Raw genomic sequence first — 51,227 nt, 5'->3', positions numbered from 1 at the left:
TTTGTTTACCAAGGAGTTTTCCGTTTCGACTGCGCCGGAAGTGGGGCGAATTATAGACTTCCAGAATCTGCCGTCAACCCTTTATTTTGCTTTCTTATCAATTAGTTAACATTGATTAAAAAACCACCAAACTGTTTTATATGGGACCCGGGCGCTCCTATATAGAAGAAGCGTTATTTAGATGACTCCCGCCTCTCTTAAAGCAGCCACGCTAGCCGGACCCAATCCCAGTACCTCCTGGAGTACCTGAACTGTATGCTCCCCCAGCAGTGGAGGCGCACTGCGATATTCCACAGGTGTCTTGGAGAGTCGGATCGGATTGGCAACCTGAGGCACACTCCCTGCCAGCGCATGGGGCAACGCCATCGCCAAACCACGCGCCTTGACCTGCGGATCAGCAAACACCTGCGCCAGATCATTGATTGGCCCACACGGAACCCCCACCCGTTCGAGTTGCAATACCCACTCACTCGTCGTTTTGAAGACCGTCGCCTGGCGAATCAACGGGATCAGCGCCGCGCGGTTGGCAACCCGCGCCTGATTAGTGGCAAACCGCGGGTCATTCGCCCACTGCGGTTGCCCGGCGACTTCAGCAAACTTGCGAAACTGCCCGTCATTACCCACGGTCAGGATGAAGTCACCATCTGCCGTGGGGAAATCCTGATAAGGCACGATATTCGGATGCGCATTGCCCAGGCGCTTGGGTGACACTCCCGTCGTCAGGTAATTCATCGCCTGATTGGCCAAGCAAGCCACCTGCACGTCAAGCAGCGCCATATCGATATGCTGGCCACCGCCGTCGTGATCCCGATGAGCAAGCGCTGCCAGGATCGCCACGGTCGAGTAAAGCCCTGTCAGGATGTCGGTCAGCGCGACGCCAACCTTCACTGGCCCGGCACCTTCATCGCCTTCTGGCCGACCGGTAAGACTCATCAGCCCGCCCAGCCCCTGAATCATGAAGTCATAACCAGCCCGAGCCGCATAGGGCCCTGTTTGACCAAAGCCCGTGATCGAGCAATAGATCAATTCAGGATTGATCTCCTTGAGCGACTCATAGTCCAGGCCATAAGCCGCCAGACCACCCACCTTAAAGTTCTCGATCAGGATATCGGACTTGGCTGCGAGGTCACGTACCAGCTTCTGCCCCTCCGGCTGCGTGAAGTCGATAGTCACCGACTCCTTATTACGGTTAGCCGAGAGGTAATACGCAGCTTCACTGGTGTTCTCGCCATACGCATCCTTAAGGAAGGGCGGCCCCCAGGCCCGCGTGTCGTCGCCACTACCCGGCCGCTCAACCTTGATAACCTCAGCCCCAAGGTCCGCAAGAATCTGCCCGGCCCAAGGGCCCGCCAGGACTCGCGATAAATCCAGTACCCGCAGGTGCGAAAGCGCGCCCATGCCCATGCTCCTATTAATAGAACGCCTGAAGGCCGGTTTGCGCACGCCCAAGAATCAAGGCGTGCACATCATGGGTACCTTCGTAAGTGTTCACCACCTCCAGGTTGACCAAATGACGCGCCACACCAAACTCATCGGAGATCCCGTTGCCACCCAGCATGTCCCGAGCCATGCGCGCGATGTCCAGGGACTTGCCGCACGAGTTGCGCTTCATGATCGATGTGATCTCCACCGCCGCCGTGCCCTCATCCTTCATACGGCCCAGGCGCAGGCAACCTTGCAGGGCCAAAGTGATCTCGGTCTGCATGTCAGCCAGCTTCTTCTGGATCAACTGGGTCGCCGCCAACGGACGACCGAACTGGTGACGATCAAGGGTGTACTGGCGAGCGGTGTGCCAACAGAACTCGGCCGCGCCCAAGGCCCCCCAGGAGATGCCGTACCGCGCCGAGTTCAGGCAAGTGAAAGGCCCTTTCAACCCACGCACATCGGGGAAGATGTTCTCTTCAGGCACAAACACGTTGTCCATCACGATCTCGCCAGTAATGGACGCACGAAGTCCGACCTTGCCATGAATCGCAGGAGCGCTCAGGCCCTTCCAGCCTTTCTCCAGGACAAAACCGCGGATATCCCCCGCATCATCCTTGCCCCACACCACGAACACATCGGCGATCGGGCTGTTGGTGATCCACATCTTGGCGCCCGTCAGGCTGTAGCCACCATCCACCTTGCGCGCACGTGTAATCATCGCGCCCGGGTCGGAACCGTGGTTGGGCTCTGTCAGACCGAAGCAACCGATCCATTCACCAGAGGCCAACTTCGGCAGGTATTTCTGTTTTTGCGCTTCTGTACCGAATTCGTTGATCGGCACCATGACCAGTGACGATTGCACACTCATCATCGAGCGATAGCCGGAGTCGACACGCTCCACTTCGCGAGCGATCAACCCGTAGCTGACGTAGTTCAAGCCACTGCCACCGTACTGCTCTGGAATCATTGCGCCGAGCAAGCCGGTTTCGCCCATCTCACGAAAGATCGCGGGGTCGGTTTTTTCATGGCGGAAGGCCTCGAGTACGCGCGGCGCCAATTTGTCCTGGGCAAATTGCTGCGCACTGTCGCGCACCATGCGTTCTTCCTCGGTGAGCTGTTGATCCAGCAGCAGTGGATCGATCCAGTTGAAGCTTGCCTTGCCAGCCATGAATAAGTCCTCGCAGAGAAAGTCAGTAGTCGTGCAAGGAGCCTAGGCCGGACGACCGCAGAGGGCAAACGAGGTTTCCGCATAGGGTTGTGCTAATTTCTCACTTCGAAAAGACCGAGAAGGGCGCATACGCGCTTTATAAGTGAGTACAAGGTACATGCGTAGAAAAATCCCCAGCACCACTGCCCTTGTCAGTTTTGAAGCGGCAGCCCGCCACGAGAGCTTTACCAAGGCGGCGCAAGAACTTTCCATCACCCAGGGCGCTATCTGCCGACAAATCGCCAGTCTTGAGGAATTTTTAAGTGTCGAGCTGTTTCGACGCTCTCGGCGAGGCGTCAAACTGACGGAAGCGGGGCTCTCCTACAGTCGTCGAGTCGCGACGCAATTGGACGCAGTGGAACGCGATACGCTGTCCGTGATGGGGCAGCAGGGGGCAAACGTCATCGAACTGGCAGTGGTCCCGACCTTTGGGACTCAATGGTTGATCCCTCGCCTCAAGGACTTTCAACGCCAACATCCCGAAGTGACGGTGAACCTCACCAACCGCACGCGCCCCTTTCTGTTTGCCGACACAGAATTCGATGCTGCGATCTACTTCGGCGATGCCGACTGGTCTGGTACCGAATCCCACAGGTTGATGGGCGAGAATCCTGTCCCAGTATGCAGCCCCAGGCTATTAAGAACCCGTACGCACTTCAGCCCCCAGGAAATTGCCGAGCTGCCACTGCTGCAGCAGACGACTCGCCCCTACGCCTGGCGCCAGTGGTTCAACGCCCAACAGTTGAACATCCCCCGCGACATGACAGGCCCGAGATACGAGCTATTCTCGATGTTGTCCCAGGCGGCCATGCATGACATGGGCATCGCGCTGATCCCACCTTTCCTGATCCAACGAGAGCTCGACGAACACCAATTGGTCATCGCAAGCCCCAACGCACTGAGCAGCTCCAAGGCGTACTACCTGATGATTCCAGAGAGAAAAGTTGAGTCCGCCTCACTGCATGCGTTCAGAGACTGGCTCGTGGACCAATCACAGCGCTACATCCCCAGCATTTGAAGGCCATAGTTAATTTGCTGACCTTGTAGTCAGCTATTTTTATATCCTACAGATATACGTATATGTCGCTTTTTAACAGACTGTACTTGTCCTCCAGAAACATGACTCAAAGCCATGACTTTGCTGGCTTTGAGCAACTATCTTCGGCCAATGCTCGACTATTCACCGGGACGATGACAAAAACCTCAAAAATTGCCTTAACACCTTTAAATACCTGTATTTAAAGCGGTTATTTCAAAGTGTTGCGACAATCAGTCACAGGGTGACTTGTAGTTAATTTTTCGTCACCCGTCATAATCCCTTGATGGCCGTAAAGTTCGCCTGCAAAATGCCGCGCCCCGCTGTCATTTCAGCGGGATCGTGCTGATCGGCCGCCCCAGATGCGCCACCCACGGTGCACTGGCCTTTTTACAAAAAGATCAAAAGCAAAAAGATCATGCAGGAGATTTGACGTGCACATTGGTGTTCCTCTCGAAACCCAGACCGGTGAAACACGGGTGGCTGCCACCCCGGAAACCATCAAGAAGCTGATCGGCCAGGGCCATAAGGTCACTGTACAAAGCGGCGCAGGTGTCAAGGCCAGCATCGTCGACAGTGCCTATGAAACGGCAGGCGCGACCATTGGCAGTGCCGGCGACGCGTTTGGCGCCGAGCTGATTCTCAAGGTGGTCGCCCCCAGCGACAGCGAACTGACGCTGATCAAAAGCGGCACCGTGTTGGTGGGCATGCTCAATCCGTTCAGCAACGAAATCATCACCAAGCTGGCCGAACACGGCATTACCGCATTCGCGCTCGAAGCCGCGCCGCGCACCTCGCGCGCCCAAAGCCTCGACGTGCTGTCGTCGCAGGCCAACATCGCCGGTTACAAGGCTGTGTTGCTCGCCGCCCATCACTACCCACGCTTTATGCCGATGCTGATGACCGCTGCAGGTACTGTGAAAGCCGCACGCGTGCTGATCCTCGGTGCCGGCGTTGCCGGCCTTCAGGCCATCGCCACGGCAAAACGCCTGGGTGCCGTGATCGAAGCGTCCGACGTGCGTCCCGCCGTCAAAGAGCAGATCGAATCCCTCGGCGCCAAGTTCGTCGACGTGCCCTACGAAACTGACGAAGAGCGTGAATGCGCCGTGGGTGTCGGCGGCTATGCGCGCCCAATGCCAACCAGCTGGATGCAACGCCAGGCCGTGGCCGTGCACGAACGCGCCAAGCAAGCCGACATCGTTATCACCACCGCGCTGATCCCTGGACGCAAGGCACCGACCTTGCTCAGTGCCGACACCGTCGCGCAGATGAAGCCCGGCTCGGTGGTCATTGACCTCGCCGCCGCCCAGGGTGGCAACTGCCCACTGACCGTCGCTGACCAGGTAGTGGTCGAAAACGGCGTGATCATCTGCGGCCCGACCAACCTGGCCGGTGCCGTTGCCGCCGACGCATCGGCCTTGTACGCGCGCAACCTGCTGGACTTCCTGAAGCTGGTCTTCAACAAGGAAGGGCAGTTTGAAATCAACCTCGAAGACGACATCGTCGCTGCGTGCCTGATGTGCCGCGACGGCCAAGTCATCCGCAAAAACGCCTAAGCAGGGATTCAGACGATGGAAGAGCTTATCTCCCCCGGTATCTACAACCTGATCATCTTTGTGCTGGCGATTTATGTCGGTTATCACGTGGTCTGGAACGTTACCCCCGCACTGCACACGCCATTGATGGCCGTGACCAACGCCATCTCGGCGATCGTGATTGTCGGCGCCATGCTCGCCGCTGCGCTCACCGTGACCCCGCTGGGCAAGACCATGGGCACCCTGGCCGTGGCCCTGGCAGCAGTGAACGTGTTCGGCGGTTTCCTGGTGACTCGCAGGATGCTCGAGATGTTCAAGAAGAAAGCCCCGAAAGCAAAAGAAGAGGCGCCTAAGTAATGAGCATGAATCTGGTTACGACGCTCTACTTGATCGCGTCTATCTGCTTTATCCAGGCCCTCAAGGGCCTGTCGCACCCCACCACATCGCGACGCGGCAACCTGTTCGGCATGCTCGGCATGGCGCTGGCGGTACTCACTACCGTGGGCCTCATCTATAAGCTCGGCGCAGAACTCGCCACCGCGGGCATCGGCTATGTGATTGTCGGCCTGCTGATCGGCGGCACCGCCGGTTCGATCATGGCCAAGCGCGTCGAAATGACCAAGATGCCGGAACTCGTGGCGTTCATGCACAGCATGATCGGCCTGGCAGCGGTGTTTATCGCCATTGCCGCCGTGGTCGAGCCGCAATCCCTGGGTATCGTCAAACACCTGGGCGACTCGATCCCTGCCGGTAATCGCCTGGAGCTGTTTCTCGGCGCGGCGATTGGTGCAATCACCTTCTCCGGTTCGGTGATCGCATTCGGCAAACTCTCGGGCAAGTACAAGTTCCGTCTCTTCCAAGGCGCACCGGTACAGTTCGGCGGCCAGCACAAACTTAACCTGGTGCTGGGCCTTGCCACACTGGGCCTGGGCCTGGCCTTCATGCTCACCGGCAACCTCACCGCCTTTGCGCTGATGCTGGCCCTGGCGTTCGTGCTCGGCGTGCTGATCATCATCCCGATTGGCGGCGCCGACATGCCGGTCGTCGTTTCGATGCTCAACAGCTACTCCGGCTGGGCAGCGGCTGGGATCGGCTTCTCGCTGAACAATTCGATGCTGATCATCGCCGGCTCGCTGGTGGGTTCGAGCGGTGCGATCCTCTCGTACATCATGTGCAAGGCGATGAATCGCTCCTTCTTTAATGTACTGCTCGGCGGTTTCGGCAACACGCCGGATGCTGGCGCGGCGGCAGGCTCTAAAGAAGCACGCCCGGTGAAGTCCGGCTCGGCAGACGATGCCACCTTCCTGCTGACCAACGCCGACACGGTGATCATCGTGCCGGGCTATGGCTTGGCAGTGGCACGGGCACAACACGCGCTTAAAGAGCTGACAGAAAAACTGACCCACCGCGGCGTGACCGTGAAGTACGCGATCCACCCGGTGGCAGGGCGTATGCCTGGGCATATGAACGTGTTGCTGGCCGAGGCCGAAGTGCCTTACGACCAAGTGTTCGAGATGGAAGACATCAACTCCGAGTTTGGCCAGGCCGACGTGGTGCTGGTGCTGGGCGCCAACGATGTGGTCAACCCGGCCGCCAAGAACGATCCGAACTCGCCGATCGCCGGCATGCCGATTCTGGAAGCGTTCAAGGCCAAGACCATCATCGTCAACAAGCGCTCCATGGCCAGCGGCTATGCCGGCCTGGACAACGAGTTGTTCTACCTGGACAAGACCATGATGGTCTTTGGTGATGCCAAGAAAGTCATCGAAGACATGGTCAAAGCTGTCGAATAACACTGCGCCAGCGCAATACCTGAAACCCTGGCCTCCAGTAGGCTAGGGTTTTTTATTGCTGCATGAAACCCGACAAAAGGCTCTAAATCGGCACCCGGCATTCGACCATGGTAGCGGGCCGAAATTGTTTGAAATCACTAAACTGCGCACCTTGCCTCCCGTAGCCCGAGATAACAATCCATGTACCGTGATCGTATCCGCTTGCCTTCGCTGTTGAACAAGGTCATGAGCGCGGCAGACGCCGCCGCACTGATCGAGGACGGCATGACCGTCGGCATGAGCGGCTTCACCCGTGCCGGTGAAGCCAAGGCCGTTCCCCACGCCCTGGCCGAACGCGCCAAGACTTCGCCTCTGAAAATCACGTTGATGACCGGTGCCAGCCTGGGCAACGACCTGGACAAGCAACTGACCGAGGCCGGTGTGCTGTCCCGGCGCATGCCGTTCCAGGTCGACAGCACCTTGCGCAAGGCCATCAACGCCGGCGAGGTGATGTTCATTGACCAGCACCTGTCAGAGACCGTCGAGCAACTGCGCAACAACCAACTCAAGCTGCCCGACATTGCCGTGATCGAAGCCGTTGCGATCACGGAACAAGGCCATATCGTGCCCACCACCTCCGTGGGTAACTCGGCCAGCTTCGCAATTTTCGCCAAGCAGGTCATCGTCGAGATCAACCTGGCGCACAACCCGAACCTGGAAGGGCTGCACGACATCTATATCCCGACCTACCGGCCAACCCGCACACCGATCCCGCTGGTGAACGTCGACGATCGCATTGGCAGCACCGCGATCCCGATCCCACCGGAGAAGATCGTCGCCATCGTGATCACCAACAAGGCCGATTCCGCCTCGACCGTGACACCACCGGACAACGACACCCAAGGGATCGCCAATCACCTGATCAACTTCCTCAAGCAGGAAGTGGACGCCGGACGCATGACCAACAAGCTCGGCCCGTTGCAGGCTGGCATCGGCAACATCGCCAACGCGGTGATGTGCGGCTTGATCGAATCGCCGTTCGAAGACCTGACCATGTACTCGGAAGTCCTGCAGGACTCGACGTTCGACCTGATTGACGCGGGCAAGCTGAGCTTCGCCTCCGGCAGCTCGATCACCTTGTCGGAACGGCGCAACGCCAACGTGTTCGGCAACCTGGAACACTACAAGGACAAGCTGGTACTACGCCCGCAGGAAATCTCCAACCACCCGGAAGTAGTTCGCCGGCTGGGTATCATCGCCATCAACACCGCGCTGGAGTTCGACATCTACGGCAACGTCAACTCTACCCATGTGTGCGGTACGCGAATGATGAACGGGATTGGCGGCTCGGGTGACTTCGCGCGCAACGCGCACCTTGCGATCTTCGTCACCAAGTCGATTGCCAAGGCCGGTGCGATTTCCAGCGTGGTGCCGATGGTCAGCCATGTGGACCACACCGAACATGACGTCGACATCCTGGTGACCGAGATAGGCCTGGCTGACCTGCGTGGGCTGGCGCCACGGGAGCGTGCACGGGTCATCATCGACAACTGCGTACATCCGGCTTACCGCGATGCGCTGAACAGCTACTTCGAATCGGCCTGCGCCATAGGCGGGCACACCCCGCACATCCTGCGCGAAGCACTGAGCTGGCACATCAATCTGGAAGAAACCGGGCATATGCTCAAGGCGTGATTGGTACAGATCCGAGCTGATGCAAACACAGTTTCATCAGCTCGGCTGTCTGACTGAGCTTTTTGCAAAAAACTGTACTGCTGTACCGGTCATTTCCTACCGAAATATCCCACACCCTTCATCGAAAACACCTATTTCGCACTATTTCAGTGCGGACAGGTACAGTTGCTCCATTTCCGTACAGTACAGCCGCTATAAACAGTTAACTGGCCCCTCACAATACAGGTGAACTGTATCTAGAGAGTCTTGTGTCGGAGGAGGATCATTGGCATCAGTTAAACCACTACCTAATCCCGCCACAAGCGGAAGGATGTCATCATGGAACGTACACTCAGTTCCGATCTGTTCTTCGAAGAAAAAGCTGTAAACACCCAGGCTTCCCTGCCTCTGCGCGTTCTCGCCAACCTGATGCTGTGGCAGCGCCGCATCTCCAGCCGCCATCAATTGGCTCGCCTGGATTCGCGTCTGCTGGCTGACGCCGGTATCAGCGAAGCTCAACGCTACGAAGAGCTGAGCAAGCCGTTCTGGCGCTGATTGGCGCTCGCTGGCCCTGACCTGACGGGTCCACTGCCAGCAACCTGATTTGTCAAAACAAAGCCCGCCCCGGGTAACCGGAGGCGGGCTTTGTTGTATCTGGGGCCTGGCTTTTTTGATCGCCGAACAGAAGCCTTTCATCTCAACCGGTACAGTTTAAATAAAACAACAATTAAGCAGTACAATTTAACTCCGGTGTACCTGTTTCGGCAGCGGGGACTCGCACACCATGGTGCTTCAGCAATCATGGAAGCCCCGTCATGAACCTCCGTCCTTCGTCCAGCAAACGGCTGCTTATCCTTACTGCTTCAGCATTCGCCAGGTGGGCACGACGTCACTATGAGCGGCGCCAGCTGGCACAACTCGATCCCCGGGAACTGTCGGATGCCGGCATCAGCCACGCCGACCGAATGGCAGAGCTGGCCAAACCGTTCTGGCGTGACTAGACGGTCAAGAGGCTTTCCGAACGGACAAGCGGCGGCTTAATATCCACTCACCACGTGGCGAACCTTGTAGAACGGGCGTCTGATGCTCAATAGCAACGACAGTGCCCGTTTCACATGTGGCCACTCTGCGCCGCTTTTTCCATTTATCTACAGGAGTCCCCCATGTCCCGTCTTCGCCTGCTGAGTGCTGTCGCCCTGTTGGTATTGGCTGCCAATGCCAATGCGAGCAGTTTCATTGTGACCACCGACTCCATCGTTGGCGCACTGAAAGCCACCTCCGACGCCAGCTCCGATGCCACTTCATCGCTGCGTGACAACAAAGTCGTGCGCGCCTCCCGTGACGACGCCGCCAGCTTTGTCGCCAGCGAAGGCGCCATTCGTGGGGTGAAGCTGGAAAGCGCCCTGGCCCAGATCCGCCAACAAGCGCCACAACTGAACGCCGCGACTGACGCACAACTGGCCCAGGCTATCCTGGCCATCTAAGTCGCAGCACGCCGGGAGCGAGCGCCGCTCCCTGAATGCTATCGGACTGGCTCTCGCCCGGGCATTGCGCTAGCCTTGGCGCTCGCTTTCAGTTGTCGAGTCCCATGGCTTTTTCATTCCGCCTGTTGATTGTTCCTGTGTTGTTTTCGGCCTGCTGGTCGTCGACGGCTTCGGCCTTTGACCTGACCACCCAGAGTACCGTCGTGAGCGCGTACGCCACCAGCAAGGTGACCTCCGCGCCGTTTGACAGGAAGCTGATAATGGCCGCCCAGGATGACGCTGCCGCATTCATTGCCACCGACGGCCAATGGCGGGGGGCCCGACTGGAGTCAGCGCTGGATTATCTGCGCCGTACCCAGCCAAAACTTAACGCCAGCGACCTTGAACTGGCGCAAGCAATTCTCGTCCAATAATCATCTTTGTATTTCGGAGTCATTCCATGCGTAGCCCGCTGATCGCCGCCACCCTTGGCCTGCTGTTGTTGGCAGACGTTGCCCAGGCGCATACCTTGGTGGCCACCAGTAACATCATTGTTCGCGCCTCTGGCCGCACCATTGATTTCACCTCGGACACCACCACCTCCATCCGCGACTCCAAAATCGTGCGCGAAGCCCACGATGATGCCGCCAGCTTCGTCGCCACCAATGGCGAAATTCGCGGTGCACAGTTGGAAGCCGCCTTTGACACCCTGCGGACCCGCGTACCGGAAGCCCGCGACGCCAGTGACCAGACCCTCGCCGAAGCCATTCTCGCTCTGTGAGGCGCATTAACGCCTGGCTCCTGGCCGGGGTTGTGCTGCTGTGTGCCAGCACCGCCCAGGCCAGCCTGCAACTGCGGCTCAAGACCGATGGCTTGAGCCCGGCTGAACAGCAGGCCAGCCAGGCATTGCTTGATGAGGCGATGCGCTCCTTGCCGCCGCGCTTCATCGAACAGCTGGACCGGCGCATCGATGTCGGCTGGACCGACCAAATGCCCGGGAACGCCTATGGCCAGGCTTCCCTGGTGTCCGAGCTGGACCTCAACCGCAACCTTCTCGCCAGCCTGACCGACGGCAGCGCCGCCACCCAGAAGACCAACCGCCCCCACGGCACCGTGCGCCGGGAAATGCTCGCCACCGTGCTGCATGAACTGACCCACATCTATGACCGTGCGCGCCTCTGGTCCAAAGACGAACGCACACTGATCCAGCGTTGCAGCCGCCAGAACAACATCACCGGCTTGATCGGCCTGCCTGACCAATGCCGTGGCCAGAACGATCGCCGTTTCACCCTCAGTGACGACCCGCGCCTGCTGGACCTCGCCGGCTGGCCGCAATACGTCGGCCGCCGCGGCGAGCGTGAACAGCACAACCACCAGGTCGCGCGCAGCCCGGATATCTACGAAACCACCAGCCCGCTGGAGTTCGTTGCGGTCAACATGGAGTACTTTCTCCTCGACCCAAGCTACGCCTGCCGTCGCCCGTCATTGTTCCGCTATTACCAGCAACACTTCGGCTGGGCACCACCGGCACAGGACACCTGCGCAAGCACTTACGCCTTCCTCAACGCCGGTAACGATTTCGCCAAGACGCCCCTGGGCCAGGTCGATCCGGAGCGAGTGTATGAGATCGACTACCTGCTGGCCGAAGCCAACCAGAACCTGGTGAGCCGCTGGGGCCACAGCATGTTGCGCCTGGTGATCTGCGCGCCCGGGCGCCCCCGTGGCCCGGATTGCAGGCTGGACCTGGACCAGCACCTGGTGCTGTCCTACCGCGCGTTCGTCGGCGATGTGCAGCTGTCGAGCTGGGATGGCCTGGTGGGCAAGTACCCGTCACGGTTGTTCGTCCTGCCACTGTCCCAGGTGATCGACGAATACACCAAGACCGAGCTGCGCGGCCTGGCCTCGGTGCCGTTGAAACTCACGCGCCAGGAAATCAACGACACCGTTGAGCATGCCGCCGAGATGCATTGGAGCTACGATGGCAATTACTTTTTCATCTCTAACAACTGTGCGGTGGAAAGCCTGAAACTGTTGCGCAGCGGCAGCGCCAATCCGCAGCTGACCGGGCTCGACAACATCACCCCCAACGGCCTGCTCGAAGTCCTGCAGACACGCGGCCTGGCGGACACCAGCGTACTGAAGGACAAACGCGAGGCGTTACGCCTGGGCTACCACTTCGACTCGTTCCGCGAACGCTACCAGGCGATGTTCGATGTACTGCGCAAACACCTGCCGATCAAGCAGACCCAGGTTGAAGATTGGTTATCCCTCAGCGCGGCCGAGCGCCGGCAATGGTTCGGCCAGGCCGACCTGCGCACCAGCGCCGCGCTGCTGTTGCTGGAACAGGCGAGCTTTCGCAAGCAATTGATGCTGGCCCAGGATGAGGTCAAGCAGCGCTACCTCGGCGCTCGTGAGCTGAAAAATGGCGGCATGGAGAAAGCCAACGCCACGCTGCAACAGATCCTCGCCAACAGCGGCTTCCTCAGCCGTCCGGCGGAACTGCTGGGCAGCGGTGGCTACGGCTTGCCGCAACCGTCGGAATCCAAACGCCTCGAATCAGAAAGCGCCGAGCGCCAGAAGCAATTGCAATCCCTCACCGGCGAGCTGGATAAAGAGGTGAGGGCGCTGCTGGAGCCCTCCCGTGCCGCTGAGATTGCCGCGTGTGAAGCCAACCTCAAGCAAGTGGGCGAGCATTTGCGGGCACTGCACAAGGCGGCCGGCGGGCTCGAACTGCCCTGAAATACCCGAGATAAACGTATTCCAAATGTGGGAGCCAACCCTCTCCCACATTTGACCTGTGTATCCCTGAAGACCGTGCGTCTTCCCACCACCCTCCGTTTGCCCAGCGAAAGCTGGTTGAAAGCTTACGCGTCTAGGATCGCCCCCCACTGCCGGCAACAGACCGGCTGTTAACAACAACAATGGTGATTCCCGATGTCCGCCCGTACCCACCTGTTCGTCCCCCCTCCACCCGTACGCCTCGTGTCTTTCGTTCTGCGCTGAACCACCCGGTTCGCCATTCCCTAGTCGCGCTACGCCTGGAGTATTCCTATGCTGACTTTCCTTGGCTTTGCCATGGTCATCACGTTCATGTTCCTGATCATGACCAAGCGCCTGTCCGCGCTGATCGCCTTGATCATCGTGCCCATCCTGTTCGCGCTGTTCGGGGGTTTCGCACCGAAGATCGGCCCGATGATGCTCGAAGGCATCACCAAGCTCGCGCCGACCGGCGTCATGCTGATGTTCGCCATTCTCTACTTTGCCCTGATGATCGACTCCGGCCTGTTCGACCCGGCCGTGCGCAAGATCCTCAAGATGGTCAAGGGCGACCCGCTGAAAGTCTCGGTCGGCACCGCCGTGCTGGCCCTGGTGGTGTCCCTCGACGGTGACGGCGCTACCACCTACATGATCTGCGTGGCCGCCATGCTGCCGCTGTACCAGCGCATCGGCATGAGCCCGCGGATCATGGCCGGGCTGATCATCCTCGCCGGCGGCGTGATGAACATGACCCCCTGGGGTGGCCCGACCGCCCGTGCAGCCAGTGCGCTGCATGTGGACCCGTCGGACATCTTCGTACCGATGATCCCAGCCATGGCCGCTGGCGTGGTGGCGATCCTGGTGATTGCCTACATGTACGGCAAGCGTGAACGTGCGCGGCTGGGTGAACTGCACCTGCAAGGCGACGAGATCGACCACAGTGAGATCAGCGTGTCGCAATTCCCGGACGCCCGCCGTCCCAAGCTGATCTGGTTCAACGGCGCCCTGACCCTGGCCCTGATGGGCACCCTGATTGCCGGCCTGTTGCCGCTTCCGGTGCTGTTCATGGTGGCGTTCAGTATCGCGATGATCGTCAACTACCCGTGCCTGCAACAGCAGAAAGACCGTGTCGCCGCCCACGCCGGCAGCGTATTGGCCGTGGTGGGGTTGATCTTCGCCGCGGGTATCTTCACCGGCATCCTGTCGGGCACCGGCATGGTCGACGCCATGTCCAAGAGCCTGCTGGCGGTCATCCCTGAAGCCCTGGGCCCGTACCTGGCGGTAATCACCGCGTTGGTGAGCATGCCGTTCACCTTCTTCATGTCCAACGATGCGTTCTACTACGGCGTACTGCCGGTCCTGGCCGAAGCGGCCAGCCACTACGGCATTACCGCGGTGGAAATGGCTCGCGCCTCCATCGTTGGCCAACCCGTGCACTTGCTCAGCCCACTGGTACCCTCGACCTATCTGTTGGTGGCCCTGGCCGGCATTGAATTCGGCGATCACCAACGCTTCACCCTCAAGTGGGCAGTGCTGGTATGCCTGTGCATAATGTTCGCCGCATTGCTGATGGGGATTTTTCCGCTGTTCAGCACTCTATAATCGTACCGACCCACTCACCGCGCGGCGCTGCAGCTTGCGCGGTTTAACATTTGCTCAAAGGAATACACATGGAATGGCTGACCAATCCGGAAATCTGGATTGCCTTCTTCACCCTGACGGCCCTCGAGATCGTCCTGGGCATCGATAACATCATCATGATTTCGATCCTGGTCAGCCGCATGCCCAAGCATATGCAGGCGCGCACCCGGATTTTCGGCCTGGCCCTGGCCATGGTCACCCGCATCCTGCTGCTGCTGTCGATCACCTGGGTCATGCGCCTGACCGACGATCTGTTCGTGGTCTTCGGCCAAGGCATCTCCGGTCGCGACCTGATCCTGTTCTTCGGTGGCCTGTTCCTGCTGTGGAAAAGCTCCCAGGAGATGTACCACGCCCTGGAAGGTGAAGACGAAACCCACGACGAGCCAAAGGGCGCCGGTGGCAAGTTCATCTACACCATCATCCAGATCGCGATCATCGACATCGTGTTCTCGCTGGACTCGGTGATCACCGCGGTCGGCATGGTCTCCCATGTGCCGGTCATGGTCGCAGCGATCATCGTTGCGGTACTGGTGATGATGCTGGCAGCCGGCACCATCAGCGATTTCATCGACAAGCACCCATCGCTGAAGATGCTGGCGCTGTCGTTCCTGCTGGTGGTCGGTACCGTGCTGATCGCCGAAGCCTTCGACGTGCATGTGCCAAAAGGCTACGTCTACTTCGCCATGGCGTTCTCGCTGGCGGTGGAAGCGGTGAATATCAAGATGCGCACAGCCATCGCGAAAAAGAAGAAACAGCAGGACCCTGTGAAACTGCGCAAGGACATTCCGGGTCAATAACATTGATCCGTTGCCGAAATGGGGCGTTCGCGCCCCATTTTTTCATCTGCAAAAAGCTGAATTCATGACAGTTTTGTTTCAATCCCCACTTTAGCTATGCGATGCTGGCGCAGAGCCCATTCGCCAACTACAGCTTAAGTACAAGACGTAGAACGGCACGCGGCAATTCTCCTTAGCTCCTGTTGGAGCACACCCACACGGGGGGCCGAGCATGCTGACCTTGCTCAATCTGCTTTCCGCCGTGACCCTCTTGATCTGGGGCACGCACATTGTCCGTACCGGCATCCTGCGGGTCTACGGTTCCAACTTGCGCCAAGTCATCGGACAGAACATGTCCAAGCGCTGGCTGGCATTTGTCGCCGGTATTCTGGTGACGGCCATGGTGCAAAGCAGCAACGCCACGGCGATGCTGGTGACTTCGTTCGTCGGCCAAGGGCTGATGGGGCTGATGCCCGCCCTGGCGACCATGCTCGGTGCCGACGTCGGTACCGCACTGATGGCGCGGGTGCTGACGTTTGACCTGTCCTGGCTGTCGCCGCTGCTGATTTTTCTTGGGGTGATTTTCTTCCTGTCGCGCAAACAGACGCGGGCAGGGCAGTTGGGCCGGGTCGGAATCGGCCTCGGGCTGATCATCCTCGCACTGCAACTGATCGTCGAAGCCGCCGGGCCCATTACCCATGCGCAAGGCGTGAAGGTGCTGTTCGCCTCGCTGACCGGCGACATCCTGCTCGACGCCTTGGTCGGCGCCTTGTTCGCGATGATTTCCTATTCCAGCCTCGCCGCTGTACTGCTGACCGCTACCCTGGCCGGCGCCGGGGTCATCGGCTTGCACGTGGCGATCGGCCTGGTGATTGGCGCCAACATTGGCAGTGGCGTGCTGGCCTTCCTCAGCACCAGCATGCAGAACGCCGCCGGCCGCCAAGTGGCCCTGGGCAGCCTGCTCTACAAACTGATTGGCCTGCTGCTGATCATCCCGGTGCTCGACCCGCTCGTACGCTGGATGGACGGCCTGGACTACAGCGCCCAAGGCATGGTCATCACCTTCCACCTGCTCTACAACGTCAGCCGCTGCCTGATCCTGTTGCCGACCATCGGCCCGATGGCCCGGCTATGTGCCTGGCTGCTGCCCGAACGTGAAGAGGCCAACGGCAAGGCCAAGCCACGCCACCTCGACCTCGCGGCGCTGAGCACGCCGAGCCTGGCACTGGCCAACGCCGCGCGGGAAACCTTGCGCCTGGGCGACCTGATCGACAACATGCTGACCGCCATGCGTGAAGTATTGCGCGGAAAACAGACGGCCATCACCCAGGAAATGCGCAGCCTCAGCGACGACGTCGAGTCGCTCTACAGCGCGATCAAGCTCTACCTGGCGCAAATGCCCCGCGAAGACCTCAGCGAACAGGACAGCCGCCGCTGGGCAGAAATCATCGAACTGTCGATCAACCTGAAACTGGCTGGCGACCTGATCGAACGCATGCTGCGCAAAGTCCAACAGCAAAAAACCTCCCAGCGCCGCCAATTCTCTGAAGTGGGCCTGGAAGAACTCACCGGCCTGCACAGCCAACTGATCGCCAACCTGCGCCTGGGCCTGTCGGTGTTCCTCAGTGCCGACCCGGAAAGCGCTCGTCAACTGCTGCGCGAAAAGCGCCGCTTCCGCGCCCAGGAACGCCGCCTGGCACACGCTCACGTCAGCCGCTTGCAGCGCAAGATCGTACAGAGCCTGGAGACCAGTTCCTTGCATCTGGAACTGATTGCCGACATGAAGCGCTTGAACTCATTGTTTTGCAGCAGTGCCTATGTCGTCTTGGAAACCTCCGACACCGGCGCACTTTCCACCGAAGATATTGCCGACATCACACATTCGCCCTGAACGTACGGTGGCCCGTGAAGTCAGTTAAAACTGACCTCACTCGCCAGGAAGCTTGTTATGCGTCGCCTGTTATTCGCTTGCCTGCTCATGGGCTCTGCACACGCCTTTGCCTTTGATCGCCTGCAGGTCGAGGGCTACATCTTGCCCAACGGCCTGCAGTTGCTGCTCAAACCGGGCACCGAACGTGGGCACGTGGCCATTCGCCTGGTGGTGGGCGTGGGCCTGGATGACTTCAGCTGCGAGGACAAGGAACTGCCGCACCTGCTCGAACACCTGCTGTTCAGTGGCATCGACGGAGGCGGCGAAGGCGATCTGGAAGACCGCATGCAAGCCCTGGGCGGCGAGTGGAACGCCTACACCAGCAACGCCGACACCACCTTCGTGATCGAAGCCCCCGCGCAAAACCAGCGCAAGGTGCTGGACCTGCTGCTCGCCATCATCACCCGCACCACGCTGACCGACGCCAATATCAAAGCCGCCAAGCAAGTCGTCGAACGCGAGGACGGCGGTCACTACTCGCACCTGCAACGCCTGCTGGACCGCCAGGACCTGGGCCACACCGCCAGCAACCAATTGGCCGTCGAACTGGGGCTCAAATGTGCCGAACGCGCCGAGGTTGGCCAACTGACTCGCAACCAGCTGGAGCAACTGCGCAAAAATTGGTACGCCCCCAACAACATGACCCTGATCATCGTCGGCGACCTCGACAAGCTGCTGCCGGCCTACCTGGAACGCACCTATGGCGCGCTTGACCCGGTCGAGCCGACCGAGCACCTGGCCCTGCCGGAAATCCAACACGCCGCCGCCAGCCACCGCGACCTGATCCACGGCTGGGTCGGTGACAGCGCCAAACTGCACTGGCTGTTCCCCGAGCCGGTACTGGACGACCAGCATGATGAAACCTACGACCTGCTCAAGGATTATCTGGATTGGGCGCTGTACCGCCAACTGCGCCTCAAGCATGGGCTGTCCTACGGCCCCTGGAGCGAACGCGAAGTGCTCGGTGGTGTCGGTTTCCTGAGCCTGAACGCCGACCTCGAGCGCGATAGCCTCCCTGCAGCCGAACAGGTGCTGCAAGACCTCAAGGCGCAATTGCTCAAGGACGGGCTCGACCCCACGGTATTCACCCGCCTCAAACAAGCCGCCATCGCTCGCCAGGCCTGGGCCGTGCAGGGCAACAGCGCCCTGGCCGACTATTACTGGAGCGCTTCGGGCGACTACAACAACGGGCGCTTCAGCGACCCGGTCAAACGCATCAAGGCCGTCAGCCTGGAGCAGACCAACCAGGCCATGCGCGAAGCGTTCAAGCAGCCAGGCTACTGGCGTATCGAGAAACCGCTGCTGAGCTACGACGGGCTGAGTTGGATCGGCGCCGGGGTGCTGGGGCTGATCGCCACTGTGTTGATCGGCATACGCCGCTATCGCAAACGGATCCTGTAATGAGGCACCCAACCCAGGGCTAAGACGTTATTCTGTCTGGGATTTTTTCCTACGAAGACTGTGACTGCCGAATGCCGAACCTGACTCACTACATCCAGCGCATCCTCGAACTGATGAAGCGCTACCCAGGGGTGATCGCACTCGGCGGTTTCATATCGGGGGTCAGCAGCTTCATCCTGGTGGACCGCCAGCAGGGCATGGCCAGCTGGATCGCAGTGATCATGCTGGTGAGCTGGCTGTGGCTGATGCTGGAAAACAGCTTTACCCAACTGTTCACCAAAGTCTTCAAGCGCGAAATCCCCGAACCGCTGCTGCGCTATGCCACCCAGATGATCCACCAGGAAAGTCTGTTTTTTGTACTGCCGTTCTTTTTCGTCACCACCACCTGGAACAGCGGCCAGTCGATGTTCACCGGGCTGCTTGGCGCGGCGGCGCTGGTGTCGATCACCGACCCGCTGTACTACAAGTGGCTGGCGCCCAAGCGCTCGCTGTTCCTTGCACTGCATACCCTGACCCTGTTCGCCGCACTGCTGACCGCGCTGCCGATCATCCTGCACCTGACGACGGCCGAGAGCTACAAGCTCGCCCTCGGCGTGGCCATGGTGCTGTCGATACCAAGCCTGGCAGTGAGCTTGCCACTGCGCAGCCTCAAAGGCTGGGCGATGCTGCTGGGTGTCACGGCTGCCATTGGCTGCGCCGGCTGGTTCCTGCGCAGTTGGGTACCACCGGCAACCCTGTGGATGACCGAAGTGGCCATCAGCACCCAATTGCAAGACCGCACGCCGGGCGATGACCTCACCGAAGTCAGCGCCGCCCAACTGCGCAGCGGCGGCCTGTATGCCTATACCGCGATCAACGCACCACGCGGGCTGGATGAGCGGATCTACCACGTATGGAAATTCAACGGCAAAGAAGTCGACCGTATTGCCCTGGATATCCATGGTGGGCGCAAGGAAGGTTACCGCGCCTGGACGCACAAGCAGAACTTCCCGCCCGACGCGGTGGGCCGCTGGCAAGTGCGTGTGTTGACCGAAGACGGACAGGTGATCGGTGTGTTGCGTTTCAAAGTGACTGACACAGCACAAACGGACAACCCAAAGTAGGCTATATCGTGCTATTACGTAGGCATTGTGGATAGCAGACAAGCTCGGAGCTTATGACCAGTAGCACCACGGCCGGCACAGCCCACCTCGATACGTCCACCGCTCCTCCGTTGCTCAGGATTACGGGGGACTGGACGCTTGCCCACTACGCCAACCTGAAGAAGCTGTCAGACAAACTCGACGGCCAATACGACGCTGGCGCGCGCATCGACCTCAATGGCCTGGGCGCCCTGGACACGGCCGGTGCTTCGCTGCTGGTGGAGCTGCTGGGCCCGGCCCGCATTGAGCAATCGACCGAACAGACCGATTGCAGCCTGTCCACCGCCGACCGCGCGCTGCTCAAGACCGTCTACCGCTCACTCAATGATTTCTGCGTGCCGGAGAAAGCCCCGGAGGAGGCCACCGGCATCCAGGTGCTGGCGCGTATCGGCCGCGCGGTGGATGCGGTCTGGCAGGACAGCAAGCAACTGTTGGGCTTTATCGGCCTGATCCTTGAGACCTTCGCCCGTAGCATCTTGCGCCCCAAGCGCTGGCGCGTGACCCCCATGGTCGCCCACATCGAACAGACCGGCCTGGACGCCGCGCCCATCGTTGCCTTGCTGACGTTTCTGGTGGGCGCCGTGGTGGCCTTCCTCGGTGCCACAGTGCTCAAAAGCTTCGGCGCGACCGTTTTTACCGTGGACCTGGTGGCGTTTTCCTTCCTGCGGGAATTCGGCGTGCTGCTCACCGCAATCCTGATCGCCGGTCGCACCGCCAGTTCGTTTACCGCGCAGATCGGCTCGATGAAAGCCAACGAAGAAATCGACGCCATCCGCACCCTGGGCCTGGACCCAATGGAACTGCTGGTATTGCCACGCGTGCTGGCGCTGCTGGTAGCGCTGCCGATGCTGACGTTCCTGGCGATGCTCTCGGGGATTGTCGGCGGTGGGGTGGTGTGTGCCGTGACCCTGGATATTTCGCCGGCGATGTTCCTCTCCCTGCTGCAATCGGACATTGGCGTACAGCATTTCCTGGTGGGCATGGTGAAAGCGCCGATCTTCGCCTTCCTGATTGCCGCCATCGGTTGCCTGGAAGGCTTCAAGGTCAGCGGCAGCGCGGAGTCAGTCGGCGCCCACACCACGTCCAGCGTGGTGCAATCGATCTTTGTGGTGATTCTGCTGGATGCGGTCGCCGCGCTGTTCTTCATGGAGATGAACTGGTGAGTCGCCTACCCCGAGCCCCCAGCGAGGCGGTGATCGAGGTCCGTGGACTGTGCAATCGCTTTGGCCGCCAGAGCGTGCACGAGAACCTCGACCTGGATTTGTACAAGGGCGAAATTCTCGCAGTGGTCGGCGGCTCCGGCAGCGGCAAGTCCGTGTTGTTACGCAGCATCGTCGGCCTGCGTCGGCCCAGCGAAGGCGAGGTGCGGGTATTCGGCAAGAACCTGCCGAGCCTGCCGGAGCATGAGCGCTCCCTGGTGGAACGGCGCTTTGGCGTACTGTTCCAGAAGGGCGCGCTGTTTTCCTCGCTGACGGTCACCGAGAACGTCGCGCTGCCGCTGATCGAACACGCCGGCCTGAGCCGCGCCGATGCCGAACACCTGGCGGCGGTCAAACTGGCCCTGGCCGGCTTGCCACTGTCGGCAGCCGACAAATACCCGGCGTCGCTGTCCGGCGGCATGATCAAGCGCGCCGCCCTGGCCAGGGCCCTGGCGTTGGACCCGGACATCCTGTTTCTCGACGAACCCACCGCCGGCCTCGACCCGATTGGCGCGGCGCAATTCGACCAACTGATCCTGACCCTGCGCGATGCCCTGGGCCTGAGCGTGTTCCTGGTCACCCATGACCTCGACACGCTGTACACCATCACCGACCGCGTGGCTGTGCTGGCGCAGAAGAAAGTGCTGGTGGCCGACGCCATCGATGTCGTCTCGGAAACGAACGACGCCTGGATTCACGAATATTTCCACGGCCCCCGGGGCCGCGCGGCATTGGATGCCGCTCAACCGCTCAACGAGGTATGACATGGAAACCCGAGCCCATCATGTGATGATCGGTCTGTTCAGCGTGATCGTGGTGGTCGGCGCGATGCTGTTTGGCCTGTGGCTGGCCAAGTCCAGCGTCGACACCGCTTTCGAGGATTACGAAGTGATCTTCAACGAGGCGGTCAGCGGCCTGTCCCAGGGCAGCTCGGTGCAGTACAGCGGGATCAAGGTGGGTGATGTGATCAGCCTGCGCCTGGACCCGAACGACCCGCGCCGCGTGCTCGCGCGCATCCGCCTCTCTGGCCAGACGCCGATCAAGGAAGACACCCAGGCCAAGTTGGCCCTGACCGGCATCACCGGTACTTCAATCATCCAGCTCAGCGGTGGCACGCCACAAAGCCCGAAACTCAAGGGCAAGGACGGCAACCTGCCAGAAATCATCGCGTCGCCGTCGCCTATCGCGCGGCTGTTGAATAACAGCAACGACTTGATGACCAGCATCAACCTGCTGCTGCACAACGCCAACGACATGTTCTCGGCGCAGAACGTCGAGCGCATCAGCAATACCCTGGATCATCTGGAACAAACTACCGGTGCGATTGCCGACCAGCGTGGCGATATCAAGGTGGTCATGCAGCAACTGATGCAGGTCAGCAAACAGGCCGGTGCCGCCCTGGAGCAGACCACCGCGCTGATGCGCAATGCCAACGGCCTGCTCAACGATCAAGGCAAGCAGGTATTCGGCAGCGCCGAGCAAGCCATGAAATCCCTTGAGCAGAGCACCGCGACCATCAATACCTTGCTGACTGACAACAAGGAGTCGGTGAACAGCGGCATGCAAGGTCTTAACGAACTGGCGCCGGCCGTGCGCGAACTGCGCGAAACCCTCGGCTCGCTGCGCGCCATCTCCCGTCGCCTGGAAGCCAACCCCAGTGGCTACCTGCTGGGCAGCGACAAGAACAAGGAGTTCACGCCATGAAGCGTGCTTACCAAATAATGGCCCCTGTGGCCCTGGCGCTGCTCGGCGCGTGCTCGATCCTGCCCAAGGCGGATCCGTCGGACACCTACCGACTGCCCTCGGCCCAGGCCGCCCACCAGGGAGCGCCGGTCAGTTGGTCGCTGCGCCTGACCAAGCCGCAGACCAGTGAGTTCCTCGACAGCCCGCGCATCGCCGTGGTGCCCAATGGCGATTTGATCAGCAGCTATGCGAACTCACGCTGGAGCGATCCGGCGCCCGTGCTGTTGCGTAATCGCCTGATGGACGGGTTCCAGCGCGATGGGCGAGTGACCCTGTTGAGCACCGACGACACCAACCTGCAGGCCGACTATGAGCTGGGCGGACAGTTGCAGGCGTTCCAGAGTGAATACCGGGGCAGTGCGGTGGACGTGTTGATCCGCCTCGACGCACGCCTGGTGCGTGGGAGTGATCAGCGGATTATTGCCAGCCGGCGGTTTGAAGTGCGCCAGGCAGTGACAGACACCCAAGTGCCGGCGGTGGTGGCGGCTTTTGGCCAAGCCGGGGATCAGTTGAACAGGCAGGTGGTGGAATGGGTTGTTCAGCAGGGTAACGGTACTGTGAAACGCTGAGGGCCTCATCGGGGGCAAGCCCCCTCCCACATTTTGAATGTGTTCACAGATCAACATGTGGGAGGGGCTTGCTCCCGATAGCATCCAGCCTTAACCGAAGAACCAGTAGCACACCGCAATCGCCGCCACTACGCCAGCAAACTCAGCCAGCAACGCACACCCTACGGCATGCCGCGCCCGCTGGATGCCCACCGAACCGAAGTACACCGCCAACACATAAAAGGTGGTTTCCGTACTGCCCTGAATCGTCGCCGCCACCAACGCCGGGAAACTGTCCACCCCCTGCGTCTGCATGGTCTCAATCAACATCGCCCGGGCCGCGCTGCCGGAGAATGGCTTGACCATCGCGGTCGGCAGGGCATCGACAAAGCGCGTGTCCATACCGGTCCAGGCCACCACGTGGCGAATGCCTTCAAGGCCGAAGTCCAGTGCACCGGAGGCGCGCAACACGCCCACCGCGCAAAGCATGGCCACCAGATACGGCAGCAGGTTCTTGGCAACATCGAAGCCCTCCTTGGCCCCTTCGACAAACGCCTCGTACACCTTCACCTTGCGCAACGCACCGATCACCACGAACAGCATGATCAGGCCGAACAGCGTCAGGTTGCCGAGGATAGAGGACAGGCCGGCCAATGCGGTGGCTGACAAGGTCGCCAGCAACGCCATGAAACCACCCAGCACCAGCGCACCAGGAATCAGGTACGCCAACACCACCGGGTCCCACAGCCGCAGGCGCTGCATGATCGCGACCGACAACAAGCCCACCAGCGTCGACGCACTGGTGGCCAGCAGAATCGGCAGGAATACCAGCGTGGGGTCGGCAGCGCCTTGCTGGGCGCGGTACATGAAGATGGTCACCGGTAACAACGTCAACGATGATGCGTTCAGCACCAGAAACAGGATCTGCGCGTTACTCGCGGTGTTGGGGATAGGGTTGAGTTCCTGCAACGCCTTCATGGCTTTCAGGCCAATGGGCGTCGCGGCGTTGTCCAGGCCCAGGCCGTTGGCGGCGAAGTTGAGCGTGATCAAACCGATGGCAGGGTGGCCGGCGGGCACTTCCGGCATCAGGCGGCGAAACAGCGGGCCAAGGGCCTTGGCCAGCCAGTCGACAATCCCGGCTTTTTCGGCAATCCGCAGGAAGCCCAGCCACAACGTCAGGGTGCCGAACAGCAGCACCATCACTTCCACCGACAACTTGGCCATGGCGAAAATACTTTCCACCATCGCCGCAAAAATACCGGCGTTACCGCCGATCAGCCATTGCGCCAGTGCCGACACCATTGCCACGACAAAGAAGCCAAGCCACAGGCCATTGAGCATCAGTTGAATCCCCCGAAAGATGGGGCGAATGATAGCGGGGCTGGCAGAAACGACAAACCCCGGATTTCCCGGGGTTTGTTTCGTTCACGCGGGTTTCAGCCGCGGCTGGCCTCACCGACCGGCAGCGCTTGCTTGCTGCGCCAGTGCGGCAGGGAGTTCCAGTAGCGCTCGCCCTTGGCGTCGTCGTACATGCCTTCCCAACGGGAGATCACCAATACCGCCAACGCGTTGCCTATGACGTTGAGTGCGGTACGCGCCATGTCCATGATGCGGTCGACACCGGCAATGAACGCCAGGCCTTCCAGCGGAATGCCCACACTGCCCAGGGTGGCCAGCAGCACCACGAAGGACACGCCCGGTACACCGGCGATGCCTTTGGAGGTGACCATCAGGGTCAGTACCAGCATCAACTGCTGGCCGATCGACAGGTCGATGCCGTACAGCTGGGCAATAAAGATCGCCGCGATGCTCTGGTACAGGGTCGATCCGTCAAGGTTGAACGAGTAACCGGTCGGTACCACGAAGCTGCAGATAGCCTTTGGCGCGCCGTAGGCCTCCATCTTCTCGATCACCCGTGGCAGCACGGTTTCGGAGCTGGCGGTGGAATAGGCCAGCACCAGTTCATCCTTGAAGATGCGCATCAGCTTGATCACCGAGAAGCCAAACAGGCGAGCGATCAGGCCCAGGATCACAAAGGCGAAGAACAGAATGGCGACGTAAACCAGGATCACCAACTTGGCCAGCGGCAGCAACGATGCGAAGCCGAAGTTGGCGACGGTCACCGCGATCAGCGCAAAGACGCCGATAGGGGCGTACTTCATGATCATGTGGGTGACTTTGAACATGCTCTCGGACACGCCCTGGAACATTGTCACCAGCGGCTCGCGCAGTTCCGGCTTGAGGCTCGACAGGCCCAGGCCGAACAGCACGGAGAAGAAGATGATCGGCAGCATTTCGCCACGGGCCACGGCGGCGAAGATGTTCGAAGGGATCAGGTTGAGGATGGTCTGGATGAACGCATGCTCATGCTGCACTTCGGCGGCAGTGGCGGTGTACTTGGAGATATCGACGGTACCCAGGGTACTCATATCGATGCCGGCACCAGGGTGGAACAGGTTGGCCAGGAGCAAGCCGACCACAATGGCGATGGTGGTGACGATCTCGAAGTAAAGAATGGTTTTGACGCCGATGCGACCGAGTTTTTTCGCGTCACCCACCCCGGCAATGCCGACGATCAGCGAGGAAATCACAATCGGGATCACGATCATCTTGATCAGGCGGATAAAGATATCGCCTGCCGGCTGCAACACATTGCTGATCCACCAGGCCTTTTCAGCACTGAAATGGTTGAGCACTGCACCGATTGCGATCCCCAGTACCAAACCGATGAGGATCTGCCAGGCGAGGCTTAGCTTTGCCTTCTTCATGTCATTACCCTTACTTCAAGTGGACTTAAGGCACATGCGCCATCTGGAACGCTCGGAAGCGAAAAAGTGAGTGCATCTGCCTCCATGGAAGGTCACCGCAGCGTGGCCGAAATGGCTTACTGGCAGGCGAAAAAAGGCGCAACTATTCCCATGCAAGGGGGCGACGTCTAATGCCGTAAACGCCTACCCCATGCCGAATCGGCATGACTTTTTTGAATAATAACTGTCCGAACGGTCAGTTCAAATGCGACAGATTGCCAGGTGAATATGCCGTGAACTGGCCGATTCAGGCTCGCACAGAGATTCAGGGCGAGTTGTGGTCTACGGCAAAAATGCCTGGGAATTCAGAGGGGTCATGTCAGAAATGGCCTATAGCGCAGACAAAACTTTCTCGATGGATGGTCTCCACCGACACACCAAGTAATGGTTGAGGGAGCGCAAAAAGAAGTTTCTCGGCTATGGACGGTATGGGAGGCGAGGGGGGCTTAATAAGCCCGTCGCAAGTTCAGCAAGCTTGAGGACTTGTGAACTTGCGCCGCAGCTTTTCGCCTGACCCGGCCCTTGCGCAGGTACTCCCTGTACCCGTAGGTCACGCCGATCTCGATTGATCAGAACAACCCGGCCCCCTGGTCATGCATCACCCCTGGCGGGCGATGCAAACAGAAAGAAGCGAGGGGCTTCTTTCTATGGACGCCAGCCCCGTAGACGCCAGACGCGTCAGACGGAACCTAGTACCAATTCGGATCTTTCTTCAGCTGTTCCATCAGCAGCTTTTTCATGCCCTCATCCGGCTTACCGATAAAACGGTAATCGGCGTGCCGTGTCGGGGATTTATCTGCCGGCAAACCGGCGGGGACTTCCACCAACATGGCGTAGGCATCTTCCTTGTCGAAGCTGAAGGCAACGATCAAGCGCTTATTCCGGCACGTGTCCGCGGTTTCACAGAGCGGCCCGACCAAGTACTTGTCGCCATCCTCCTCGACAGCATTCATTTGCTCCGCCGCACCGGACAGGTTCATCACCCATTCCGGCAGGCGTTCTTCTTTCTTCACCACGCTTTGCCAGGTTTCACGGTATTGCGGGTCCGTGCTGAGCAATTCGCTGGCCCGGGTCTGACCGTCGTTGGCGGCCATTGCCAGGCCGCTGCCGCCCAGGAGCAGGACGGCAGCTATGGCTTTGAGAGACAAAGTGGTCATATTCAGCCTCGGCCGCGACGACCAAAGAAGAACGAAGCGATGAACATCACCAGGAAAACGACAAACAGGATCTTGGCGATACCCGTTGCGGTGCCCGCGATACCACCGAAGCCCAGGACTGCAGCCACAATGGCGATGATCAGAAATGTGATTGCCCAACTCAACATGGTGATTCTCCTTACGCTTCTATAGGGGTAACAGCGGTAGTGCCGTACAGCCGCTCGACTCGAGCGGCCTTTTGTTGCCTAGAACACCCAGCGCTCCTGGGATGGCAGTTCACTCAGGGATGAATCCTGGTCAACCATCCGCAGCTGCGGGGCTGTTGCATCGGCAGAAACGCTGCCAACGGAACGGAAATGGGTCTGCGTCATCACTGGACGTTCGAAATGCGGGGTTTGCTGCTGACCGTGCTGCCAATGCTGCAGTTGCTGGCCGCCAATCAACGTGACCATCAGGGCCAGGCTGGCAAACAGACCTTGTTGCAAGCGCAGTGGCGATACATGCAAGTGGCTGAGGCTTTGGCGAGTCATGCTGCATTTCTCCCGCATTATTCTGATTATTCGTTCATGACGCTCTTGGGAGAGGTATTGCAGAGCGCATGCCAGCTTTTTTACAAAATAAAACTCAATAAAAACAATGAGTTAAATATTTTACCTAGGGATAAGGCCCAGCATCCTGCACGATGCCTCCGTGTGGGCCGTGCGAAATGCACGATAGCCAACGGTCGGATCGATGGATCGAAAACAGAAACTGCGTTGCCGAAGTGGCAAGACGGCATGAAAACGCCATCAGGTAGGCCTTGTAGGAAGACATGCAGATACCTGCACGACCTTGCCTTTTATCGATCAGAATAAACCATGCAACTTGCCCGATTATTACGGGACTAAACACCATCATTCATAGTTTAAGGAGCGCGGGACAGATGGAATCAGCCAAGGAACTTCAAGGCCGTATTCTTTTAGTGGATGACGAATCCGCGATCCTCCGCACCTTCCGTTATTGCCTGGAAGATGAAGGCTACACCGTGGCCACCGCCAACAGCGCCGCCCAAGCCGATACCCTGATGCAGCGCCAGGTGTTCGACCTGTGCTTCCTGGACCTGCGCCTGGGCGAAGACAACGGCCTGGATGTATTGGCCCAAATGCGAATTCAAGCCCCCTGGATGCGCGTGGTGATTGTGACCGCGCATTCGGCGGTCGATACGGCCGTGGATGCCATCCAGGCCGGTGCTGCCGACTACCTGGTCAAGCCCTGCAGCCCGGACCAGTTGCGCCTGGCCACCGCCAAGCAGTTGGAAGTGCGCCAGCTCTCCGCGCGCCTGGAAGCCCTTGAGGGCGCAGTCCGCCAATCGAAGGACGGCCTCGACTCCCATAGCCCGGCGATGATGGTGGTGCTGGAAACCGCACGCCAGGTGGCCGGGACTGATGCCAATATCCTGATCCTCGGCGAGTCCGGCACGGGTAAAGGCGAGCTCGCTCGTGCTATTCACGGCTGGAGCAAACGTTCGAAGAAGTCCTGCGTCACCATCAACTGCCCCTCTCTGACGGCGGAACTGATGGAGAGCGAATTGTTCGGGCACAGCCGCGGAGCCTTCACCGGCGCCAGCGAGAGTACCCTGGGGCGTGTCAACCAGGCGGACGGCGGCACGTTGTTTCTTGACGAAATCGGCGACTTTCCCCTCACTTTACAGCCCAAATTACTGCGATTCATCCAGGACAAGGAATACGAGCGCGTGGGTGACCCGGTAACCCGGCGCGCCGATGTGCGCATCCTCGCGGCTACCAACCTGAACCTGGAAGACATGGTGCGCGACGGTCGCTTCCGCGAAGACTTGCTGTACCGCCTCAATGTCATCACCCTGCACCTGCCGCCGCTGCGCGAACGCAGTGAAGACATCCTGACCCTGGCCGACCGCTTCCTGGCGCGCTTCGTCAAGGAGTATGCCCGTCCGGCACGCGGCTTCAGCGACGAGGCCCGCGAGGCCCTGCTGAACTATCGCTGGCCGGGCAATATCCGCGAACTGCGCAACGTGGTGGAACGCGCCAGCATTATCTGCCCTCAGGAAAAAGTCGAAATCAGCCATCTCGGCATGGCCGAGCAACCGACCAACAATGCGCCGCGGATTGGCGCGGCGTTGAGCTTGGATGAACTGGAAAAAGCTCACATCGGCGCGGTACTGGCCACCAGCGATACCCTGGACCAGGCGGCCCGAACCCTAGGCATCGACGCATCGACCCTGTACCGCAAACGCAAACAGTACAACCTGTGAGCGGTACCTTATGAAGCTAGCGATGACACTGCGCACTCGATTGTTCTTGAGTATCTCCGCGCTGATTACCGTCGCCTTGCTGGGGTTGATCCTGGGCCTGGTCAGTGTGATGCAAATGGCCAAGAGCCAGGAGTCGCTGATCCGCAGCAACTTCATCACCCTGGACCTGGGCCTGAAGTTGCGCCAGACCCTGGGGGACCAGTTGATCCTGATGCTCAGTGAGCATCCGGACCTGGCGGCCCTGCAAACCTCCAAGCAGCACTATTTCGAGCTGCTGGACCAAGGCATCGCCCATGAGGAACAAGATGGCCTCGCCAGCGGGTTCAGCCAGGCGCGAATTGACTATCAGAACTTCCTGAAGGCTTTCGAGGATTCCCAACAAATCTCGCTTGCCAACAATAAAAACGAAAAGCTCACCGAAACCTTCAATGCGTTGCGCAATGGCCTGCTCGCCGAGCACAAGCGCGCCTTGGAGAATATCAACACCAGCGAGCACAAATCCCGTGGCCGTGCGTTGTTGATCGCAGGCCTGCTGGGGCTGGTCGGCCTGGCGGTGTTGATCATCGGTTTCGTCACCGCCCATGGCATCGCACGGCGCTTTGGCGGGCCGATCGAAGCGTTGGCCAAGGCGGCGGACAAGATCGGGCAGGGCGATTTCGAAGTAACGCTGCCCATCTCGTCGGCCGCGGAGATGAACCAACTGACCCGCCGCTTCGGCATCATGGCCGAGGCATTGCGCCAACATCAGGCAACCAATGTCGACGAGCTATTGGCCGGCCAGCAGCGCTTGCAAGCAGTGCTCGACAGCATCGATGACGGGCTATTGATGATTGACCGCCAGGGCCGTCTGGAACACCTCAACCCCGTCGCACAGCGCCAGTTGGGTTGGGACGAGGAGCGTCTTGGCCAAGGCTTGAGCGAAGCGCTGGGGCGCCCTGAAATGGATGAACAGCTTCAGTTGGTGCTGCGCGGCGGCAACCTGGAGCGGGCGCCCGAGGACCTGGAAGTGGAGGTCGAAGGTGAATTGCGCCTGCTGACCTACAGCCTGACGCCGGTCAGCCATACCCAAGGCCACATCCTCGGCGCCGTGATGGTGCTGCATGACGTGACCGAGCAGCGCGCCTTTGAACGGGTACGCAGCGAATTCGTGCTACGCGCCTCTCATGAACTGCGTACGCCAGTGACCGGTATGCACATGGCATTTGGTCTGTTTCGCGAGCGCGCGAAGTTTCCTGAAGACTCGCGGGAAGCGGACCTGCTGGATACGGTCAATGAAGAAATGCAGCGCCTGATGCAGTTGATCAATGACCTGCTCAACTTCTCGCGCTATCAGAACGGTCTGCAAAAACTCACCCTGGGCCCGTGCGATGTCACTGACTTGCTGGAGCATGCGCGTGCCCGCTTCGCTGAACCGGCGAATGCGCAACATATCGAATTGCTGGTTGAAGCCCAAGCCGACTTGCCGAGGTTGTATGCCGACCAGGCTCAGCTGGAGCGCGTGCTCGATAACCTGTTAGGCAACGCCCTTCGCCATACCGCCGAAGGCGGGCAGATTCGCTTGCAGGCCCGGCGACATGGCGAACGGGTGATTATCAGCGTCGAGGACAATGGCGAAGGTATCGCCTATGGCCAGCAAGGCCGTATCTTCGAACCCTTCGTCCAGGTGGGCCGCAAGAAAGGCGGCGCCGGCCTCGGCTTGGCGCTGTGCAAGGAAATTGTGCAGCTGCACGGCGGTCGCATGGGCGTGTACTCGCGGCCGGGGCAGGGCACGCAGTTCTACATGGCACTGCCCTTGTAGGCTCCTGGCTCGCAGTGGCGCGAGTGCTGTCGAAGGGTCGCGCCGTCCCGCTGTGTGTAGCCGTCACGGGCTTGCGGGGGCGCCACAAGCACGCTTGTTCGCAGATTCAACGGCGATTCAGGGCGCGCAGGATCGCGGCGCTTTCCGCATCCGGTGTGCCATCGAACAACGACGGCCGGAAGTGCATCTGGAATGCCGCGATCACGTGGCGCGTGGCGACATCCAGCTCGCCGGTCTGCGGCGTCTGGTAGCCCAGGCGGGCCAACTCTTCCTGGAACCAGGTGATGCTCGGCAGATCGGTGGTGTACTGCAACTGGAAGCGGGCGACGGCCTGCGCATCGGGCCAGATCCCCAAGCCCTCGTCAGCCAAGCGCTTCCACGGGAACAACGGACCCGGATCCAGCTTGCGCAGCGGCGCGATGTCGCTATGCCCAATGATATTCCTGGGGTCGATGCCATTGCGTTTGCTGATGTCCTTGAGCAACACCACCAGGGATTTCACCTGGGCTTCGGAATACGGGTACCACACGCGCCCCGTCGGCGTGTCGCGATACCCCGGGTTGACGATTTCGATGCCGATGGAGCTGGAGTTCAGCCAGGTTCGGCCCATCCACTCGCTTTCCCCTGCATGCCAGGCGCGCTGGCTTTCGTCCACCAGCTTATAGATGGTGGCAGAGGCGTCATCGCCGATCAGATAATGGCTGCTGACCTGGCCATGCGTGAGCAAGGCCAGGGAGCGCTCAAGGTTGGTGGAGGTGTAATGCACGACAACGAATTGCACACGGTTGTCGTGGTTCACGGAAGGGTGGCTGGTATCCAGACGCGGGCCACTGGCGCAGCCGGCGAGCAGGAGAAACACAAAGGCGAAGCACAGGGATTTCATGGCGGAAGACAGTACGCTGAAGACAATAATGCAACAGTGTAACGTACGGCTTCTTGCCTGGCGGTCAAATTACAAAATGGAACATCTTTCAGGCCGCCTGCACCTGGTTACGCCCTGCCGCCTTAGCGCGGTATAACGCCTCGTCGGCGCGCTTGAGTGCCAGCTCACTGCGTTCGCCAGGCTGGAACTGCGCCACCCCCATCGACACCGTGATTGTCACCGGCTCGCCCTTGAAGTGAAACGGACAGGCCTCGATGGCAGCGCGCAGCATGCCACCCACCGCCAAGGCATCCGCCAGGGATGAGTCCGGCATCAGCAAGACAAACTCCTCACCGCCAAAACGCGCGATGAAGTCGCCCGGACGCAGGCGCTTGCGCAATACGTTGGCGATGATCTTCAACACTTTGTCACCCGCCAGGTGACCATAGCCGTCGTTGATGCGCTTGAAGTGGTCGAGATCCAGCATCGCCAGCGACAGGCTGTTGCCACGCTGATGCCAGATGTTCACCTCATGGTCCAGGCGCTCGCTCCAGGCCGCACGATTGGGCAGGCCGGTGAGCGGGTCGATCAGGGCCTTCTGGCGTTGCACCTCCAGGTGCTCGCGATAGCCCTGGGCCTCCTGTTCCATATTGGCGACGCGCTCCGCCAGCCCCTTGAGCCGCGTGGACAATTCCTGCTCACGCTGGTCGCGCTGCTGCTGGTGTTCATCCATGGTGCCGAGCAAGCCTTCAAGGTGGCTTTCGAGCACCTTCTTGAGACTGTCCAGGTCAGCCGCTTCCTGCACGCTGCTTTGCAGGCCGTCGACCTGCTCGCGAATCTGTGTGTCCAGCTCACGGGCTGCTGAGCGGCTGTCGGCATGGCCGTCGCTGGCCACCTGCAAATGCCCCTGGAACGCTTCGAGCCGCTCGTTCAATTGCTTGAGGTAAGCCTCGAACTCATGCTGGCCGCTGTCGGTGACCGCCAGCATCAGCACGGCCAGGTCATCGAGAATCGGCAGCAATTCGTACCAGTTCAGCCCATGGGCCAGGCGTTCGCGCATGGCTTCGGCCTGGGGCCGATGGCGTTCGGGGAGGGACAGGTCTTCCAGCAGACCGAGCAATGTGTCTTCGATGTGCTTGGCCACGGAGCTGTAGGACGGCTCAGGCGAATCGGGCAGAGCGTAGACGCCATCCGATTGCAGCTCGTCAGGATCGGCACTCTCCAGGACGGGCGGCAGGGACAGGCTGCCGATAGTGGTCTCGTCTGGCGCATCGACCAGCACCTCGGGCGCTTCGATAAAGGCAGCGAGTGCGCTTTCGGGTGCTGGCTCCTGGATCGCCGGTTCAGAGACATCGGTCTCAGCTGCCTCGATCGGCTGCGCGACAGGAATGGCCTGGGCCGGAGCCTCGAATACGAAGGTTTCGCTGGCGACTTTCGCGGCACCGGCACCCTCTGCGACCGGTACAGCCTTGACGGGCGCGACTGACACGGCAGGCGCAGCAGGCGCAAGCTGAGGTTGAGGCTCAGGGGCTGCCGGGGCTGGCGCAAAGGCCCGCAAAGCTTGGGCCAACTCTTCGGATTGTGCAGGCGCTTGGGGTGCTGGTTCGGCTGCGACCTGGGTAGCAACAGGCGGCGGCGCGGACGGCGGCGGCGCTGGTTCGCCCACTGGCGCCTCAGTGCTGGCCTCCCGAGTGCCAAACAGGCGCTGCAGCAGGCCCGGCCCGGAGCGCGTGGCTTCACCCTCCGGCTCCAGATTATTCAACGCTTGCCCTTGCAGGGCGCTCAACTCACTGAGCAACAGCGGAATCTCGCGCGCCTGGCCGACACGGCCATCCAACTGCTTAGCGAAGGTTTTCAGCGGGCGCGCGACTTCACGGGGCAGCGGCAGTTTTTGCAACTGCGTCACCAGGGCCGTCAGCGCAGCACCCATCTGGTCGACACGCGTTTCGCGGCGCTGCTCTGAATCCAGCACGGCTTTTTCCAGTCGTGGCAACAAGGCAGCAAGGGCGGCGTCCATATCATCCGTGCGCACGACATCGCGCATTTCCTTCATGCATTGATCGACCGCGCGGTCGGTGCCCTCAGCAGCCAGCGTGCTGCGTACCAACCCTCGGCGCAGCAGGTCGAGGCGAGAGGCCCAGCGACGTTCGAGCTTTTCTTGTTGCTCGATGCTTAACAGGTATTTTTCTTTCCAGCGCTGGGCGTCGTCGCTCATGCAAGGGGTCCGCGAGGGCCGGGGCTCAACGCGGGCAATGCATCAACCGTGAGCGAACCCGGCAGACGAATCTCTACCGCGACCGGCAGGTGATCGGAGATAGGCTGCGCCAGCACCTGCACACTTTCGAGTGTGAGGGTCGGGCTGAGCAGGATATGGTCAAGACAACGCTGCGGACGCCAGCTGGGAAACGTGGCTTCGACTTGCGGCGCCAGTAGCCCGAGGTCCCGCAACGGGGAATTCTGCAGCAGGTCATTGGCATGGGTGTTCATGTCACCCATCAGCACTTGATGCTTGTAGTTGCCAATCAACTCGCGCACGTAGGCCAGTTGCAGGTTGCGCGTACGCCCCCCGAGCGCCAGGTGCATCATCACCACCACCAAGGCCTCCGGCCCTTCACCGAAACGCACGAGAATCGCTCCCCGGCCCTTGGGGCCCGGCAGTGGGTGATCTTCGATGGCGGTCGGTTTAAGGCGGCTCAGCACACCATTACTGTGCTGCGCCAGACGCCCGAGGTTGCGATTGAGTTGCTGATACCAGTAGGGGAAGGCACCGAGCTGAGCCAGGTGCTCGACCTGGTTGATGTAGCCCGAGCGTATGCTGCCGCCGTCGGCCTCCTGCAAGGCGACCAGGTCAAAGTCGTTGAGCAGGTTGCCGATCTTTTGCAGGTTACCGGCCCGCCCATTGTGAGGCAGCAGATGCTGCCAGCCACGGGTCAGGTAATGCCGGTATTTTTCGGTGCTGATACCGACCTGGATATTGAAGCTGAGCAGGCGCAACCGGCTATCTGCCGGCAAGCCCGTGGATTCCAGGTGATCCTCATTGACCCGCGCGTCATGCAGGCCAACAACGCGTTCGGTACCCCAGCGGCGCATGACAGGCCCCTTACTTGGCTGCGCGCTCTTTGGCGATCAGTTGGTCGGCAACATTGAGGGTCGCTTCAGGACCACCGGTAGTGCCCAGGTCGAAACGGTATTTGCCGTTGACGATCATGGTTGGAACGCCCTGCACGCCATACTTCTGCGCGAGTTCCTTGGCCTGCTTGATCTGGCCCTGAATGGCGAAGGAATTGAAAGTGGCCAGGAACTTGTCCTTGTCTACACCCTGGGTTGCGACGAAGTCAGCCATTTCATCAGGCTTGGTCAGGCGTTTGCCTTGTTTCTGGATCGCGTCGAAGACGGCGTTGTGAACCTTGTGCTCCACACCCATGGCTTCCAGGGTCAGGAACAGTTGGCCGTGTGCATCCCAAGGGCCGCCGAACATGGCCGGAATACGTTTGAAGTTCACGTCGGAAGGCAATTTCTCAACCCATGGGTTGATGGTCGGTTCAAAGGCGTAGCAATGCGGGCACCCATACCAGAACAGCTCCACCACTTCGATTTTACCGGGTACCGATACAGGTACAGGGTTAGCCAATTCAACGTAGGTCTTACCGGCTTCAAGCGGCACGTCGGCAGCTTGTGCGGTCATGCCGAAGAGGCTGGCAGTGACGAGAGCGGCGCTGAGGATCAGATTACGCATGCTTTACTCCTAGACAAATAAAGTCGCCTCACGCGACCTTTGTTGTGACAGGTCTACGCGGGCATGAGTTCGTTAGTGTAACGGCACCGGCCACAAAAAAGGGCGGCCTAAGCCACCCTTTTTATGCTTGCATCGCGGGATTAATCGAGCGTTAACGTACTGCCCGGATCAGTGCAGGCCCTGGATGTACTGGGAAACCGCTTCGATATCCTTGTTGCTGAGCTTGGCAGCAATGCTCTGCATGATCTTGGTATCACCGTCGTTGGTACGATTGCCTTCACGGAAGTCAGTCAGCTGCTTGGCGACATACTGCGCATGCTGGCCGCTCAAGTGAGGGAAGCCTGCCGCTGCAAGGCCTGCGCCATTAGGCGAGTGGCAACCGATGCACGAAGGCATGCCTTTTTCAAGGTTGCCACCGCGGAACAGGTCTTGGCCGCGGGCCACCTGCTTGGGATCGGCAGCTCCCACACTGCCTTTCTGGCTGGAAAAATAGGCGGCGATATCGGCCAGGTCCTGGTCACTGAGGTTGGTCAGCAAGCCGGTCATTTCCAGGACCGTGCGCTTGCCGTCCTTGATGTCGTGCATCTGCTTGGTCAGGTAACGCTCCCCCTGGCCGGCCAGTTTGGGGAAGTTCGGCGCCGGGCTATTACCATCCGGTCCATGGCAAGCACCACACACGGCGGCTTTCGCCTGACCCGCAGCAGCGTCGCCTGCAGCATGGGCAACACCGGTGATGCCCAAGGTCAACAGCAGACTCACGATCAGTTTGTTCATCAGCTAATCCAACTACGGCTAAGGGTTTAAGAGTTATCTAACCGGGTTTACTCACCATCATTTCAATAATGGCCTGGTAATCCTCGGGACTGCAGTCCATGCACAAACCACGCGGCGGCATTGCCTTGAAACCCTGGGTCACGTGTCGCACCAGCGTGTCCATGCCCTGCGCCCGCCTGGGCGCCCATGCTGCCTGGTCACCCCGCTTCGGGGCGTTCGGCAGTTGGCCGGCATGGCAAGCCACGCAAACTCGGTTGTACACCGCTTCCGGATCCTGTGTAGCCTGAGCGCCGTAAAGCGGAACCAGGACACCGATAGCAAGCAACCATCTGGTCATACATCGACCTTTTCAGGGTTTGAGAGCGTTTTGCGTTCTAATGCGCAATAAAGGTCTATCGCTCCCGTGAACTTCATCCTTCGCTGGGACAAAGCACACACAAAATCTGCGGCATTATATACTGGCGCTACTGAAACGGAAACGACACCGCTTGCCGCACCCTTTTTCGGCACCGCCCACATCGGAAATCTCATGCAACTCAAGAATCCCATCCTCGGCCTGTGCCAACAGTCCACGTTCATGCTCAGCGCCGCCAAAGTTGACCAATGCCCCGATGACGAAGGCTTTGAAGTCGCCTTTGCCGGTCGCTCCAACGCTGGTAAATCCAGCGCGCTGAACACCCTGACCCACGCCAGCCTGGCGCGTACCTCGAAAACCCCGGGCCGCACGCAGTTGCTCAACTTCTTCAAGCTAGACGATGATCGGCGTCTGGTCGACCTTCCCGGCTACGGTTACGCAAAAGTCCCTATCCCGTTGAAGCTGCACTGGCAGCGTCACCTGGAGGCTTACCTGGGCGGCCGGGAGAGTTTGAAGGGCTTGATCCTGATGATGGACATCCGTCATCCAATGACCGACTTCGACCTGCTGATGCTCGATTGGGCAGTCGCCAGCGGCATGCCAATGCATATCCTGCTGACCAAGGCCGACAAGCTGACCTACGGCGCCGCCAAGAACACGCTGCTCAAAGTGCAGGCCGAAATCCGTAAAGGGTGGGGTGACGCGATCACCATCCAGTTGTTCTCAGCGCCAAAGCGCATGGGCCTGGAGGACGCCTACACCGTGCTGGCCAGTTGGATGGAATTGGCAGACAAGGGCGCGGAAATCGCCGAGTAACTTTTCGACGGGCAAAAAAAACCCCGGACTTCGTATGGGGAGGGGAAGTTCGGGGTTCAAGTTCCGGACCGCTAGGGCGGGGTCCAGATATCTGCCAACACTTAACACAACATAGGAGCATTGAAGGGCTTCACCACCCATTCAGTAACTCTGAGTCGCATTTCATGAGTTAAGTTCCTGCCCGCCCAAAAAACTATTGGCAATAACTGACATCACTTTCGGATCTAACGCGCTCAGCCGCCACGCTGGGTGGCGGCAAAGCCCCGAAATCAGTGGGCTTCGTCCCAGTTGTCGCCCACACCCACTTCCACCAGCAAGGGCACATCCAGTGTCACGGCCTGGCTCATGTGCTGACGAATCTCCTCACGCACTGTATCGACCAGGTCTTCGCGAACCTCCAGCACCAATTCATCGTGCACCTGCAGGATGACTTTGGCGTCCAGGCCCGACTCGGCCAGCCAGTGATCCACCGCCACCATGGCTTTCTTGATGATGTCCGCCGCCGTGCCCTGCATCGGTGCGTTGATCGCCGTCCGTTCGGCACCCTTGCGCAGCGCCGGGTTCTTCGCGTTGATGTCCGGCAGGTACAGGCGACGACCAAAAATGGTCTCGACGTATCCCTGCTCGGCCGCCTGGGCGCGGGTGCGTTCCATATAAGCCAGCACGCCAGGGTAGCGGGCGAAGTAGCGGTCGATATACGCCTGGGATTGCTTGCGGTCGACGCCGATCTGCTTGGCCAGGCCAAACGCGCTCATGCCGTAGATCAGGCCGAAGTTGATCGCCTTGGCGCTGCGCCGCTGGTCGGTGGTCACCGCATCCAACGCCACCCCGAATACTTCGGCAGCGGTAGCCTTGTGCACATCCAGGTCATTACGGAAAGCATGCAGCAGGCCTTCATCCTTGGCCAGGTGCGCCATGATCCGCAGTTCGATCTGCGAGTAGTCCGCCGCCAGCAACTTGTAGCCTTTGGGCGCGATGAACGCCTGGCGAATCCGCCGGCCTTCGGCGGTGCGGATCGGAATGTTCTGCAAGTTCGGGTCACTGGACGACAAACGCCCGGTTGCCGCCACCGCTTGGTGATAAGACGTGTGAATACGCCCGGTGCGCGGGTTGATCTGCTCTGGCAGGCGGTCGGTGTAGGTGCTTTTGAGCTTGCTCATCGAGCGGTATTGCATCAGCACCTTGGGCAGCGGGAAATCCTGGTCGGCCAACTCGGCGAGCACCGCTTCGGCGGTCGACGCCTGGCCCTTGGCGGTCTTGCTGAGCACCGGGTGGCCGAGTTTTTCGTAGAGGATCGCGCCCAATTGCTTGGGTGAGCCAAGGTTGAATTCCTCACCCGCGATGGCAAATGCCTCACGCTCCAACTCGACCATCTTGTTCCCCAGCTCAACGCTCTGCACACCGAGGAGCTTGGCATCCACAAGCGCACCCTGGCGTTCGATACGCGCCAACACCGGCACCAACGGCATTTCGATATCCGTCAGCACCGAGGCCAGGCTTGGGATAGCCAGGAGTTTTTCATGCAGGGTCTGATGCAGGCGCAAGGTCACGTCAGCATCTTCTGCGGCATATGGGCCGGCTTGTTCGAGGGAGATCTGGTCAAAAGTCAGCTGTTTGGCGCCTTTGCCGGCGATATCCTGGAAGCTGACGGTGGTGTGACCCAGGTATTTCTGAGCCAGGCTGTCCATATCATGGCGGGTGGCGGTGGAATCCAGGACGTAGGACTCGAGCATAGTGTCGTAGGCAATGCCCTGCACCGAGATGCCGCATGCCTGATCACCGCCGATAGCGCAGTTGGCCAGGATGTTCATGTCGAACTTGGCGTGCTGGCCGACCTTGAGCTTGCTCGGGTCTTCGAGAATCGGCTTGAGTGCGCGCAGCACCGTGTCACGGTCCAGTTGCTCCGGTACGCCCATGTAGGAATGGGTCAGCGGGATGTAGGCGGCTTCATAGGGCTGGACTGCAAACGACAAGCCCACCAATTGCGCCTGCTGGGCATCAATGCCAGTGGTCTCGGTGTCGAAGGCAAACAACTTGGCGTCGCCGAGCTTCTTCAACCACACGTCGAAACGCGCCTGGTCGAGGATGGTTTCGTACTTGAGCGCGGTATCGACGAGCGGCGCATTCTCCACAACCGGAGCCGCCACCTCCAGCCCAGAGCGCTTGGCGTCGCGTTGCACTTCGTCGAACCAGCTCTTGAACTCCAGGAGGGTGTACAACTCCAGGAGCTTCTCGCGATCCGGCTCGATCAGGTGCAGGTCATCCAAGCCCACATCCAGCGGTACATCGATCTTGATGGTTGCCAGCTGGTAGGACAGGAACGCCATCTCCTTATGCTCCAGCAGCTTGGCCGGCAGCGTCTTGGCACCGCGGATGGGCAGGGTTGGCACGATATCCAGTTGCTCGTACAACTCTTTCAGGCCGCCATTAACGCCCACCAACAAGCCAGAGGCGGTTTTGGGACCAATGCCTGGAACCCCTGGAATGTTGTCGGACGAGTCGCCCATCAGCGCCAGATAGTCGATGATCTGCTCCGGAGCGACGCCAAATTTCTCCTTTACGCCCTCCACATCCATGGCGCTACCGGTCATGGTGTTGACCAAGGTAATGTGCCCGTCCACCAGTTGCGCCATGTCCTTGTCACCGGTCGAAATCACCACCGGGCGGTCAGCGGCCGCGCTGCTGCGGGCCAGGGTGCCGATGACATCATCGGCCTCGACGCCTTCGACGCACAGCAAAGGGAAGCCCAGGGCGATCACACTCTGGTGCAGCGGCTCGATCTGCAAGCGCATGTCATCGGGCATGCTCGGACGGTTGGCCTTGTACTGCGCGTACATATCGTCGCGAAAGGTCCCACCCTTGGCGTCGAACACCACCGCGAACGGGCTGTCCGGGTACTGCTTGCGCAGGCTCTTGAGCATGTTCAACACGCCCTTGACCGCACCGGTCGGCAGGCCTTTGGAGGTGGTCAGCGGTGGCAGCGCATGGAAGGCGCGGTACAGATAAGAAGAACCGTCCACCAGGACGAGGGGTGCTTGGCTCATGAGCAGGATCAACCTTTTCGGCGGGTCAGGCGCTAGAATAGCCGGACCAATGAAAACAAAGGGACAAGGTTATCATGCGTACATTCAATCGCCTGCTGTTGACCGGCTTGTTTGCATTCGCTCCGCTGGCCGCCATGGCGGCAGACACCGCCCCTTCGGGCGACCCGGAAGTCACCATTCGCACGGAAGGCGACCGGACTATCCAGGAGTACCGCCAAAACGGTTTCCTGTACGCAATCAAGGTGACCAAGAAAGGCTTTCCACCGTATTTCCTGGTGCGCGCGGACGGAACCGATGCGAACTTCATCCGCTCTGACCAGCCGGATATGCTGATCCCTTCATGGAAGATCTTCGAATGGAAATGATTTCTTAACTTTAATCGGCGCTGCTCCCCGCAGCGCCCGTAATGGCAGTTTTAACCATGTCTGTGTTCACCCCCCTGGCTCGGCCCGAGCTGGAAACCTTTCTTGCCCCCTATGGGCTCGGCCGCCTGCTTGACTTCCAGGGGATTGCCGCTGGTAGCGAAAACACCAATTTTTTTATCAGCCTGGAGCAAGGCGAGTTCGTCCTGACCCTGGTTGAACGCGGCCCGGTCGCAGAAATGCCGTTCTTCATCGAACTGCTCGACGTGCTCCACGACGCCGACCTGCCCGTGCCCTACGCCCTGCGCACCACCGACGGCGTAGCCTTGCGCGAACTGGCCGGTAAACCAGCGTTGCTGCAACCGCGCCTGGCCGGCAAGCACATCAAGGACGCCAACGCCCAGCACTGCGCCCAGGTCGGCGACCTGCTCGGCCATCTGCACTTGGCGACGCAAGGCGAGAAAGTGCTGGAACGCAAGACTGATCGCGGGCTGAACTGGATGCTCAGCGAAGGCGCGCAGCTCATTTCGCACTTGAACGATGCACAGCAAAGCCTGCTGCAAGCTGCATTGACTGAAATCGAGGCCCACAAGGTCGAGATCCTCGCCCTGCCGCGCGCCAACGTTCACGCCGACCTGTTCCGTGACAACGCGATGTTCGAAGGCACGCACCTGACGGGCTTGATCGACTTCTATAACGCCTGTTCGGGGCCAATGTTGTACGACGTGGCGATCGCCCTGAATGACTGGTGTTCGGATGCCGACGGCGTGATAGATGGGCAACGTGCCCGTGCGCTGCTGGGTGCCTACGCAGGGCTACGGCCGTTCACCGCCAAGGAGGCCGAGTTGTGGCCGACCATGTTGCGCGTGGCCTGCGTGCGGTTCTGGCTGTCGCGACTGATCGCCGCGGAATCCTTTGCCGGGCAAGATGTGTTGATCCACGATCCCGCCGAGTTCGAGCATCGGTTGGCGCAACGCCAGCAGGTCACCGTCCACCTGCCATTCGCGCTCTAAGGACCCACCCGGTCAAAAATGTGGAAGGGGCCTGCCCCCTCCCACATTTGATCTTGGTTGAGGCTTACAACGACTCCAGGCAACCTGCCAGGTCATTCCCCAACTTATCCAACACCTGCTCGTAACCCTGGGCCGACGCCGGGGTGTAGCCGCCCAGTGCATCCAGTTCCGCCAGTTTCACCGGCAAACCGGCCACCAAGGTCTCGGCAAGGCGCGGGCGCAAGGGTGGTTCACTGAACACGCAGGTCTTACCGACTTCCTGCAAACGCGTACGCATCGCCGCCACGTGCTGGGCGCCGGGTTGCACTTCGGCCGCGACGCTGAACACACCGGCGTGCTTGAGCCCATAAGCGTCTTCAAAGTAGTCGAAGGCCTCGTGGAACACGAAGTAAGGTTTGGCACTGACGCCTGCCATACGCGCTTTCAGGCGCGCGTCCAAAGCATCCAGGCGGCCATCAAACGCTTTCACGTTGCTCTGATAACGCTCGGCATTCTCCGGGTCAACGGCGCTGAGGTCCGCAGCCATGCGCGCGGCGATGACCCGCGCGTTGACGGTCGACAGCCACAAATGTGCATCCAGGCTGCCCGGGCGGTGATCGTGGTCATGTTCGTCAGCATCATCGGCGTGAGAATGGCTATCTTCGGCGAAACGACGCAATTTCATGCCCGGCAGGTCCTGCACCGCCACGGTTGCCGCCGTACGGCCCTTGAGCACGCGGGGCAGGAAGCTTTCCATGTCCGGGCCGATCCAATAGAGCAAGTCCACCGATTGCACACGCCGTACGTCGGATGGGCGCAAGGCGTAGTTATGGGGCGACGCGCCTGGCGGCAGCAGCACCTCTGGAATGGCCACACCCTCCTGCACAGCCGCGGCGATCAGTTGCAGCGGCTTGATGCTGGTCAGCACCTTGACCTCGGCCTGCGCGGCACCGGCAATGAACAAACTGGCGGCAAATACGACAAAAACGGGAAAAAGTCGGGACACGATGACCACTCAATGGCGTAGGAACGGGTAACATAATAACGTCTCTATCAAATGTCTGTCGCCGCTCATGCCTATAACACCGCTTGCCAGCCGTCCCCACGACCACTCTCACTGCGTGCATACCGCGCTGTCGGAAGCCGATACCCTGTGCGCACAGAAGGGCTTGCGCCTGACTGCTTTGCGCCGGCGGGTGCTGGAGCTGGTGTGGCAAAGCCACAAGCCACTGGGCGCCTACGACATTCTCGGCGTGCTCAGCGAGCAGGACGGGCGCCGCGCCGCGCCGCCCACGGTGTATCGCGCACTGGACTTCCTGCTGGACAACGGCCTGGTACACCGCATTGCCTCGCTCAACGCCTTTGTCGGCTGCAATCACCCGGAACACGCCCACCAGGGCCAGTTCCTGATCTGCCGCAAGTGCCACGCCGCCATCGAGCTTGAACAAAAAAGCATCAGCGACGCCATTATCAAGAGTTCCGCCGATGTCGGCTTCAAGGTGGAAGGGCAAACCGTCGAAGTCGTCGGTCTCTGCTCCGGTTGCCAGGGGGCTTGATGAGCAATGCGCTAATCCGCCTGGAGCAGGTCGGGGTCACGTTCGCCGGGCAAAACGTGCTGGATAACATCGCACTGAGTGTGGAGCCGGGGCAGATCGTCACCCTGATCGGCCCCAATGGCGCCGGCAAGACTACCCTGGTGCGCGCTGTCCTCGGCCTGCTCAAGCCCGACACTGGCAGCGTGTGGCGCAAGCCCAAGCTGCGCGTCGGCTATATGCCACAAAAACTGCATGTGGACCCAACGCTGCCATTGTCCGTGCTGCGTTTCCTGCGCCTGGTACCCGGCGTGGACCGCACCCGCGCGCAGGCGGCGCTCAAGGAAGTCGGCGCTGAACACGTGATCGACAGCCCGGTGCAAAGCATCTCCGGGGGCGAAATGCAGCGCGTCTTGCTGGCCCGCGCCCTGTTGCGCGAGCCTGAACTGCTGGTGCTCGATGAGCCGGTACAAGGCGTCGACGTCGCTGGCCAGGCCGAGTTGTACAGCCTGATCACCCGCCTGCGCGACCGCCATGGCTGCGGTGTGCTGATGGTTTCCCACGACCTGCACCTGGTGATGAGTACCACTGACCAGGTGGTGTGCCTCAACCGTCATGTGTGCTGCTCCGGCCACCCGGAACAGGTCAGCGGCGATCCGGCGTTTGTCGAACTGTTCGGCAAGAACGCACAGAGCCTGGCGATCTACCACCACCATCACGACCACGCCCATGACCTGCATGGCGCCGTGGTCGACGATCCCGCGACACCTCACACCCACGTTCATGGAGATAGCTGCAAGCATGGCTGATTTTCTGCTCTACGCCCTGCTGGCAGGCTTGGCTCTGGCGCTGGTGGCGGGCCCCCTGGGTTCGTTCGTGGTCTGGCGGCGCATGGCTTACTTCGGCGACACGTTGTCGCATGCCGCGCTGCTGGGCGTAGCCATGGGTTTTCTGCTGGACGTCAGCCCAACCATCGCCGTGACGGCAGGCTGCCTGCTGCTGGCGGTACTGCTCGTGACCCTGCAACAGCGCCAACCGCTGGCCTCCGACACGCTGCTGGGCATCCTGGCGCCGAGCACGCTGTCCCTGGGCCTGGTGGTGCTGAGCTTCATGCATGAAGTGCGCATCGACCTGATGGCCTACCTGTTCGGTGACTTGCTGGCAATCAGCCCAACCGACCTGGCCTGGATCCTCGGCGGCAGCGCAGCCGTGCTGGTGCTGCTGGTGAGCCTGTGGCGGCCACTGCTGGCGATCACCGTGCATGAGGAGCTGGCCACCGTCGAAGGCTTGCCCGTCCCCGCTCTGCGCATGGCGCTGATGTTGTTGATCGCAGTGGTGATCGCTGTCGCGATGAAGATTGTCGGCGTATTGTTGATCACATCGCTGCTGATCATCCCCGCAGCCGCCGCCCAGCGTCACGCCCGTTCACCGGAGCAGATGGCGCTCGGCGCCAGCCTGTTGGGGATGCTTGCGGTATGCGGGGGCCTGGCGCTGTCCTGGTTCAAGGACACCCCGGCAGGACCGTCGATTGTGGTCACGGCCGCCGCCCTGTTTCTGCTGAGTTTTGTCCTGCCCCGTCGAGGGGTGTAGACTTGCTCGCTTTTTGCGCAAATAGAGAGTCGCAGGAATGAAGCCGTTCACCTCCCGTTATCTGCTCCTTGCCGCATTTTCCCTGCTGCTGGGCGCCTGTCAAAGCACACCGCCCGCCGCCCCCGAGGCGCCTGACGCGCGCGCTGCGGCCATCGCACAGCTGGAGCAAAACCTCGCCAGCAGTGAGCTGGCCACCGCCGAAGACCAGCTCGCCGCATTGCAGGCCGAGTCGCCCAACGACCCAGCGCTGGAGGCGTACCAGCGCCAATTGGCCGAAGCCTATCTGCAACGCAGTCAAATCGTATTGCAAAAAGGCGATGTCAACGCCGCCGCCACCGCCCTGAGCCGTGCCCGTGCATTGATGCCCAAGGCCCCGGCGCTGACGGGTGGGGTAAACAGCGCCATCACCCACGCCCGCAAAGCCGAGCTGGACAAAGCCGAGGCCGCCCTGAAAGCCGCCGAAACCAAACCCGTCGCCAAGGTCATCGACCCGTCCGCCCAAAGCACTACCGTAGCGCTGAACCTCACCGATATCGAAGAACTGCGCCATCAACTGGACGCCATCGCTACCGATGTCGTGAATTACCAGTGTGAAGTCAGCCTCCAGGTGCCGCGCACCCAGGATTACCCGTGGCTGGCCACGCTGCTGACCAAACGGGTGAAGCGGATTGATTCGGGGTATGACCTGAAGATTCAACGGCAGATTCTGAAGAACATCTCGGCGCAGGTTGTGCTGACTCCGCGTAAGGCGGAATGACGCATCGGGGGCAAGTCGAATCGTCGCACCGTCCCTCCCACATTTGAAATGTATTCCAAATGTGGGAGGGCGCTTGCCCCCGATGACGATCTAACAAACAACCAAAAAATCAGGCCGGGATCGCCTTGGCCTTCGGCTCACGATCCCAAACCCGATGCTGGGCAATCGCGGCAAAAAACGCCTTGAACGCTTTCGCATCCGAACCAACGATCAACCCCGCATCCGCCTCAAGCTTGAGCAAATCCAGCAATGGCTTCGCGTCACTGGCCACCGTGATCGCTTTCAGATGCTTGTAGGCTTCCAGCAGGAAGTGCAACGCCACACCATCACCGCTCAAGGCTTTCACCGAGTCTTTCCCGCCAGGCACGAACACCGCATCAAACGCAATGGACGGCATGCCTTCCATCGACGCATCCACCTTCAGGCGCTTGCCATCAGCCGTCTTCACCGGCGCCGAAGTCGGCCCCAACAGCTTGGCATGGGCACCCTCAGCTTCCAGCGCCTTCTTCAGCGCATCAATCGCTGTGCCATCCACGCCATCAGCGGCAAGGATCGCTACTTTGCGCGTCTTGATATCGCCCGACAGCAGGTTCACCTGGCTCAGCGCCGGCGACTCTTTCAATGACGTCTTGCGTGGCGGTACCGTGCCCTTGGTCGGCGCCGGCAAACCGAGGTTCTGCGCCACGCGCTTGGCCAGTTCCAGATCGATATTGGCCAGAATCTCGTTGACCTGGCGCGCACGGATAAACTCACGCTCCACCTTACCCAACTCGAAGCTGTAGGCCGCGATGATGTGCTCTTTCTCATGATGGCTCATGCTGTTGAAGAACAGCGTGGCTTGGGAAAAGTGATCGCCAAACGACTCACTGCGTTCACGGACCTTGTTCGCGTCGACCCGCTCATAGTAGGTCTCAAAACCGCCATCCTGAGCAGCTGCCGGGGTTTCTTTGGGCCAGCCGCCGTCAATCGAGTTCGGCTCGTAGGCCGCACGGCCCTTGTCGATCACCGTGCGATGCTGGGCGTCGCGCTGACCATTATGGAAAGGCACTACCGGCCGGTTGATCGGCAGCTCATGGAAGTTCGGCCCTCCCAGTCGGCTGATCTGGGTATCCGTGTAGGAAAACAGACGGCCTTGCAGCAACGGGTCGTTGGTGAAGTCGATGCCTGGGACGATATGGCCAGGGCAGAACGCAACTTGCTCGACTTCAGCAAAGAAGTTGTCCGGGTTGCGGTTAAGCACCATCTTGCCCAGCGGGGTGATGGGCACCAGCTCCTCGGGGATGATCTTGGTCGGGTCCAGCAGGTCGAAGTCGAACTTATGCTCATCTTCTTCGGCGACGATTTGTACACCCAGCTCCCACTCAGGGTAATCGCCACTTTCGATGGCTTCCCACAGGTCGCGGCGGTGGTAGTCGGTGTCTTTACCGGCAAGCTTTTGCGCCTCGTCCCACACCAGCGAGCAGGTCCCGACCTTTGGATGCCAGTGGAACTTCACGAAGCTCGACTTACCTTCGGTATTGATCAAGCGGAAGGTATGAATACCGAACCCCTGCATGGCGCGCAGGCTTTTTGGAATGGCACGGTCGGACATTGCCCACAGCACCATGTGTGCCGACTCCGGCTGCAGCGAGACAAAATCCCAAAACGTATCGTGCGCCGAGCCGCCGGTAGGAATCTCGTTGTGCGGCTCAGGTTTTACCGCGTGCACAAAGTCAGGAAACTTGATCGCATCCTGGATGAAAAATACCGGCATGTTGTTGCCCACCAGGTCGAAGTTGCCTTCGTCGGTGAAGAACTTCACGGCAAAGCCCCGCACGTCACGCACGGTATCGCCCGAACCACGCGGGCCCTGCACCGTAGAAAAGCGCACGAACACCGGGGTTTTATGCTCGGGGTTCCGCAGGAAGCCAGCCTTACTCAGCGCTGAATGGTTTGCATAGGTCTGGAAATACCCATGGGCGCCCGTACCACGGGCATGCACGATGCGCTCCGGGATACGTTCGTGATCGAAGTGCGTGATTTTCTCACGCATGATGAAGTCTTCCAGCAGCGACGGGCCGCGGGCGCCGACTTTCAACGTGTTCTGGTTATCGGAAATCTTTACGCCTTGGTTGGTACGCAGCGCCTGGCCGGTCGCGTCGGAACGGAACGCCTCCAGGGCCTGCAGCTTGGCGTTGGTGTTGCCACGGTCCAGGGTATCGGTGCCCGCGAGTTCACTCTTCGGCGGGGTAGCTGGCTTCTTGGTACTCATCAGACAAAACTCCTTATTCAAAGTGGCCAGAGCGGTCCCCGGCTCGTTTGAGCAAAACCCCAGGCACGGCACCTGGGAAATCGCGTTGCTTAAGTAGTGACTGACGCAGTTTTGTACCGTTCCTTTTTTATGACCTTTGATCGCGTTATTGCCAAATCGCTGGATGAATGCGAAATAAATGCTAAGAAACGCTATACGGACAGGCTAAAATGCGCGCCCGGCTAACCGCTGATCCCTTTTCCATGCGCCCCACAAGGTTCGCTACGTGATCGAGTTTCATAACGTCCATAAAACCTACCGCGTCGCCGGTAAGGATATCCCCGCACTGCACCCCACCAGCCTGCGCGTAGAGAACGGCCAGGTGTTTGGCCTGATCGGCCATTCGGGTGCGGGTAAAAGCACCCTGCTGCGCCTGATCAACCGCCTGGAAGAACCCAGCGGCGGCCAGATCAATGTCGACGGTGAAGAAGTCACGGCCCTGGACGCCAACGGCCTGCGTCGTTTCCGCCAGCAGGTCGGGATGATCTTCCAGCACTTCAATCTGCTGGCCTCCAAGACCGTTGCCGACAACGTGGCACTGCCGCTGACCCTGGCCGGCGAATTGTCCCGCAGGGAAATCGACCAGCGCGTGGCCGAATTGCTCGCTCGTGTCGGGCTGTCGGACCATGCCAGGAAATACCCGGCGCAGCTGTCCGGCGGCCAGAAGCAGCGCGTCGGTATCGCCCGCGCCCTGGCGACCAAACCCAAGATTCTGCTGTGCGACGAAGCCACCAGCGCCCTCGACCCGCAGACCACCGCCTCGGTCCTGCAATTGCTGGCCGAGATCAACCGCGAGTTAAAACTGACCATCGTGCTGATCACCCATGAAATGGATGTGATCCGCCGCGTGTGCGACCAGGTCGCCGTGATGGACGCCGGCGTGATCGTCGAGCAAGGCTCGGTGGCCGATGTGTTCCTGCACCCCAAGCACGCGACCACCAAGCGCTTCGTGCAGGAAGCCGAGCAGGTCGATGAAGGCGAGCAGCGCGATGACTTCGCCCATGTACCAGGCCGTATCGTGCGCCTGACATTCCAGGGCGAAGCGACCTACGCGCCGCTGCTGGGTACCGTCGCTCGCGAAACGGGGGTGGACTACAGCATCCTTGCCGGGCGTATCGACCGCATCAAAGACATCCCCTACGGGCAACTGACCCTCGCCGTCACCGGCGGCGACATGGAAGCGGCCTTTGCGCGCTTCACCGCCGCAGACGTCCACATGGAGGTCCTGCGCTAATGGAAGTCCTGTTGAGTTTCTTCGCCAATATCGACTGGTCCGAAATCTGGCTCGCCACCGGCGACACCATGATCATGTTATTTGGCTCGCTGTTCTTCACTGTGCTTCTCGGCCTGCCACTGGGCGTGCTGTTGTTCCTGTGCAGCCCGCGCCAGTTGTTCGAACAAAAAGGTGTATACGCGCTGCTGTCGCTGATCGTGAACATCCTGCGTTCGCTGCCGTTCATCATCCTGTTGATCGTGATGATCCCGTTCACGGTACTGATCACCGGCACATCGCTGGGCGTGGCCGGCGCTATCCCGCCACTCGTCGTCGGGGCAACGCCATTTTTTGCACGGCTGGTGGAAACCGCCTTGCGCGAAGTCGACCGCGGCATCATCGAAGCCACCCAGTCCATGGGCGCCAGCACGCGTCAGATCATTACCAACGCCCTGCTGCCCGAAGCTCGCCCCGGCATTTTCGCGGCGATCACGGTGACGGCGATTACATTGGTGTCCTACACCGCCATGGCCGGTGTGGTCGGCGCCGGTGGCCTGGGTGACTTGGCGATCCGCTTCGGTTACCAGCGTTTCCAAACCGACGTGATGGTGGTCACCGTGGTGATGCTGTTGGTTCTGGTGCAAATTCTGCAAACCGTCGGCGACAAGCTGGTGGTGCACTTTTCTCGAAAATAACGGCCATTGCCGGCCCCCGCCGGCACATGCCCGAACAAGGAGCTTGCTGGATGAAAAAACTACTGGTTGCTTTCGCCGCCGTCGCCGCGTTTTCCGCCCACGCCGAGACAATTACCGTCGCTGCGTCGCCGGTACCCCATGCGGAAATCCTCGAATTCGTGAAGCCTGCACTCGCCAAAGAGGGCGTGGACCTGCAAGTCAAAGTCTTCACCGACTACGTGCAGCCGAACGTGCAAGTGGCTGAAAAACGCCTGGACGCCAACTTCTTCCAGCACCAGCCGTACCTTGATGAGTTCAACAAAGCCAAGGGCACTCAGCTGGTGAGCGTCGGCGCCGTGCACCTGGAGCCCCTGGGTGCTTACTCGAGCAAGTACAAAAAGCTGGAAGACCTGCCGGACGGTGCCAACGTAGTGATCCCGAACGACGCCACCAATGGCGGCCGCGCGCTGTTGCTGCTGGCCAAGCACAACCTGATCACCCTGAAGGACCCGACCAACATCCTGTCGACCATCAAGGACATCACCGGCAACCCGAAAAAACTCAAGTTCCGTGAACTGGAAGCCGCCACCCTGCCGCGTGTGCTGACCCAGGTCGACCTGGCGCTGATCAACACCAACTACGCGCTGGAAGCCAAGCTGGACCCATCCAAGGACGCCCTGGTGATCGAAGGCAATGACTCGCCTTACGTGAACATCCTGGTAACCCGCGAAGACAACAAGGATTCGGACGCCGTGAAAAAGCTGGTTGCCGCCCTGCACACGCCTGAGGTGAAGCAGTTCATCCAAGAGAAGTACAAAGGCGCAATCCTGCCGGCGTTCTGATCCGACTCGGTCTCCAACACTCTGGAGATCAAAAAATGTGGGAGGGGGCTTGCCCCGGTACAAACCGGGGACATCGTTTACATTTCTAACCGGGGACATGGTTTACAG

General features: G+C 60.2%; 48 protein-coding genes. 32 read left to right on the top strand and 16 right to left on the bottom strand.

Annotated features, from left to right (window positions below):
* Window positions 1–177: 177 nt before the first annotated feature.
* Together AC1Q6I_RS29470 and AC1Q6I_RS29465 are read right to left on the bottom strand one after the other, a co-directional pair.
* Window positions 178–1,398: a CaiB/BaiF CoA transferase family protein gene (locus AC1Q6I_RS29470; protein WP_024072660.1), complete on the bottom strand. Its 1,221-nt coding sequence runs from the start codon at window positions 1,396–1,398 to the stop codon at window positions 178–180.
* A 13-nt stretch (window positions 1,399–1,411) separates the two neighbouring features.
* Window positions 1,412–2,593, bottom strand: a complete 1,182-nt coding sequence (locus AC1Q6I_RS29465) for an acyl-CoA dehydrogenase (RefSeq protein WP_024072659.1) — start codon at window positions 2,591–2,593, stop codon at window positions 1,412–1,414.
* 157 nt (window positions 2,594–2,750) lie between these two features.
* Between AC1Q6I_RS29465 and AC1Q6I_RS29460 the strand changes: the two genes are divergently transcribed.
* The 20 genes from AC1Q6I_RS29460 to AC1Q6I_RS29365 all read left to right on the top strand — a co-directional run bounded on the left by AC1Q6I_RS29460 (window position 2,751) and on the right by AC1Q6I_RS29365 (window position 23,270).
* Window positions 2,751–3,650: a LysR family transcriptional regulator gene (locus AC1Q6I_RS29460; protein WP_024072658.1), complete on the top strand. Its 900-nt coding sequence runs from the start codon at window positions 2,751–2,753 to the stop codon at window positions 3,648–3,650.
* Window positions 3,651–4,102: 452 nt separating this feature from the next.
* Entirely contained in the window at window positions 4,103–5,224 is a 1,122-nt protein-coding gene (locus AC1Q6I_RS29455; RefSeq protein WP_024072657.1) for a Re/Si-specific NAD(P)(+) transhydrogenase subunit alpha, read from the top strand.
* 15 nt (window positions 5,225–5,239) lie between these two features.
* Complete coding sequence (locus tag AC1Q6I_RS29450) at window positions 5,240–5,560, top strand: NAD(P) transhydrogenase subunit alpha part 2 (protein ID WP_003220416.1); 321 nt, start codon at window positions 5,240–5,242, stop codon at window positions 5,558–5,560.
* Window positions 5,560–6,996 carry an NAD(P)(+) transhydrogenase (Re/Si-specific) subunit beta gene (locus tag AC1Q6I_RS29445; protein ID WP_024072656.1) on the top strand — a complete coding sequence of 479 codons (1,437 nt, stop codon included), beginning with the start codon at window positions 5,560–5,562 and terminating at the stop codon, window positions 6,994–6,996. Before AC1Q6I_RS29450 ends, AC1Q6I_RS29445 begins: the two co-directional genes overlap by 1 nt.
* A 180-nt stretch (window positions 6,997–7,176) precedes the next feature.
* Window positions 7,177–8,670: a succinyl-CoA:acetate CoA-transferase ScpC gene (gene scpC / locus AC1Q6I_RS29440; RefSeq protein ID WP_024072655.1), complete on the top strand. Its 1,494-nt coding sequence runs from the start codon at window positions 7,177–7,179 to the stop codon at window positions 8,668–8,670.
* A 318-nt stretch (window positions 8,671–8,988) separates the two neighbouring features.
* Window positions 8,989–9,204, top strand: coding sequence for a DUF1127 domain-containing protein (locus AC1Q6I_RS29435; RefSeq protein WP_003214752.1), 216 nt, complete (start codon window positions 8,989–8,991; stop codon window positions 9,202–9,204).
* Window positions 9,205–9,464: 260 nt separating this feature from the next.
* On the top strand, window positions 9,465–9,650 hold the full coding sequence (locus AC1Q6I_RS29430) for a DUF1127 domain-containing protein (RefSeq protein ID WP_102624638.1): 186 nt from the start codon (window positions 9,465–9,467) through the stop codon (window positions 9,648–9,650).
* Window positions 9,651–9,812: 162 nt separating this feature from the next.
* Complete coding sequence (locus AC1Q6I_RS29425) at window positions 9,813–10,133, top strand: DUF2388 domain-containing protein (protein ID WP_102624637.1); 321 nt, start codon at window positions 9,813–9,815, stop codon at window positions 10,131–10,133.
* A 104-nt stretch (window positions 10,134–10,237) separates the two neighbouring features.
* Window positions 10,238–10,546, top strand: a complete 309-nt coding sequence (locus AC1Q6I_RS29420; RefSeq protein ID WP_024072652.1) for a DUF2388 domain-containing protein — start codon at window positions 10,238–10,240, stop codon at window positions 10,544–10,546.
* 26 nt (window positions 10,547–10,572) lie between these two features.
* Window positions 10,573–10,893 carry a DUF2388 domain-containing protein gene (locus AC1Q6I_RS29415; protein WP_024072651.1) on the top strand — a complete coding sequence of 107 codons (321 nt, stop codon included), beginning with the start codon at window positions 10,573–10,575 and terminating at the stop codon, window positions 10,891–10,893.
* Window positions 10,890–12,851 carry a DUF7844 domain-containing protein gene (locus tag AC1Q6I_RS29410; RefSeq protein ID WP_102624636.1) on the top strand — a complete coding sequence of 654 codons (1,962 nt, stop codon included), beginning with the start codon at window positions 10,890–10,892 and terminating at the stop codon, window positions 12,849–12,851. Before AC1Q6I_RS29415 ends, AC1Q6I_RS29410 begins: the two co-directional genes overlap by 4 nt.
* A 312-nt stretch (window positions 12,852–13,163) precedes the next feature.
* Window positions 13,164–14,471 (top strand): CitMHS family transporter, encoded by a 1,308-nt coding sequence (locus AC1Q6I_RS29405; RefSeq protein ID WP_024072649.1) that lies wholly within the window; start codon window positions 13,164–13,166, stop codon window positions 14,469–14,471.
* Window positions 14,472–14,539: 68 nt separating this feature from the next.
* On the top strand, window positions 14,540–15,307 hold the full coding sequence (locus AC1Q6I_RS29400; protein ID WP_003214768.1) for a TerC family protein: 768 nt from the start codon (window positions 14,540–14,542) through the stop codon (window positions 15,305–15,307).
* Between the two features lie 211 nt (window positions 15,308–15,518).
* Window positions 15,519–17,177, top strand: a complete 1,659-nt coding sequence (locus AC1Q6I_RS29395; protein ID WP_024072648.1) for a Na/Pi cotransporter family protein — start codon at window positions 15,519–15,521, stop codon at window positions 17,175–17,177.
* Between the two features lie 57 nt (window positions 17,178–17,234).
* The gene (locus AC1Q6I_RS29390; protein ID WP_102624635.1) at window positions 17,235–18,617 is read left to right on the top strand and encodes a M16 family metallopeptidase; all 1,383 of its coding nucleotides are present in this window, start codon (window positions 17,235–17,237) and stop codon (window positions 18,615–18,617) included.
* Window positions 18,618–18,688: 71 nt separating this feature from the next.
* Complete coding sequence (locus AC1Q6I_RS29385) at window positions 18,689–19,720, top strand: DUF5924 family protein (RefSeq protein WP_024072646.1); 1,032 nt, start codon at window positions 18,689–18,691, stop codon at window positions 19,718–19,720.
* 53 nt (window positions 19,721–19,773) lie between these two features.
* Window positions 19,774–20,922, top strand: coding sequence for an ABC transporter permease (locus AC1Q6I_RS29380; RefSeq protein ID WP_024072645.1), 1,149 nt, complete (start codon window positions 19,774–19,776; stop codon window positions 20,920–20,922).
* Window positions 20,919–21,722, top strand: a complete 804-nt coding sequence (locus AC1Q6I_RS29375; RefSeq protein ID WP_024072644.1) for an ABC transporter ATP-binding protein — start codon at window positions 20,919–20,921, stop codon at window positions 21,720–21,722. The genes AC1Q6I_RS29380 and AC1Q6I_RS29375 overlap by 4 nt, the downstream gene beginning before the upstream one ends.
* 1 nt (window position 21,723) lies before the next feature.
* On the top strand, window positions 21,724–22,662 hold the full coding sequence (locus AC1Q6I_RS29370) for an MlaD family protein (protein ID WP_024072643.1): 939 nt from the start codon (window positions 21,724–21,726) through the stop codon (window positions 22,660–22,662).
* Complete coding sequence (locus AC1Q6I_RS29365) at window positions 22,659–23,270, top strand: ABC-type transport auxiliary lipoprotein family protein (protein ID WP_102624634.1); 612 nt, start codon at window positions 22,659–22,661, stop codon at window positions 23,268–23,270. Before AC1Q6I_RS29370 ends, AC1Q6I_RS29365 begins: the two co-directional genes overlap by 4 nt.
* A 90-nt stretch (window positions 23,271–23,360) precedes the next feature.
* Here the strand turns inward: AC1Q6I_RS29365 and AC1Q6I_RS29360 are convergent, their stop codons facing one another.
* The 5 genes from AC1Q6I_RS29360 to AC1Q6I_RS29340 all read right to left on the bottom strand — a co-directional run bounded on the left by AC1Q6I_RS29360 (window position 23,361) and on the right by AC1Q6I_RS29340 (window position 27,743).
* Complete coding sequence (locus AC1Q6I_RS29360) at window positions 23,361–24,590, bottom strand: nucleoside recognition domain-containing protein (RefSeq protein WP_024072641.1); 1,230 nt, start codon at window positions 24,588–24,590, stop codon at window positions 23,361–23,363.
* Between the two features lie 95 nt (window positions 24,591–24,685).
* Entirely contained in the window at window positions 24,686–26,017 is a 1,332-nt protein-coding gene (gene gltP / locus AC1Q6I_RS29355) for a glutamate/aspartate:proton symporter GltP (RefSeq protein ID WP_024072640.1), read from the bottom strand.
* A 728-nt stretch (window positions 26,018–26,745) separates the two neighbouring features.
* Window positions 26,746–27,213 (bottom strand): inhibitor of vertebrate lysozyme family protein, encoded by a 468-nt coding sequence (locus tag AC1Q6I_RS29350; protein WP_102624633.1) that lies wholly within the window; start codon window positions 27,211–27,213, stop codon window positions 26,746–26,748.
* 2 nt (window positions 27,214–27,215) lie between these two features.
* Complete coding sequence (locus AC1Q6I_RS29345) at window positions 27,216–27,380, bottom strand: DUF1328 domain-containing protein (protein WP_003170804.1); 165 nt, start codon at window positions 27,378–27,380, stop codon at window positions 27,216–27,218.
* A 78-nt stretch (window positions 27,381–27,458) separates the two neighbouring features.
* On the bottom strand, window positions 27,459–27,743 hold the full coding sequence (locus AC1Q6I_RS29340) for a hypothetical protein (protein WP_024072638.1): 285 nt from the start codon (window positions 27,741–27,743) through the stop codon (window positions 27,459–27,461).
* A gap of 392 nt (window positions 27,744–28,135) precedes the next feature.
* Here AC1Q6I_RS29340 and algB point away from each other — a divergent pair, with 392 nt between their 5' ends.
* Both algB and AC1Q6I_RS29330 read left to right on the top strand, forming a co-directional pair.
* Window positions 28,136–29,482 carry a sigma-54-dependent response regulator transcription factor AlgB gene (gene algB, locus AC1Q6I_RS29335; RefSeq protein WP_024072637.1) on the top strand — a complete coding sequence of 449 codons (1,347 nt, stop codon included), beginning with the start codon at window positions 28,136–28,138 and terminating at the stop codon, window positions 29,480–29,482.
* A 10-nt stretch (window positions 29,483–29,492) separates the two neighbouring features.
* Window positions 29,493–31,280 carry an ATP-binding protein gene (locus AC1Q6I_RS29330; protein WP_024072636.1) on the top strand — a complete coding sequence of 596 codons (1,788 nt, stop codon included), beginning with the start codon at window positions 29,493–29,495 and terminating at the stop codon, window positions 31,278–31,280.
* A 106-nt stretch (window positions 31,281–31,386) separates the two neighbouring features.
* Here the strand turns inward: AC1Q6I_RS29330 and AC1Q6I_RS29325 are convergent, their stop codons facing one another.
* The 6 genes from AC1Q6I_RS29325 to AC1Q6I_RS29300 all read right to left on the bottom strand — a co-directional run bounded on the left by AC1Q6I_RS29325 (window position 31,387) and on the right by AC1Q6I_RS29300 (window position 36,989).
* A complete protein-coding gene (locus AC1Q6I_RS29325) occupies window positions 31,387–32,163 on the bottom strand; it encodes an N-acetylmuramoyl-L-alanine amidase (protein WP_024072635.1) in 777 nt (258 codons plus the stop codon).
* Between the two features lie 88 nt (window positions 32,164–32,251).
* On the bottom strand, window positions 32,252–34,357 hold the full coding sequence (locus tag AC1Q6I_RS29320; RefSeq protein ID WP_102624632.1) for a GGDEF domain-containing protein: 2,106 nt from the start codon (window positions 34,355–34,357) through the stop codon (window positions 32,252–32,254).
* Complete coding sequence (locus AC1Q6I_RS29315) at window positions 34,354–35,232, bottom strand: endonuclease/exonuclease/phosphatase family protein (protein WP_024072633.1); 879 nt, start codon at window positions 35,230–35,232, stop codon at window positions 34,354–34,356. The genes AC1Q6I_RS29320 and AC1Q6I_RS29315 overlap by 4 nt, the downstream gene beginning before the upstream one ends.
* A gap of 10 nt (window positions 35,233–35,242) precedes the next feature.
* On the bottom strand, window positions 35,243–35,878 hold the full coding sequence (dsbA, locus tag AC1Q6I_RS29310; RefSeq protein WP_024072632.1) for a thiol:disulfide interchange protein DsbA: 636 nt from the start codon (window positions 35,876–35,878) through the stop codon (window positions 35,243–35,245).
* Window positions 35,879–36,046: 168 nt separating this feature from the next.
* Entirely contained in the window at window positions 36,047–36,652 is a 606-nt protein-coding gene (locus tag AC1Q6I_RS29305) for a c-type cytochrome (protein ID WP_024072631.1), read from the bottom strand.
* Window positions 36,653–36,689: 37 nt separating this feature from the next.
* Window positions 36,690–36,989: a c-type cytochrome gene (locus AC1Q6I_RS29300; protein ID WP_024072630.1), complete on the bottom strand. Its 300-nt coding sequence runs from the start codon at window positions 36,987–36,989 to the stop codon at window positions 36,690–36,692.
* A 192-nt stretch (window positions 36,990–37,181) separates the two neighbouring features.
* Here AC1Q6I_RS29300 and yihA point away from each other — a divergent pair, with 192 nt between their 5' ends.
* Entirely contained in the window at window positions 37,182–37,823 is a 642-nt protein-coding gene (yihA, locus tag AC1Q6I_RS29295; protein WP_024072629.1) for a ribosome biogenesis GTP-binding protein YihA/YsxC, read from the top strand.
* A 269-nt stretch (window positions 37,824–38,092) separates the two neighbouring features.
* Here yihA and polA read toward each other — a convergent pair whose 3' ends face one another.
* The gene (gene polA, locus AC1Q6I_RS29290; RefSeq protein ID WP_024072628.1) at window positions 38,093–40,867 is read right to left on the bottom strand and encodes a DNA polymerase I; all 2,775 of its coding nucleotides are present in this window, start codon (window positions 40,865–40,867) and stop codon (window positions 38,093–38,095) included.
* Window positions 40,868–40,941: 74 nt separating this feature from the next.
* On the opposite strand from polA, the gene AC1Q6I_RS29285 reads away from it, so the two are divergent.
* Entirely contained in the window at window positions 40,942–41,232 is a 291-nt protein-coding gene (locus tag AC1Q6I_RS29285; protein WP_024072627.1) for a DUF2782 domain-containing protein, read from the top strand.
* 56 nt (window positions 41,233–41,288) lie between these two features.
* Complete coding sequence (locus AC1Q6I_RS29280) at window positions 41,289–42,242, top strand: homoserine kinase (protein WP_024072626.1); 954 nt, start codon at window positions 41,289–41,291, stop codon at window positions 42,240–42,242.
* Window positions 42,243–42,306: 64 nt separating this feature from the next.
* On the opposite strand, the gene AC1Q6I_RS29275 is transcribed toward AC1Q6I_RS29280, so the two are convergent.
* Window positions 42,307–43,236, bottom strand: coding sequence for a zinc ABC transporter substrate-binding protein (locus tag AC1Q6I_RS29275; RefSeq protein WP_024072625.1), 930 nt, complete (start codon window positions 43,234–43,236; stop codon window positions 42,307–42,309).
* A 58-nt stretch (window positions 43,237–43,294) separates the two neighbouring features.
* On the opposite strand from AC1Q6I_RS29275, the gene AC1Q6I_RS29270 reads away from it, so the two are divergent.
* From AC1Q6I_RS29270 to AC1Q6I_RS29255, 4 genes are read left to right on the top strand one after another with little or no spacing between them, the layout of a single operon-like run.
* Window positions 43,295–43,777 carry a Fur family transcriptional regulator gene (locus AC1Q6I_RS29270; RefSeq protein WP_102624631.1) on the top strand — a complete coding sequence of 161 codons (483 nt, stop codon included), beginning with the start codon at window positions 43,295–43,297 and terminating at the stop codon, window positions 43,775–43,777.
* Complete coding sequence (znuC, locus tag AC1Q6I_RS29265; RefSeq protein WP_102624630.1) at window positions 43,777–44,562, top strand: zinc ABC transporter ATP-binding protein ZnuC; 786 nt, start codon at window positions 43,777–43,779, stop codon at window positions 44,560–44,562. The genes AC1Q6I_RS29270 and znuC overlap by 1 nt, the downstream gene beginning before the upstream one ends.
* A complete protein-coding gene (gene znuB, locus AC1Q6I_RS29260; RefSeq protein WP_024072622.1) occupies window positions 44,555–45,343 on the top strand; it encodes a zinc ABC transporter permease subunit ZnuB in 789 nt (262 codons plus the stop codon). Before znuC ends, znuB begins: the two co-directional genes overlap by 8 nt.
* Window positions 45,344–45,380: 37 nt before the next feature.
* Window positions 45,381–46,100: a PA5502 family lipoprotein gene (locus tag AC1Q6I_RS29255; RefSeq protein ID WP_102624629.1), complete on the top strand. Its 720-nt coding sequence runs from the start codon at window positions 45,381–45,383 to the stop codon at window positions 46,098–46,100.
* Window positions 46,101–46,209: 109 nt separating this feature from the next.
* Here AC1Q6I_RS29255 and katE read toward each other — a convergent pair whose 3' ends face one another.
* On the bottom strand, window positions 46,210–48,372 hold the full coding sequence (gene katE, locus AC1Q6I_RS29250; RefSeq protein ID WP_256581280.1) for a catalase HPII: 2,163 nt from the start codon (window positions 48,370–48,372) through the stop codon (window positions 46,210–46,212).
* A 244-nt stretch (window positions 48,373–48,616) separates the two neighbouring features.
* Between katE and AC1Q6I_RS29245 the strand changes: the two genes are divergently transcribed.
* From AC1Q6I_RS29245 to AC1Q6I_RS29235, 3 genes are read left to right on the top strand one after another with little or no spacing between them, the layout of a single operon-like run.
* The gene (locus tag AC1Q6I_RS29245; RefSeq protein ID WP_024072619.1) at window positions 48,617–49,624 is read left to right on the top strand and encodes a methionine ABC transporter ATP-binding protein; all 1,008 of its coding nucleotides are present in this window, start codon (window positions 48,617–48,619) and stop codon (window positions 49,622–49,624) included.
* Complete coding sequence (locus tag AC1Q6I_RS29240) at window positions 49,624–50,298, top strand: methionine ABC transporter permease (RefSeq protein WP_024072618.1); 675 nt, start codon at window positions 49,624–49,626, stop codon at window positions 50,296–50,298. Before AC1Q6I_RS29245 ends, AC1Q6I_RS29240 begins: the two co-directional genes overlap by 1 nt.
* Window positions 50,299–50,348: 50 nt before the next feature.
* Entirely contained in the window at window positions 50,349–51,119 is a 771-nt protein-coding gene (locus tag AC1Q6I_RS29235; protein ID WP_024072617.1) for a MetQ/NlpA family ABC transporter substrate-binding protein, read from the top strand.
* The last annotated feature ends 108 nt before the right edge of the window (window positions 51,120–51,227 follow it).

This window comes from Pseudomonas sp. MPR-R2A5 (assembly GCF_058793055.1).
Note: the sequence above shows the minus strand (reverse complement) of the source record. Positions and strands in the feature narration are given on the sequence as shown.

Excerpts from the sequence above, each read along its gene's own strand:
- AC1Q6I_RS29470 (WP_024072660.1), bottom strand. The coding sequence starts at position 1,398 with ATGGGCGCGCTTTCGCACCTGCGGGTACTGGATTTATCGCGAGTCCTG.
- AC1Q6I_RS29465 (WP_024072659.1), bottom strand. The coding sequence starts at position 2,593 with ATGGCTGGCAAGGCAAGCTTCAACTGGATCGATCCACTGCTGCTGGAT.
- AC1Q6I_RS29460 (WP_024072658.1), top strand. The coding sequence starts at position 2,751 with ATGCGTAGAAAAATCCCCAGCACCACTGCCCTTGTCAGTTTTGAAGCG.
- AC1Q6I_RS29450 (WP_003220416.1), top strand. The coding sequence starts at position 5,240 with ATGGAAGAGCTTATCTCCCCCGGTATCTACAACCTGATCATCTTTGTG.
- AC1Q6I_RS29445 (WP_024072656.1), top strand. The coding sequence starts at position 5,560 with ATGAGCATGAATCTGGTTACGACGCTCTACTTGATCGCGTCTATCTGC.
- scpC (WP_024072655.1), top strand. The coding sequence starts at position 7,177 with ATGTACCGTGATCGTATCCGCTTGCCTTCGCTGTTGAACAAGGTCATG.
- AC1Q6I_RS29435 (WP_003214752.1), top strand. The coding sequence starts at position 8,989 with ATGGAACGTACACTCAGTTCCGATCTGTTCTTCGAAGAAAAAGCTGTA.
- AC1Q6I_RS29430 (WP_102624638.1), top strand. The coding sequence starts at position 9,465 with ATGAACCTCCGTCCTTCGTCCAGCAAACGGCTGCTTATCCTTACTGCT.
- AC1Q6I_RS29425 (WP_102624637.1), top strand. The coding sequence starts at position 9,813 with ATGTCCCGTCTTCGCCTGCTGAGTGCTGTCGCCCTGTTGGTATTGGCT.
- AC1Q6I_RS29420 (WP_024072652.1), top strand. The coding sequence starts at position 10,238 with ATGGCTTTTTCATTCCGCCTGTTGATTGTTCCTGTGTTGTTTTCGGCC.
- AC1Q6I_RS29415 (WP_024072651.1), top strand. The coding sequence starts at position 10,573 with ATGCGTAGCCCGCTGATCGCCGCCACCCTTGGCCTGCTGTTGTTGGCA.
- AC1Q6I_RS29405 (WP_024072649.1), top strand. The coding sequence starts at position 13,164 with ATGCTGACTTTCCTTGGCTTTGCCATGGTCATCACGTTCATGTTCCTG.
- AC1Q6I_RS29400 (WP_003214768.1), top strand. The coding sequence starts at position 14,540 with ATGGAATGGCTGACCAATCCGGAAATCTGGATTGCCTTCTTCACCCTG.
- AC1Q6I_RS29395 (WP_024072648.1), top strand. The coding sequence starts at position 15,519 with ATGCTGACCTTGCTCAATCTGCTTTCCGCCGTGACCCTCTTGATCTGG.
- AC1Q6I_RS29390 (WP_102624635.1), top strand. The coding sequence starts at position 17,235 with ATGCGTCGCCTGTTATTCGCTTGCCTGCTCATGGGCTCTGCACACGCC.
- AC1Q6I_RS29385 (WP_024072646.1), top strand. The coding sequence starts at position 18,689 with ATGCCGAACCTGACTCACTACATCCAGCGCATCCTCGAACTGATGAAG.
- AC1Q6I_RS29380 (WP_024072645.1), top strand. The coding sequence starts at position 19,774 with ATGACCAGTAGCACCACGGCCGGCACAGCCCACCTCGATACGTCCACC.
- AC1Q6I_RS29370 (WP_024072643.1), top strand. The coding sequence starts at position 21,724 with ATGGAAACCCGAGCCCATCATGTGATGATCGGTCTGTTCAGCGTGATC.
- AC1Q6I_RS29365 (WP_102624634.1), top strand. The coding sequence starts at position 22,659 with ATGAAGCGTGCTTACCAAATAATGGCCCCTGTGGCCCTGGCGCTGCTC.
- AC1Q6I_RS29360 (WP_024072641.1), bottom strand. The coding sequence starts at position 24,590 with ATGCTCAATGGCCTGTGGCTTGGCTTCTTTGTCGTGGCAATGGTGTCG.
- gltP (WP_024072640.1), bottom strand. The coding sequence starts at position 26,017 with ATGAAGAAGGCAAAGCTAAGCCTCGCCTGGCAGATCCTCATCGGTTTG.
- AC1Q6I_RS29350 (WP_102624633.1), bottom strand. The coding sequence starts at position 27,213 with ATGACCACTTTGTCTCTCAAAGCCATAGCTGCCGTCCTGCTCCTGGGC.
- AC1Q6I_RS29345 (WP_003170804.1), bottom strand. The coding sequence starts at position 27,380 with ATGTTGAGTTGGGCAATCACATTTCTGATCATCGCCATTGTGGCTGCA.
- AC1Q6I_RS29340 (WP_024072638.1), bottom strand. The coding sequence starts at position 27,743 with ATGACTCGCCAAAGCCTCAGCCACTTGCATGTATCGCCACTGCGCTTG.
- algB (WP_024072637.1), top strand. The coding sequence starts at position 28,136 with ATGGAATCAGCCAAGGAACTTCAAGGCCGTATTCTTTTAGTGGATGAC.
- AC1Q6I_RS29330 (WP_024072636.1), top strand. The coding sequence starts at position 29,493 with ATGAAGCTAGCGATGACACTGCGCACTCGATTGTTCTTGAGTATCTCC.
- AC1Q6I_RS29325 (WP_024072635.1), bottom strand. The coding sequence starts at position 32,163 with ATGAAATCCCTGTGCTTCGCCTTTGTGTTTCTCCTGCTCGCCGGCTGC.
- AC1Q6I_RS29320 (WP_102624632.1), bottom strand. The coding sequence starts at position 34,357 with ATGAGCGACGACGCCCAGCGCTGGAAAGAAAAATACCTGTTAAGCATC.
- AC1Q6I_RS29315 (WP_024072633.1), bottom strand. The coding sequence starts at position 35,232 with ATGCGCCGCTGGGGTACCGAACGCGTTGTTGGCCTGCATGACGCGCGG.
- dsbA (WP_024072632.1), bottom strand. The coding sequence starts at position 35,878 with ATGCGTAATCTGATCCTCAGCGCCGCTCTCGTCACTGCCAGCCTCTTC.
- AC1Q6I_RS29305 (WP_024072631.1), bottom strand. The coding sequence starts at position 36,652 with ATGAACAAACTGATCGTGAGTCTGCTGTTGACCTTGGGCATCACCGGT.
- AC1Q6I_RS29300 (WP_024072630.1), bottom strand. The coding sequence starts at position 36,989 with ATGACCAGATGGTTGCTTGCTATCGGTGTCCTGGTTCCGCTTTACGGC.
- yihA (WP_024072629.1), top strand. The coding sequence starts at position 37,182 with ATGCAACTCAAGAATCCCATCCTCGGCCTGTGCCAACAGTCCACGTTC.
- polA (WP_024072628.1), bottom strand. The coding sequence starts at position 40,867 with ATGAGCCAAGCACCCCTCGTCCTGGTGGACGGTTCTTCTTATCTGTAC.
- AC1Q6I_RS29285 (WP_024072627.1), top strand. The coding sequence starts at position 40,942 with ATGCGTACATTCAATCGCCTGCTGTTGACCGGCTTGTTTGCATTCGCT.
- AC1Q6I_RS29280 (WP_024072626.1), top strand. The coding sequence starts at position 41,289 with ATGTCTGTGTTCACCCCCCTGGCTCGGCCCGAGCTGGAAACCTTTCTT.
- AC1Q6I_RS29270 (WP_102624631.1), top strand. The coding sequence starts at position 43,295 with ATGCCTATAACACCGCTTGCCAGCCGTCCCCACGACCACTCTCACTGC.
- znuC (WP_102624630.1), top strand. The coding sequence starts at position 43,777 with ATGAGCAATGCGCTAATCCGCCTGGAGCAGGTCGGGGTCACGTTCGCC.
- znuB (WP_024072622.1), top strand. The coding sequence starts at position 44,555 with ATGGCTGATTTTCTGCTCTACGCCCTGCTGGCAGGCTTGGCTCTGGCG.
- AC1Q6I_RS29255 (WP_102624629.1), top strand. The coding sequence starts at position 45,381 with ATGAAGCCGTTCACCTCCCGTTATCTGCTCCTTGCCGCATTTTCCCTG.
- AC1Q6I_RS29240 (WP_024072618.1), top strand. The coding sequence starts at position 49,624 with ATGGAAGTCCTGTTGAGTTTCTTCGCCAATATCGACTGGTCCGAAATC.
- AC1Q6I_RS29235 (WP_024072617.1), top strand. The coding sequence starts at position 50,349 with ATGAAAAAACTACTGGTTGCTTTCGCCGCCGTCGCCGCGTTTTCCGCC.